This window comes from Micromonospora sp. NPDC005707, assembly GCF_040631005.1.
In the GTDB taxonomy this organism is placed as follows: Bacteria; Actinomycetota; Actinomycetes; order Mycobacteriales; family Micromonosporaceae; genus Micromonospora.
Genome location: NZ_JBEXYR010000007.1, coordinates 336781 through 394451, shown reverse-complemented (window position 1 = coordinate 394451; position 57671 = coordinate 336781). Strand labels below are relative to the sequence as shown.

The 57671-nt window shown below is 75.3% G+C and carries 52 protein-coding genes, 1 pseudogene and 1 riboswitch (2 of these 54 only partly in view); of the genes and pseudogenes, 34 read left to right on the top strand and 19 right to left on the bottom strand.

The annotated features are described in order from the left end of the window. From abc-f to ABZ452_RS16975, 3 genes are all read left to right on the top strand, one after another. A protein-coding gene (gene abc-f / locus ABZ452_RS16985; protein WP_357943539.1) for a ribosomal protection-like ABC-F family protein crosses the window boundary here: on the top strand, nt 1–644 show its end. 994 nt of this gene lie to the left of the window's left edge; 644 of the gene's 1638 nt are visible here — the last part of the coding sequence; the start codon falls outside the window, past its left edge; it ends in the stop codon at nt 642–644. Nucleotides 645–687: 43 nt separating this feature from the next. Then, on the top strand, nt 688–1836 hold the full coding sequence (locus tag ABZ452_RS16980) for an acyl-CoA dehydrogenase family protein (RefSeq protein WP_357943536.1): 1149 nt from the start codon (nt 688–690) through the stop codon (nt 1834–1836). A 107-nt stretch (nt 1837–1943) separates the two neighbouring features. Next, nucleotides 1944–3485: a long-chain fatty acid--CoA ligase gene (locus ABZ452_RS16975; protein ID WP_357943534.1), complete on the top strand. Its 1542-nt coding sequence runs from the start codon at nt 1944–1946 to the stop codon at nt 3483–3485. 21 nt (nt 3486–3506) lie between these two features. On the opposite strand, the gene ABZ452_RS16970 is transcribed toward ABZ452_RS16975, so the two are convergent. Further along, nucleotides 3507–7274, bottom strand: a complete 3768-nt coding sequence (locus ABZ452_RS16970) for a CHAT domain-containing protein (protein WP_357943532.1) — start codon at nt 7272–7274, stop codon at nt 3507–3509. Between the two features lie 161 nt (nt 7275–7435). Here ABZ452_RS16970 and ABZ452_RS16965 point away from each other — a divergent pair, with 161 nt between their 5' ends. After that, nucleotides 7436–7816 carry a hypothetical protein gene (locus ABZ452_RS16965; RefSeq protein WP_357943530.1) on the top strand — a complete coding sequence of 127 codons (381 nt, stop codon included), beginning with the start codon at nt 7436–7438 and terminating at the stop codon, nt 7814–7816. Next, a complete protein-coding gene (locus tag ABZ452_RS16960) occupies nt 7813–8760 on the top strand; it encodes a hypothetical protein (protein ID WP_357943528.1) in 948 nt (315 codons plus the stop codon). The genes ABZ452_RS16965 and ABZ452_RS16960 overlap by 4 nt, the downstream gene beginning before the upstream one ends. Before the next feature lie 4 nt (nt 8761–8764). Here the strand turns inward: ABZ452_RS16960 and ABZ452_RS16955 are convergent, their stop codons facing one another. From ABZ452_RS16955 to ABZ452_RS16940, 4 genes are all read right to left on the bottom strand, one after another. Further along, entirely contained in the window at nt 8765–9790 is a 1026-nt protein-coding gene (locus ABZ452_RS16955; RefSeq protein WP_357943526.1) for a tetratricopeptide repeat protein, read from the bottom strand. Between the two features lie 78 nt (nt 9791–9868). After that, a complete protein-coding gene (locus ABZ452_RS16950; RefSeq protein ID WP_357943524.1) occupies nt 9869–11455 on the bottom strand; it encodes an MDR family MFS transporter in 1587 nt (528 codons plus the stop codon). 8 nt (nt 11456–11463) lie between these two features. Further along, a complete protein-coding gene (locus ABZ452_RS16945) occupies nt 11464–12111 on the bottom strand; it encodes a TetR family transcriptional regulator (RefSeq protein ID WP_357943522.1) in 648 nt (215 codons plus the stop codon). 73 nt (nt 12112–12184) lie between these two features. Beyond that, nucleotides 12185–13345, bottom strand: coding sequence for an alcohol dehydrogenase catalytic domain-containing protein (locus ABZ452_RS16940; protein WP_357943519.1), 1161 nt, complete (start codon nt 13343–13345; stop codon nt 12185–12187). 370 nt (nt 13346–13715) lie between these two features. Here ABZ452_RS16940 and ABZ452_RS16935 point away from each other — a divergent pair, with 370 nt between their 5' ends. The 5 genes from ABZ452_RS16935 to ABZ452_RS16915 all read left to right on the top strand — a co-directional run bounded on the left by ABZ452_RS16935 (nt 13716) and on the right by ABZ452_RS16915 (nt 20673). Further along, the gene (locus ABZ452_RS16935; RefSeq protein ID WP_357943517.1) at nt 13716–15188 is read left to right on the top strand and encodes a glycosyltransferase family 39 protein; all 1473 of its coding nucleotides are present in this window, start codon (nt 13716–13718) and stop codon (nt 15186–15188) included. 54 nt (nt 15189–15242) lie between these two features. Beyond that, entirely contained in the window at nt 15243–17162 is a 1920-nt protein-coding gene (locus ABZ452_RS16930; RefSeq protein ID WP_357943515.1) for a glycosyltransferase family 2 protein, read from the top strand. Continuing rightward, on the top strand, nt 17159–18265 hold the full coding sequence (locus ABZ452_RS16925) for a glycosyl hydrolase (RefSeq protein WP_357943513.1): 1107 nt from the start codon (nt 17159–17161) through the stop codon (nt 18263–18265). Before ABZ452_RS16930 ends, ABZ452_RS16925 begins: the two co-directional genes overlap by 4 nt. 2 nt (nt 18266–18267) lie before the next feature. Beyond that, nucleotides 18268–19434: a glycosyl hydrolase gene (locus ABZ452_RS16920; RefSeq protein WP_357943511.1), complete on the top strand. Its 1167-nt coding sequence runs from the start codon at nt 18268–18270 to the stop codon at nt 19432–19434. A gap of 75 nt (nt 19435–19509) precedes the next feature. Next, nucleotides 19510–20673, top strand: coding sequence for a glycosyl hydrolase (locus tag ABZ452_RS16915; RefSeq protein ID WP_357943509.1), 1164 nt, complete (start codon nt 19510–19512; stop codon nt 20671–20673). A gap of 9 nt (nt 20674–20682) precedes the next feature. Here the strand turns inward: ABZ452_RS16915 and ABZ452_RS16910 are convergent, their stop codons facing one another. Next, entirely contained in the window at nt 20683–21195 is a 513-nt protein-coding gene (locus ABZ452_RS16910; RefSeq protein ID WP_357943507.1) for a hypothetical protein, read from the bottom strand. 200 nt (nt 21196–21395) lie between these two features. Continuing rightward, entirely contained in the window at nt 21396–22706 is a 1311-nt protein-coding gene (locus tag ABZ452_RS16905; RefSeq protein ID WP_357943505.1) for an aminotransferase class V-fold PLP-dependent enzyme, read from the bottom strand. 145 nt (nt 22707–22851) lie between these two features. On the opposite strand from ABZ452_RS16905, the gene ABZ452_RS16900 reads away from it, so the two are divergent. The 4 genes from ABZ452_RS16900 (at nt 22852) to ABZ452_RS16885 (ending at nt 27980) form a co-directional block, all read left to right on the top strand. Next, nucleotides 22852–23784, top strand: coding sequence for an alpha/beta hydrolase (locus tag ABZ452_RS16900; RefSeq protein ID WP_357943710.1), 933 nt, complete (start codon nt 22852–22854; stop codon nt 23782–23784). Between the two features lie 86 nt (nt 23785–23870). Continuing rightward, nucleotides 23871–24509: a TetR/AcrR family transcriptional regulator gene (locus ABZ452_RS16895; RefSeq protein ID WP_357943708.1), complete on the top strand. Its 639-nt coding sequence runs from the start codon at nt 23871–23873 to the stop codon at nt 24507–24509. A gap of 40 nt (nt 24510–24549) precedes the next feature. Beyond that, nucleotides 24550–27240 (top strand): LuxR C-terminal-related transcriptional regulator, encoded by a 2691-nt coding sequence (locus ABZ452_RS16890; RefSeq protein WP_357943503.1) that lies wholly within the window; start codon nt 24550–24552, stop codon nt 27238–27240. Nucleotides 27241–27317: 77 nt separating this feature from the next. Then, on the top strand, nt 27318–27980 hold the full coding sequence (locus tag ABZ452_RS16885; protein WP_357943500.1) for a methyltransferase domain-containing protein: 663 nt from the start codon (nt 27318–27320) through the stop codon (nt 27978–27980). Nucleotides 27981–27995: 15 nt separating this feature from the next. Here the strand turns inward: ABZ452_RS16885 and ABZ452_RS16880 are convergent, their stop codons facing one another. Both ABZ452_RS16880 and ABZ452_RS16875 read right to left on the bottom strand, forming a co-directional pair. Next, nucleotides 27996–28652 (bottom strand): response regulator transcription factor, encoded by a 657-nt coding sequence (locus ABZ452_RS16880; RefSeq protein ID WP_357943498.1) that lies wholly within the window; start codon nt 28650–28652, stop codon nt 27996–27998. Beyond that, nucleotides 28649–29791 (bottom strand): sensor histidine kinase, encoded by a 1143-nt coding sequence (locus tag ABZ452_RS16875; RefSeq protein WP_357943496.1) that lies wholly within the window; start codon nt 29789–29791, stop codon nt 28649–28651. Before ABZ452_RS16875 ends, ABZ452_RS16880 begins: the two co-directional genes overlap by 4 nt. Nucleotides 29792–30023: 232 nt before the next feature. Between ABZ452_RS16875 and ABZ452_RS16870 the strand changes: the two genes are divergently transcribed. From ABZ452_RS16870 to ABZ452_RS16850, 5 genes are all read left to right on the top strand, one after another. Continuing rightward, nucleotides 30024–32303, top strand: coding sequence for an FAD-dependent monooxygenase (locus tag ABZ452_RS16870; protein WP_357943494.1), 2280 nt, complete (start codon nt 30024–30026; stop codon nt 32301–32303). Further along, nucleotides 32300–32620, top strand: coding sequence for an antibiotic biosynthesis monooxygenase family protein (locus tag ABZ452_RS16865; protein ID WP_357943492.1), 321 nt, complete (start codon nt 32300–32302; stop codon nt 32618–32620). The genes ABZ452_RS16870 and ABZ452_RS16865 overlap by 4 nt, the downstream gene beginning before the upstream one ends. Then, nucleotides 32617–33843 carry a cytochrome P450 gene (locus tag ABZ452_RS16860; RefSeq protein ID WP_357943490.1) on the top strand — a complete coding sequence of 409 codons (1227 nt, stop codon included), beginning with the start codon at nt 32617–32619 and terminating at the stop codon, nt 33841–33843. The genes ABZ452_RS16865 and ABZ452_RS16860 overlap by 4 nt, the downstream gene beginning before the upstream one ends. Before the next feature lie 40 nt (nt 33844–33883). After that, nucleotides 33884–34549 carry a TcmI family type II polyketide cyclase gene (locus ABZ452_RS16855; RefSeq protein ID WP_357943488.1) on the top strand — a complete coding sequence of 222 codons (666 nt, stop codon included), beginning with the start codon at nt 33884–33886 and terminating at the stop codon, nt 34547–34549. 103 nt (nt 34550–34652) lie between these two features. Further along, complete coding sequence (locus ABZ452_RS16850; RefSeq protein WP_357943486.1) at nt 34653–35333, top strand: DUF2238 domain-containing protein; 681 nt, start codon at nt 34653–34655, stop codon at nt 35331–35333. Nucleotides 35334–35341: 8 nt separating this feature from the next. Here the strand turns inward: ABZ452_RS16850 and ABZ452_RS16845 are convergent, their stop codons facing one another. Beyond that, a complete protein-coding gene (locus tag ABZ452_RS16845; RefSeq protein ID WP_357943484.1) occupies nt 35342–35509 on the bottom strand; it encodes a hypothetical protein in 168 nt (55 codons plus the stop codon). A gap of 220 nt (nt 35510–35729) precedes the next feature. Between ABZ452_RS16845 and ABZ452_RS16840 the strand changes: the two genes are divergently transcribed. Next, nucleotides 35730–36113 carry a DUF1622 domain-containing protein gene (locus ABZ452_RS16840; protein WP_357943482.1) on the top strand — a complete coding sequence of 128 codons (384 nt, stop codon included), beginning with the start codon at nt 35730–35732 and terminating at the stop codon, nt 36111–36113. Nucleotides 36114–36129: 16 nt separating this feature from the next. On the opposite strand, the gene ygiD is transcribed toward ABZ452_RS16840, so the two are convergent. After that, a complete protein-coding gene (gene ygiD / locus ABZ452_RS16835) occupies nt 36130–36999 on the bottom strand; it encodes a 4,5-DOPA dioxygenase extradiol (RefSeq protein ID WP_357943480.1) in 870 nt (289 codons plus the stop codon). 134 nt (nt 37000–37133) lie between these two features. Between ygiD and ABZ452_RS16830 the strand changes: the two genes are divergently transcribed. The 6 genes from ABZ452_RS16830 (at nt 37134) to ABZ452_RS16805 (ending at nt 42727) form a co-directional block, all read left to right on the top strand. Further along, nucleotides 37134–39227, top strand: coding sequence for a heavy metal translocating P-type ATPase (locus ABZ452_RS16830; RefSeq protein ID WP_357943478.1), 2094 nt, complete (start codon nt 37134–37136; stop codon nt 39225–39227). A gap of 98 nt (nt 39228–39325) precedes the next feature. Further along, nucleotides 39326–39721, top strand: coding sequence for a MerR family DNA-binding transcriptional regulator (locus ABZ452_RS16825; protein WP_357943476.1), 396 nt, complete (start codon nt 39326–39328; stop codon nt 39719–39721). Beyond that, complete coding sequence (gene modA, locus ABZ452_RS16820) at nt 39718–40497, top strand: molybdate ABC transporter substrate-binding protein (RefSeq protein WP_357943474.1); 780 nt, start codon at nt 39718–39720, stop codon at nt 40495–40497. The genes ABZ452_RS16825 and modA overlap by 4 nt, the downstream gene beginning before the upstream one ends. Then, nucleotides 40494–41294, top strand: coding sequence for an ABC transporter permease (locus tag ABZ452_RS16815; protein ID WP_357943472.1), 801 nt, complete (start codon nt 40494–40496; stop codon nt 41292–41294). Before modA ends, ABZ452_RS16815 begins: the two co-directional genes overlap by 4 nt. Next, entirely contained in the window at nt 41276–42352 is a 1077-nt protein-coding gene (locus ABZ452_RS16810; RefSeq protein ID WP_357943706.1) for an ABC transporter ATP-binding protein, read from the top strand. The genes ABZ452_RS16815 and ABZ452_RS16810 overlap by 19 nt, the downstream gene beginning before the upstream one ends. 96 nt (nt 42353–42448) lie before the next feature. After that, nucleotides 42449–42727 (top strand): hypothetical protein, encoded by a 279-nt coding sequence (locus ABZ452_RS16805; protein WP_357943470.1) that lies wholly within the window; start codon nt 42449–42451, stop codon nt 42725–42727. A 19-nt stretch (nt 42728–42746) separates the two neighbouring features. On the opposite strand, the gene ABZ452_RS16800 is transcribed toward ABZ452_RS16805, so the two are convergent. Both ABZ452_RS16800 and ABZ452_RS16795 read right to left on the bottom strand, forming a co-directional pair. Continuing rightward, complete coding sequence (locus tag ABZ452_RS16800) at nt 42747–44507, bottom strand: sulfatase (RefSeq protein WP_357943468.1); 1761 nt, start codon at nt 44505–44507, stop codon at nt 42747–42749. 359 nt (nt 44508–44866) lie between these two features. Then, nucleotides 44867–45610 (bottom strand): annotated as a pseudogene (locus tag ABZ452_RS16795) (CDP-alcohol phosphatidyltransferase family protein); the annotation flags it as partial. Between the two features lie 53 nt (nt 45611–45663). Between ABZ452_RS16795 and ABZ452_RS16790 the strand changes: the two are divergent. The 7 genes from ABZ452_RS16790 to ABZ452_RS16760 all read left to right on the top strand — a co-directional run bounded on the left by ABZ452_RS16790 (nt 45664) and on the right by ABZ452_RS16760 (nt 51314). Beyond that, a complete protein-coding gene (locus tag ABZ452_RS16790; RefSeq protein WP_357943466.1) occupies nt 45664–46641 on the top strand; it encodes a dehydrogenase in 978 nt (325 codons plus the stop codon). A 4-nt stretch (nt 46642–46645) separates the two neighbouring features. Beyond that, the gene (locus ABZ452_RS16785) at nt 46646–47044 is read left to right on the top strand and encodes a 6-carboxytetrahydropterin synthase (protein ID WP_091259060.1); all 399 of its coding nucleotides are present in this window, start codon (nt 46646–46648) and stop codon (nt 47042–47044) included. A 4-nt stretch (nt 47045–47048) separates the two neighbouring features. Continuing rightward, nucleotides 47049–48086: a glycosyltransferase family 4 protein gene (locus ABZ452_RS16780; protein ID WP_357943464.1), complete on the top strand. Its 1038-nt coding sequence runs from the start codon at nt 47049–47051 to the stop codon at nt 48084–48086. Beyond that, nucleotides 48083–48895, top strand: a complete 813-nt coding sequence (locus tag ABZ452_RS16775) for an SAM-dependent methyltransferase (protein WP_357943462.1) — start codon at nt 48083–48085, stop codon at nt 48893–48895. Before ABZ452_RS16780 ends, ABZ452_RS16775 begins: the two co-directional genes overlap by 4 nt. Before the next feature lie 52 nt (nt 48896–48947). Continuing rightward, nucleotides 48948–49925, top strand: coding sequence for a lysylphosphatidylglycerol synthase domain-containing protein (locus ABZ452_RS16770; RefSeq protein ID WP_357943459.1), 978 nt, complete (start codon nt 48948–48950; stop codon nt 49923–49925). A 67-nt stretch (nt 49926–49992) separates the two neighbouring features. Continuing rightward, nucleotides 49993–50628 (top strand): GTP cyclohydrolase II, encoded by a 636-nt coding sequence (ribA, locus tag ABZ452_RS16765; protein WP_357943457.1) that lies wholly within the window; start codon nt 49993–49995, stop codon nt 50626–50628. Then, on the top strand, nt 50625–51314 hold the full coding sequence (locus ABZ452_RS16760; protein WP_357943455.1) for a dihydrofolate reductase family protein: 690 nt from the start codon (nt 50625–50627) through the stop codon (nt 51312–51314). Before ribA ends, ABZ452_RS16760 begins: the two co-directional genes overlap by 4 nt. Before the next feature lie 56 nt (nt 51315–51370). On the opposite strand, the gene ABZ452_RS16755 is transcribed toward ABZ452_RS16760, so the two are convergent. The 6 genes from ABZ452_RS16755 to ABZ452_RS16730 form a co-directional block, all read right to left on the bottom strand. Beyond that, nucleotides 51371–52483 carry an FUSC family protein gene (locus ABZ452_RS16755; protein ID WP_357943453.1) on the bottom strand — a complete coding sequence of 371 codons (1113 nt, stop codon included), beginning with the start codon at nt 52481–52483 and terminating at the stop codon, nt 51371–51373. Nucleotides 52484–52639: 156 nt separating this feature from the next. Next, entirely contained in the window at nt 52640–53395 is a 756-nt protein-coding gene (locus ABZ452_RS16750) for an amino acid ABC transporter ATP-binding protein (RefSeq protein ID WP_357943451.1), read from the bottom strand. Next, entirely contained in the window at nt 53392–54171 is a 780-nt protein-coding gene (locus ABZ452_RS16745) for an amino acid ABC transporter permease (protein ID WP_357943449.1), read from the bottom strand. The genes ABZ452_RS16750 and ABZ452_RS16745 overlap by 4 nt, the downstream gene beginning before the upstream one ends. Nucleotides 54172–54225: 54 nt before the next feature. Next, nucleotides 54226–55083, bottom strand: coding sequence for an ABC transporter substrate-binding protein (locus tag ABZ452_RS16740; RefSeq protein WP_357943447.1), 858 nt, complete (start codon nt 55081–55083; stop codon nt 54226–54228). Between the two features lie 101 nt (nt 55084–55184). Further along, complete coding sequence (locus ABZ452_RS16735; RefSeq protein WP_255474577.1) at nt 55185–55316, bottom strand: hypothetical protein; 132 nt, start codon at nt 55314–55316, stop codon at nt 55185–55187. A 32-nt stretch (nt 55317–55348) separates the two neighbouring features. After that, a riboswitch (SAM riboswitch) is annotated at nt 55349–55460 on the bottom strand. 68 nt (nt 55461–55528) lie between these two features. Next, nucleotides 55529–57004: an NAD(P)/FAD-dependent oxidoreductase gene (locus ABZ452_RS16730; protein WP_357943444.1), complete on the bottom strand. Its 1476-nt coding sequence runs from the start codon at nt 57002–57004 to the stop codon at nt 55529–55531. A gap of 197 nt (nt 57005–57201) precedes the next feature. Here ABZ452_RS16730 and ABZ452_RS16725 point away from each other — a divergent pair, with 197 nt between their 5' ends. Beyond that, nucleotides 57202–57671: the 5' portion of a hypothetical protein gene (locus ABZ452_RS16725; RefSeq protein WP_357943442.1), read on the top strand. The gene runs 802 nt beyond the window's last position; the window shows 470 of its 1272 coding nt (coding positions 1–470); the start codon lies at nt 57202–57204; its stop codon lies off the right edge, out of view.

Sequence of the window (57671 nt, the reverse complement as noted above, 5' to 3'; positions counted from 1 at the left end):
CCACCGTGCCCGCCGGCCGGACGGTCGTGGCGGGGGAGCGGATGCAGGTCCACCACGACGGGCGGGCCGTCTTCGCCGAGGACGGGGTGGACCTCACCATCCGGGGGCCCGAACGGATCGCCCTGACCGGGCCCAACGGCGCCGGCAAGTCCACCCTGCTCCGGCTGCTCCAGGGCGATCTCGACCCGGAGGGCGGCCAGGTACGCCGGGGCGAGGGCCGGGTCGCGTACCTGTCGCAGCGGTTGGACCTGCTCGATCCGGACCGGACGGTCGCGGAGAACTTCGCCGCGTACGCCCCCGACCGGCCGCCGGCGGAGCGGATGAACCTGCTCGCCCGGTTCCTCTTCCGCGGCGCGCGGGCCCACCTGCCGGTCGGCGTGCTCTCCGGCGGCGAACGCCTGCGGGCCACCCTCGCCTGTGTCCTGTACGCGCAGCCGGCGCCGCACCTGCTGCTGCTGGACGAGCCGACCAACAACCTCGACCTGGTCAGCGCGGGCCAGTTGGAGAACGCCCTGGGCGCGTACCGGGGAGCGTTCGTGGTGGTGAGCCACGACGAGCGGTTCCTCGCCGAGATCGGCGTGCGGCGGTGGCTCCGCCTCGACGCCGGCCGGCTCCGCGAGGTGCCCGCGCCCGATCCGGCCTGAGCGGGTCTGGACGGACTTAAACTTGCGCCGCTAGTTTAAGCCGATGGACCTTCAGCTCTCCGCCGAGCAGGTGGCGGCCCGCCGGCTCGCCGCCGAGTTCGTCGACCGTGAGGTCGTGCCGCACGCGGCGGCCTGGGACCGGCGGGAGGAGGTCGACCCCGACATCGTCGGGAAGCTGGGGCGGCTCGGCTTCCTCGGGCTCACCGTCCCCGAGGAAGCCGGCGGGTCCGGCGGCGACCACCTCACCTACTGCCTCGTGCTGGAGGAGCTCGGCCGGGGCGACTCGGCCGTCCGGGGCATCGTCTCGGTGTCGCTCGGGCTGGTCGCCAAGTCCGTCGCCGCGCACGGGTCGGCCGCCCAGCGGGAGGAGTGGCTGCCCAGGCTCTGCTCCGGCGCGGCGCTGGGCTGCTTCGCGCTCACCGAACCGGACAGCGGCTCGGACGCCGCCGCGCTGCGTACCCGGGCGGTCCGCGACGGCGGCGACTGGCTGATCACCGGCACGAAGACGTTCATCACCAACGGCAGCACCGCCGACGTGGCGCTGGTCTTCGCCCGCACCGGCGGCCCCGGGCACCGGGGCATCACCGCGTTCCTGGTGCCCACCGGGGCCGCCGGGCTCACCCGGAGGCAGATCCACGGCAAGCTCGGCCTGCGCGGGCAGGCCACCGGTGAACTCCGATTCGACGCCGTCCGGGTGCCCGACTCGGCGCGCCTCGGCCCGGAGGGCGGCGGTTTCCGGCTCGCCCTGGCCACCCTGGCCAAGGGCCGGATGTCGGTGGCCGCCGGCTGCGTCGGCATCGCGCAGGGCTGCCTGGACGCCGCGGTCGGCTACGCCGGGCAGCGCAGCCAGTTCGGCAAGCCCATCGCCGGCCACCAGCTCGTGCAGCAGCTCATCGCCGGCATCGCGGTCGACACCGCCGCCGCCCGCCTGCTCGTGTGGCGGGTGGCCGACCTCGTCGACCGCGGCGAGCCGTTCGCCACCGAGGCCTCGATGGCCAAGCTGTTCGCCAGCGAGGCCGCCGTCCGCGCCGCGAACAACGCCGTCCAGGTCTTCGGCGGGTACGGCTACATCGACGAGTTCCCCGCTGGCAAGTACCTGCGGGACGCCCGCGTCATGACGCTCTACGAGGGCACCAGCCAGATCCAGCAACTGCTCATCGGACGCGCGCTCACCGGCGTCAACGCCTTCTGACCACAGGACGAACCCACCGACCCGGGGAGGGGATCCGGCATGAGGAGCTACGCCCGCATCGAGAGGTCGGCCGCGTCGACCGGCCGCCCGTTCCGGAGGGCGGCCCGGTGACCGCGCTGTCCCTGGCCATGGTGCTGGCCGAGGCCGCCCGCCGGCACCCGGACACCGTGGCCGTGGTCGACGGCGACATCCGGGTCAGCTACGCCGAGCTGTGGCGGCAGGCCCGTGGCTACGCCGCCGGCCTGCGGGAGTTGGGCGTCGCACCGGGCGATCCGGTGGCCCTGCTGGCTCCGAACGTGGTCGACTTCCCCCGGGTCTACTACGGCGCCCTGGCCGCCGGCGCGGTGCTGGTGCCGGTGCACCTGCTGCTGACCGTCGACGAGGCGGTGCACGTGCTCCGCGACAGCGGCGCGAAGCTGCTGGTCTGCCACGGCTCGCAGCTCGCCCTGGGCGCGGCGGCCGCCGCGGCGGCGGGCGTCCCGCTGGTGACCGTCGGGCCGGGTGGCACCGGCGTGTCCCGGCTGGAGGAGGTGAGCGAGCCGGTGCCCGCGCTGCCGTCGTACGTCACCCGGCAGGCCGAGGACACCGCCGTGGTGCTCTACACCAGCGGCACCACCGGTGTGCCCAAGGGGGCGCTGCTCACCCACCTCAACCTGGTCATGAACGCCACCGTCAACGTCTTCGACGCCAACGACGCACGGCACACCGACGTGGTGCTCGGCTGCCTGCCGCTGTTCCACAGCTTCGGCCAGACCGTGGCGATGAACGGCACCTTCCGCGTCGGCGCCACCCTGGTGCTGCTGAGCCGGTTCAGCGGGCCGGCCGCCGTCGACCTCATGCTGGCCGAGGGGGTGAACGTCTTCCACGGCGTGCCGACCATGTACGTGGCGCTGCTCGACGCCGCCCGGGACCGGGCCACCCTGCCCCGGCTGCGGCTGTGCGTCTCCGGCGGGGCGTCGCTGCCGGTGGCCGTGCTGGAACGGTTCCACGCCGCCTTCCACACGACGATCTTCGAGGGCTACGGGCTCTCCGAGACCTCGCCCACGGCGACGACCAACCAGCCGCACTTCGGCACCCGGCCCGGCACCATCGGGCACCCGGTCTGGGGCGTCGAGGTGGAGATCGCCCGCGCCGACCTGGACGACCGGATCGAGCTGCTGCCGACCGGCGAGCTCGGCGAGATCGTCATCCGCGGGCACAACGTCTTCGCCGGCTACCTCGGCCGGCCCGAGGCGACCGCGGAGGCGGTGGTCGACGGCTGGTTCCGCAGCGGCGACCTGGGGCGCAAGGACGCCGACGGGTTCATCACCATCGTGGACCGCAAGAAGGACCTCATCATCCGGGGCGGCTTCAACGTCTACCCCCGCGAGGTCGAGGAGGTCCTGGCCCGGCACCCTGCCGTCGGCCAGGTGGCCGTGATCGGCGTGCCCGACCCCCGCCACGGCGAGGAGGTATGCGCCGTGGTGGTGGCCGATCCGGCGGGCCCCGGCCTGCCCGCCGAGCAGGAGCTGATCGACTGGTCCCGCGCACACCTGGGTCGCCACAAGTACCCGCGCCAGGTCCGCTACGTCGACGCGCTGCCCATCGGGCCGAGCCACAAGGTGCTCAAGCGGGAGCTGCGTCGCACGGTGGCGCCGCCGGTGGACTGAGCACCCCGGCGGTCGGCGCGCTCACAGCGGCCGGTTCAGTCCGACGTGGAGATGGCCGGCCCACCGGGTCGGCGTCGCCAGGAACTCCTCGCGGACGGCCCGTACCGTCTCGGCGAGCACCCGGGGGGCCGCCGCGGTGTCCGGCGGGCGGGTGCCGCCGTCGGTCAGCCCGGCGTAGAACGCGGCGGCCACCCGCGCGCTGTCCGGGGTCCGCCAGGTCGTGCCGATCACCCCCCGGAAGCCGGCGAGCTGGAACGCGGCGGCCAGGTGCAGCGGTTCGTCGGTCAGCCGGGGGTGCGTCGCGGCGGAGCCGCACGCGGACAGGAAGGCCAGTTCGGCCCGCTCCAGCTGGTAGGAGCCCACCATGTGCGGGCTGAGCGAGCGCCCGCCGCCGATGCGCAGCCCGCCGGTCAGCATCGAGGCGATGCGCGTGTCGGCCTCGGCGTGGCAGGCGAAGTGCGCGATCGGGTGCGCCCGGAGCGCGTCCTCGACCGCGTCGGGCGCCACCTCGGTCCCCGCCAGCACCGTGGAACCGGGCATCAGCCGGGCGACCTGCTCGACCTCGGCGCGTACCTGCGACAGCGCCGGCAGGTCCCGCGCGGTCGGCACGCCGACGACGGCGGCCGTGGCGGCCGCCTGCCGGGGCGGCCGGTCCGCACCGGCGTGGGCCAGAGCCGTGAGGGTCGGCGTCCAGGACGACACCGCGCGGTCGAGGACGGTACGCCGGCCGCCCGGCTCGCGGTGGTGCCCGGCCGCGTGCAGCGGGAGCCGGGCCAGCGGGCCGGCCGGGCACCACCAGATCCGTGGCGGCGGGCCGTCCACGGGGGCCAGCAGGTCGAGCACCGGCCCGGCGACGGCGTCCCACAGCCAGGCCAGAATGCCGTGCAGCTCCTCCTGGGCGGCGGCGCGCCGGTCGAACGGTACGGTCGGGTCGGTCGCGTCGGCCACCGCGGCGTACCAGGTCACGACGTGCCGCTGGACCGTGGCCGCGCGCAGGCCGGGCAGGGGCACCGGCCGCACGGGCCGCTCCGGGTCCGCCGGGACGAGCAGGGCGTGGCCCCGGTCGCCGTGGGTGGTGACGACGGCGACCGGCATCCCGGCCAGCCGGCGGCGCAGCAGCGGCATCGACGGCGGTCGGAGGAAGTCGCCGAATCCCGGCAGCCGCCGGATCCGCTCGACCACCCGGTCCCGTTCGGCGGCGAGCTGCCGGGTCTGGGCGAGCCAGACCGGTCGGGGGTCCCAGTCCCTGGTGGAGCTGGCCAGCACCTCGCCGGACTCCGTCCGGCGTTCCACCTGGACGGTGAACTTCCGGACCTGCGTGTAGGCGTCCGCCTCGGCCAGCTTCCGGTCGATCCGGTCCAGTTCCGCGGCGAGCCGGGCGTCGACCGCGCGCAGCTCCACCCGGCCGCCGCGGATCCCCAGCGCCTCGTGGAACAGCAGGCCCCGGCCGCGTTCCAGGAGTTCGACGGCCCCGTCGGCGTCGCCCGCCGCGATCGCCGCGGCGGCCGCCTCGGTCGCCACCCCGCCCAGCGCCGCGACCGTGCCCAGCCGGCGGTGCCCCGACGACGACCGGTCGACCGAGGCGGGCAGCTGCCGCACCGCCCGCTCCAGGGCGGCCAGCCGGGCCGCCGGGTCGCCGGCCTCCCGGGCCAGCTCGGCCTGCTGGCGTTCCGCGTCGATCGCGGTTTCCGGCTCCACCACGGGCGACGCGGCGATGGCGGCGTACGTCGAGATGGCCTCCGCCCGCGCCCGGTCGGCGTCCGGGCCGCCCGCCCGGGCAAGCGCGGCCGCGGCCCGGGCGAGCAGCCGGGCCCGCAGCGGCCACCAGTGGTGCCCGGTCGGGGTCTGCGCCACCGCCTCCCGGGCCAGCCGCACGGCGTCGGCCAGCACGTCGGGATCACCGCCCAGCAGGTACCGCTGGAACCGGGTGTCCGCGATCGAGCTGCCGATCCGGGGCTGGTCCGGGTGCTCCGGCGGCAGCAGGGCGAGCGCCTCGCGGAACGTGCGTTCGGCCGCCAGCAGGCCGGCCTCGTCGGCCCGGCGCACCGAGTGCAGGGCCAGGCTGCTCGCCTGGTTGTGCAGGAAGCCGACCCGGCGGGAGTCGCCGGCGGGCAGCGCCTCGGCGGCGCGCCGGCTGGTCTCCACCGCCTCGGCGAGCAGCGCGTCGTCGGGGGCCAGCACGGCCCGGCGGGACAGGATGCCACCGAGCCGCATGAGCCGCATCGGATACGCCTCGTGCTGCGCGGGCGTCTGCTTCAGGGCCTCCCGTTGGTGGCGCAGCGCCTCGTCCAGCAGTTCCGGGTCCTCGGCCAGCCAGCCGGCGTCGGACAGGGCGCCGGCGAGGACCGCGAGCTGCTGCGGGCGCGTGTCCGGCTGACCGTCGGCCAGGTCGAGCGCCGCGCGCGCCGCGGAGACGGCGACCTCGACCAGGTGCTCGACCTGCCCGTGCACCCCCGCGTCGGCGGCCGCGCCCGCCAGCAGGTTCAGCGCCTCCCGCCGCAGCGGGTGCCCCGGCCCGGCGGCGTCCAGGGTCAGCTGCGCCCAGGACGCCGCCCGCGCGGCGCCCGCCAGTTCGCCGCCGTGTTCCCAGCGGGCCAGCTCCGCCTCGCCGAGCAGGAGCAGGGCCCGCGCCCGCCGGGGATCGAAGCCCGGCACCGCGGCGACCAGCACGGCGGCCGACTCGTACGCTTCGGTCAGCGCCGACGGTGCCGTATCCACTGTGACGCGTCCGGCCGTTTCCTCGGCCCGCCCCAGCAGCCGGTCGAGCACCGCCGGCCGGTCGGAGGCGGTGACGATGGTGCCGGCCGGATCCGCACCGATCTCCTGGACCAGTTGGTTGACGACGGTGTTCAGCCGCTCGAGGGCCGGGGCCGCCCCCGGATGGTCGGGTGGCATGGTGAGGACCGCGTCGCGCCAGGCGGCGGTCGCCTCGAGCAGGAGCGCCACCGACGCCTGCTCCGGGATGTCGTGCAGCCGGCACAGCGCCGCGCCGAGCCGTGCCACCACCCGCGGATCGGTGGGCTGCCGCCCCCAGGCGAGCTGTGCGGCGCGGCGGTGGTCGCCGACGGCCAGTTCCAGGGCCCGCGGGCCGGCGCCCCGGTCGAAATAGAGCTCGAACAGCTCGCCGCGGCGGACCAGCCGGTGCACCCGGTGCGGATCCCGCGCCGAGGTGGCGGCCAGGGCCTGGGACACGGCGTCCAGGGCCTCGTCGTAGGTCCGGGCGTCCCCGCCCTCCTCGGCCAGGGCCGTCAACGCCTCGGCCAGGTCGGTCAGCAGCGCGGCACGGAGCAGGTCCGCCGCCTCGTCGCGGTCGCGGGCCAGGTACGGCAACCACTCCCGGTAGAGCGTGACGAGCATCCGCAGGGCCTTGTCGGAACCCGCCCGGTGCCGGTCCCGGAGCCCCGCGATCCGGCCGGCCTGCTGCGGGCTGAGCAGGACGTCGGACAGCCGCGGGCCGTCGGGCCGGCCGGCCTCCGGCTGCTCGTCCCGGATCAGCTCCGGCACCGCGTCCGGGTCGTCGCGGCACCCCTGCCGGAACAGCGCGACGGCGGCCCGGCGCTCCCGCAGGCCGTCCAGCCCGGGCAGGTCGAGGTAGCGGTACCAGTGCAGCCGGGCCAGCTCCCGCGCCGCGGACCGGCCGGCGCCGCGGTCACCGGCCGCCGCGGCGAGGAGGTGCGCGTCGGCCGACAGGTCCGGTCCCGTGAGGACGGACGGGTCGCCGGTCTGCTCGTATTCCGCGAGCAGCGCCGCGACCCGGCGTACGGCGGCACTGGTGGTCCGTCTCGACATCGCCACTCGATCCCCGCGTCGGCCTGCGATCTCCGGTGCCCATCCTGCCCGCCCCGGCCGGTGGGCGGAAGCGGGGCGACGACAAGCCTTTGGGGACGGTGGCGGCGTGCCCCGGTCGCTACTGTGGCAGCGGAAGCCCATCGGTGCCCGGGGAGCAGGCTTTGGAACTCGTCGCGGAGCGCGTCGCCCGGCTGTGCCGGCAGGCCGTCGGTGAGCAGTTGCGCCAGCATGCCGAGCGGTACGGCGCCGCCGACGTGCTCGACCGGATCGCCGAGGCCGTCGCCCAGGGCCGCCTGGACCACCATCTGGAGCAGGACCTCGACCGGCTGGACGACGCCTTCGCCCGGCACGGCATCGACGGGCTGACCACCGGCGTACGCGGGTTCGAGTCGTGGCTCGGCGGCGGCGGGCATCCCACGGTCGTGGCCTGGGGCTGCCCGAGCCCGCTGCCGTGTCCCCGCGCGGTCCCGGAGGGCGACGGCGACCGGCCGGTGTGCGGGTTGACCGGTGCGGCGTTCGGGCAGCGCCGGATCGTGTTGTGAACGCACTCCTCGCCGAGCTCGGCAAGCAGCTGGTGACCCGGTGGACGGCGGCGCTGCTGCTGCCGGGCGCGCTGTTCGCCGCCGCGGTGGTCCTGGCTCACGTCCTGGGCCAGCGGCACGCGCTGGACCAGCCCGCCCTGGCGACCTGGTGGGACGGGCTGGCCGCCGGGCCGGCCGGTGGATCGGGAGCGGGCCTGCTGATCGGCGCGGTCGCGTTCCTGCTCGGCGCGGCGGCGGCTGGGCTCGTCGCGCAGTCGGTGGGCGTCCTCGTCTCCTGGACGTGGAGCCGGCCCGGGTCGGGGCCGGTGCTGAGCCGGCTCGCCGCCCGCCGCCGCCGCCGGTGGGAGCGGGCGGACGCCGCCGTGCTGGCGGCGGAACGCGCGCTGCTCGCGGACCCCGGCGACGCGGCGCTGCGCGACCGGACGCGCCGGGCCCTCGCCCGCCGGTCGGCGATCTGCCTCGTGGAGCCGACGCGGCCCACCTGGATCGGCGACCGGCTGCACGCGACCGACGTCCGGGTGCACCGTGGCTACGGCATCGACCTGGCGAGCGGGTGGCCGCGCCTGTGGCTGCTGCTCCCCGACGAGGCGCGGGGCGAGCTGGCGGCCGCGCAGGACCGGTGCGGGGCGGCCGCCCGGCTGGTCGGCTGGGGCCTGCTGTACGCCGTCCTCGGGGCGTTCTGGTGGCCGGCCCTGGTGGTCGGCCTGGTGGCGCTGCCCGCCGCGCGCTACCGCGCCCGCCTCGCCGTGGCGGTCTACGCCGAGCTGGCCGAGGCCGCCGTCGACCTGTACGGGCGGGACCTGGCGGTGCGGCTCGGGCTGCCGTGCCCGGACCGGCTCACCCGTGAGGTCGGCGAGCAGGTCACCGCCATCGTCCGCAAGGACGACGTGGTGCCTCGCGCCCGCCGGGCCGGCTCGGCCGAGCGCTCGTCGGCCCTGCCCTGACCGGTCACGGTCGCCAGGACGGGTTGTGCAGGATGGCGAGGTTCTGCCGGGCGGTGACCGCCAGGGTGTCGTCGCGGGCGCCGTCCGGCAGCGCGTCGAGGACCTCCCAGTAGAGCGCGATCGCCCGCCGCCGGTAGCCGGCCAGCGCCAGGGTGGCGGCCAGGTTGTTGCGCCGGCCGACCGTCTGCCGGCTCAGCTGCCCGTGGGTGCGCTCGCTGTGCCGGATGTTCTGCTCGTGCAGCTCGATGGCCTGCGCGTACTGGCCGGCCTGCTGGTAGCCGACCGCCAGGTTGTTGCGGATGACGAGGGTGAGCTCGGCGTCGGCGCCCTGCCCGTGCTCGGCGGCGGTGACCACCTCCCGCAGCACGTCCAGCCCGTCGTCGACCTGCCCGGCGGCCAGGTAGGCCTGACCGAGCGCGTTGCGGACGGTCAGGGCGTCGGTGTCGAGCGGCCCGAACGCCGTCGCCGCCCCGGCGGCCAGGGGTTCGAGAAGCGCGACGGCCTCGGTGAACCGGCCGCAGAGGCGGTGGTCCTCGGCCAGGCTGAGCCGGTAGGCCAGGGTGCCCCGGTCGGGGACGGACTCCCGGCCTACGCCGGCGGCCCGCCAGATGTCGAGCGACACCCGGACCACGTCGACCGGACCGTGCATCTGCCGGGGCGGCGGTGGGGGCGTGGCGGGCAGCGGCTCGGGCGGCCCCGCCTCCTCGGCCGCCCACGCGGCGAGCCGTTCGCGCAGCTCCGAGGCCGGCGGGCCGTCGACGTGCAACCGGCACACCCCCTGGTCCAGGTGCAGGTCGAGGTGCGCCCCGCCGGCACGCAGGCCGTAACCGTCGAGCGCCATGGAGAGCAGGCTCGGGGTGCGGATGTCCAGCCCCCGCAGGGTGGGCCAGGGCAGGCGCAGGAACCGGCGGATCGGCCGGCGCAGGTCGATGCCGGAGCGGTCGAGGACGGCGGTCAGCCCGCTCGTCTCGCTGGGGCCACGCGGATGTCCACCGAGGAAGGTGACGTGCCGTAACGCGAGGGATGACACCCGGTCATCCTTCCATCCGGCGCGGGTCCGCGCAGCCCCGGAACCGGTGGCCGCGCGGGACCCGCGCCGGACGGCCCGTCAGTGGGTGACGCCGGCGGCCTGCGCCGCCTCCTCCTGCGCCCGCCGCTCGTCGCCGCTCAGCGTGTGCAGGGGCTTCTCCTTGATGAACAGCACCACGACCATGGCGAGCAGGGCCAGCGGCGCGCCGACCAGGAACAGCTCGGCGGTGGCGTTGCCGTAGACGTCCTGCACGATGCGCAGCACCGGCTCGGGGAGCGTGGACAGGTCCGGCACGGCGGCGGAGGAGCCGCCACCGGCCGCGGCGGGGCCGAGCCGCTCGGTCATCAGCTCGGTGACCCGGTTGGCCAGGACGGCGCCGAGGGCGCTGACCCCGATGGCGCCGCCCATGCTGCGGAAGAAGGTCAGCACCGAGGTGGCCGCGCCCAGTTCGTTGGCGGGCACGTCGTTCTGGGCGGCCAGCACCAGGTTCTGCATCAGCATGCCGACGCCGACGCCCAGCACCGCCATGTAGATCGAGACCACGACGACGCCGGTGCCGGCGCCGATGGTGCCGAGCAGCAGCATGCCGGCCGTCATGACGGCGGCGCCGGCGACCAGGAAGATCTTCCAACGCCCGTACCGCGTGATGAGCTGACCGGCGACGGTCGAGGAGATCAGCAGGCCGAAGATCATCGGCAGGCTCATGAGGCCGGCCACGGTCGGCGACTTGCCCAGGGAGATCTGGAAGTACTGCGACAGGAAGACGGTGCCACCGAACATCGCGACGCCGACCAGGACGCTGGCCACGGTGGACAGCGAGACGGTCCGGTTGCGGAAGATGTCCAGCGGGACGACCGGCTCGGCGGCACGCGACTCGACGAACACGGCCACCGCCAGCACCGCGACGCCGCCGCCGACCATGAGCGCCGTCCAGCCGGAGGCCCAGGCGAACTTGTGACCGGCCAGCGACGACCAGACCAGCAGCAGCGAGACGCCCGTCGTGATGAGGGCGGCGCCGAGCCAGTCGATCCGCACCTCGCGCCGGACGACCGGCAGGTGCAGCGTCCGCTGCAGCAGGAAGATCGACAGGAGGGTGAACGGGACGCCGATCAGGAAGCACCAGCGCCAGCCGAGCCAGGAGGTGTCGACCAGGACCCCGCCGATGAGCGGCCCGGCGATGGTGCCGACGCCGAACACGGCGCCGAAGATGCCCGCGTACCGGCCGAGTTCGCGCGGCGGGATCATGGCGGCCATCACGATGGTGGCCAGCGCCGTCATGCCGCCCGCGCCGACGCCCTGCACGATCCGGCTGAGCAGCAGCACCTCGACGTTCGGGGTGAAGCCGGCGATCAGCGAGCCGATCACGAACAGGGCCAGGGACGACTGGATGAGCAGCTTCTTGCTGTAGAGATCGGCCAGCTTGCCCCAGAGGGGCACGGTCGCCGTCATGGCCAGCAGTTCGGTGGTGACGATCCAGGTGTAGACGGTCTGGCTGCCGTTGAGGTCGGCGATGATGCGCGGCAGCGCGTTCGCCACGACCGTGGACGCCAGGATCGACACGAACATGCCCACCATGAGGCCGGAGAGGGCCTGCAGTACTTCGCGGCGGGACATGCGGGCCGGGCCGACCTCGGCGGCGTCGGCGGGCGCGGTGGGTGCGGACATGCGGTTCCTCAGCTCGGAGTGCGGGTGGGGTGGGGCTTCGGCGTGCCGGGGTTCGGCAGGCCGGCGGCGAGGGTGTCGAACGCCTCGTCGACCAGGTCGGCGAGGGAGCGGGCGCCGGCGGTGGCGGCCCAGCGGAGCGCGGCGGCGCGGAACGCGGCGCCGGTGACGCTGGTGAGCAGGGCCGGGAACACGTGGTCGGTCGGTACGCCCACCCGGGCGGCGACGACGTCGATCATCGAACGCTCCGCCTCGGCGCCCGCCGCGACCAGGCGGGGCAGCAGGGCCGGGTTCCGCATGACCACGTCCATCCGGAGCAACCACAGCTCGCGGTCCTCCTGCATCTCCTCGATCACCTCGCCGAGCGCCGCGCGGATGGCCGCGAGGGCGGGCACGTCCGGTGGCGCCTCGCCGAGCCGTGCCACGAACCGGGCGTTGAGCGCCGCCTGGTCGCCGATGAGGGCGTCGTCCTTGCTCGGGAAGTAGTTGAAGAAGGTGCGGGAGGAGACGTCGGCCGCCGCGCTGATCTCCTCGACGGTCACCTGGTCGAGCCCGTGCTCGGCGACCAGGCGCAGCGCCGCGGTGGCCAGCGCCGTGCGGGTCCGCCGCTTCTTGCGGTCGCGGAGGCCGCCGTCGGCGGGAGGGCGGTCCAGGGTCACCGCGCGACCCTACCGGCGATCTTGCAGGCTGTGCAAAGTTTCGCTGACTGAAGTGACGTGGCCGACAGGCCGGCTACCGGCCCGGCTCGAAGACGGCCCGCACACAGCCGTCGCGCCGGTTCGTGAACGTGTCGTAGCCGCGCGGCGCCTCGTCCAGCGGCATCGTGTGGGTGGCGAGGTGTTCGGTGACCAGCTCGCCGCGGGCCATCCGTTCCAGCAGCATGGGGATGTACCGGCGGCCGTGCTGCTGGGCGCCCCGCAGGGTGAGGCCCTTGTCCACCACGGCGCCGAGCGGGAACCCGTCGACAGCGCCGGCGTACGTCCCGAGCAGGAAGACGCTGCCGCCCTTGCGGCAGTGGCGGACGGCCTCGTGGGCGGCGACGGGCCGGTCCGGCTCCGGCCGGAGCAGGTGCCCGAGCCGGTCGCGCCGGCGCCGCGGGCCGCCGCCGGGCGGCGCCGCGCCGGCCGCCTCGATGCACACGTCCGGGCCGCGCCCGCCGCTGCGTTCCCGCAGCTCGCCGGCCACCTCCTGGGTTTCCGGGTCGAGGGTCTCGACCCCGAGGTGCCGCTCGGCCATCCGGAGCCGGTCGGCCAGGCGGTCGATCACGACGACCCGCTCCGCGCCCAGCAGCACGGCGGCACGCGCCGCCAGCTGACCGACGCCGCCGGCGCCCCACACCGCCACCACGTCCCCGGGGCGGACGCCACCGAGGTCGGCGCCCATCCAGCCGGTCGGGGCGGCGTCCGAGGCGAACAGCGCCCGCTCGTCGGTGACGCCGTCCGGCACGGTGAAGGCGCCCTGGTCGGCGTACGGGACGCGGACGTACTCGGCGTGGCTGCCGGCGAACCCGCCGGGGCCGTGCGCGTGGCCGTAGCGGCCGCCGGGGGTGAGATCTCCCGACTCACCGGCGCCGCCGTTGTCGCACAGCGAGAACTCCTGCCGCCCGCAGTGCCAGCACCGGCCGCAGGAGACGACGGAGCAGACCACCACCCGGTCGCCCACCCGGTGCCGGCGTACCCGGGGCCCGACCTCGACCACCTCGCCGAGGAACTCGTGCCCCAGCACGTCGCCGCGCGCCGGGAACGGCAGGTGGCCGCCGAGCAGGTGCAGGTCGGAGCCGCAGGTGGCGCTCTTGCGCACCCGCACGATCATGTCCTGCTCGTTGCGCAGCTCCGGGTCGGGGACCTGGGTCACGGCCAGCTGGTGCACGCCCCGCCAGACCAGTGCCCTCACGTCGCCCCCCGGCGTCCCTGGCGCGTGGCCAGCTGGAGCGGCCGGTCGGTCGCCGTCGTCCGGACCGATGCTTGCATGAAAACCGCTGCCCGGCGGTGGTTCGGAGCAGCTCCCACCTGGCGCGACGGGGCGCGGCGGACGCCACGCCGGTGACCTCCCCCGTCCGGGGTATCGCCCCGTCCGGTTCGTCGTATATGAGCGTTATGTCGGAGTGGGTCATTAAGCTCCACGGTGTCATCCAGTCCTCGACCCGGGGACTCCCGGTGCCGGCCGTAACACGCGGTCGCACCGTCGCGAGCACGCCGATCCGGCGTCGCCCCGGGGCGGCTGGAACCAGGTCGCCGGCACCCACAGGGATGCGTGAGTCACGATGATGGACGCGGACACCATGGTCCTGCCCCGGCTCGGGTCGGGAGAGATCCGGGTCGAGGACCCGTGGGGCGAGGACCGTGCTCTCGGTTCCCGGGCCGGCGGGCACCGGCCACCGGACGACACCTCCCGCTGGCGGCTCGCCGCCTGGCTGCTGCCGGCGCTGCTGGCCGGCGCGCTCGGCGTCGTGGGAGCCGGCACTCCCGGCCTGCGCCTGGCGGAGCTGGCGACCTGGCGGGCCGCCACCTCCCCCTGGCCGGACGGGCTCCCCGGCGGCGACGTCACGCTCGTGCCGTACCACCTGCTCATGCGCGCCTGGGCGGAGGCTTTCGGCACCACCGACCTCGCGCTGCGCGTACCGTCCCTGCTCGCCGTGGCGGCGACCGCCGCGCTCGTCGGCGCGCTGGCCGCCCGGATGTTCGCGCCGGGCACGGGGGTCCTCGCCGGGGTGATCTTCGCGCTGCTGCCGAGCGTCACCCGGTACGCCCAGGAGGCCCAGCCGTACGCCCTCGCCCTGTTCGCCGCGGTGCTCGCCACCTGGTTCCTGCTGCCCGCCCTGGACCGCCCCAGCCTGCGCCGCCTCGCCCCGTACGCCGCCGCGGTGGCCCTGCTGGGCCTGTGTCACGCGATGGCGCTCCTGCTGCTCGTCGGGCACGGCTGGGTCGTGCTCGCGTTCCGCCGCGGGATGACCGGCCGGTGGCTGGCCGCCGCCCTCCTCGGCGCGCTCCCGGCCGCCGGGCTGCTCTGGTCCGGGGTACGCGCCGGCGGGCAGGTCGCGCCGGCGGCCCGCCCCGACCTGGCGGCCCTCGCCGCGACCCCCCGGGAGCTGTTCGGCGTCGCCGCGCTGGGCGCCGTCCTGCTCGGACTGGCGCTGTTCAGCCTCCCGCTGCGGCGCGCCGCGGCGATCTGCACCGCGTGGGCGGTGCTGCCGCCGCTCGGCCTGCTGCTCCTCGCGCAGGCGACGCCGGTCTGGTCACCGTCGAGCCTGCTCTTCACGCTGCCGGCCTGGGCGACCCTGGCCGCGGCCGCCCTGTCCCGGGTGCGCCCCGCCTGGTGGGTGGTGGCGGTGGCCGCGCTGGCCCTGATCGTCGCGCCGGCCCAGGCGGCCGTCCGCGCGCCCGACGGGCACGGGCAGGCCACCCGCGAGGTCGCCGAGATCGTCGGCGCCCGGCGGCTGCCCGCCGACGGCGTGGTCTACGGCGACGCGGACGCGCGGGCCCTGGTGGCCCGCTACCTTCCCGCCGACCGGCGGCCGACGGACCTGTTCGCCGCGGCGCCGCCGCGCGGCTGCGCCGGTTGCCTGTGGGGCGTCCGGCGACTGTGGGTGATCCGCCCCGGCGAACGCACGGATCCCGTGCCGCCCGTCGGCGGCGCGACGGAGCGGCTGCTCCGCACGGGATACGAGGTGGCGCAGGTCTGGCACCCGACCGGGTTCACCCTCGCCCTCCTGGTGGACGAGCACGCCGCCCTCTGACCGAGCACGACCTTTCAACCCCACTGCCCGCTCAGGGTTCGTGGCGAGATCACCATGGGGGAAAACGTGGCCATCGCCGCTGATACACGCCCGTCCCGGGCCAGCACGCCGGGCGCCTCAGGCAACCGTCCGCCGGCGATCGTCCCGGCCGGACCGCCGGCCCGGAAGGGACCCGACCGCCGGCAGCTGAACATCCGGGCCCGCCTGGCGTACGCCCGGTGCGGCGCCACCGCCGGGCCGCTGGCCGCGCCACGGGGCCCGGGGGCGGCGGTGGAGTTCCGGCACGCCGCCTCGCCCGCGGCGCGGCTGGTGCTGACCCTGCTCGTGCTGGTCAACAGCGCGGCCGGGCTGCTGTTCGTCGGCTGGCTGCTGCTGCCCGAGCACGTGCCCGGCGCCGGCGTGTTCGGGGCCGGCGGCTGGCAGACGATCGCGGCCCGGCTGGGCTTCTGCGTGGTCGTCGGCGTCGAGTTGATCCGCCTGGCGCAGAACGTGGTGGTGTGGGTGTTCGCGTTCCACGCCCGGGACCCGGTGCCGGTCGACCCGCCGGTCGGCCTCCGGGTCGCCCTGCTCACCACGATCGTGCCCAGCAAGGAGCCGCTCGACGTCGCCGAGCGGACGCTGCGGCGCCTGCGGGAGATCGTCTACTGCGGACGGGTCGACGTCTGGATCCTCGACGAGGGGGACGACCCGGCGGTCAAGGAGATGGCCGCGCGGCTCGGCGTCCACCACTTCAGCCGCAAGGGCCGGCCGGAGTACAACCAGCCCGGCGGGGAGTTCCGGGCCCGGACCAAGTCCGGCAACCACAACGCCTGGCGCGCCGAGCACGAGAACCGGTACGACGTGGTGGCCAACGTCGACCCGGACCACGTGCCACTGCCCAACTTCCTCGAACGCACCCTCGGCTACTTCCGCGACCCGGACGTCGCCTTCGTGGTGACCCCCCAGGTGTACGGCAACATGCACCAGAACTTCGTCGCGCACGGCGCCTCCGTGCAGCAGTACCTCTACAACGGCCTCATCGCCCGCGGCGGCAACGGCCTGGACGCGCCGCTGCTCACCGGCACCGGCCACCTCTACCGGCCGGCGGCCTGGCGGACGATCGGCGGCTACCAGGACTCGATCATCGAGGACCACCTGACCAGCATCCGCATCCACGCCGCGACCAACCCGGAGACGGGCAACAAGTGGAAGGGCGTCTACACGCCCGACGTGGTGGCCATCGGCGAGGGCCCGACCTCGTGGGCGGACTACTTCAACCAGCAGAAGCGCTGGGCGGCCGGGATCTGCGAGATCCTCGTCCGGCCCGAACTGCGCGCACCGCGCGAGCTGCCGTCCCGGCGCCGCTGGCAGTACCGCCTGCTCCAGTTCTACTACCCGAGCGTCGCGGTCAGCCTGCTGCTGGGCAACCTCGCCACCGCCACGTACCTGCTCACCGGGGTCGGTTCGGCGCAGCTCGACGTCACCGTGTGGTCGGTGCTCTGGGGCTCGACCTTCGGCACCTGGTTCCTGCTGTGGCTCTGGCTCCGTCGCTTCAACATCGCCCCGCACGAACGGGAGGAGATCGGCATGGCCGGCATGGCGCTGGCGCTGTTCGCCGGGCCCGTCTACGTGGCCGCCGGGTTCACCGCGCTGCTGCGCCGCAAGCTCGGGTTCGTCGTGACGGCCAAGGGGAGCCTGCGCACCATCGAGTCGCTGCGCACGTTCCGGCTGCACCTCTGCTGGGCGGCTGTCTCCGCCGGCCTGCTCGGCGCGAGCTTCGTGCTGGACAACAGCTCACCCCTGCTGCGGGTGTGGCCCGTCCTGACCCTCCTGACCGGCCTCGGTCCGCCCCTTATCGCGCTCGCGTCGAACCTGCGGGCCAGCCGCCGGAAGGACGACGAGGTGGTCGTGCCCGCGCCCGCTCCCGCTCGCGGGGAGACCGAGGAGATCCACCCGCCGAGGTCACGGGTCGCGGCCGAGGGGGTTCTGCGATGATCCGATTCACCTTTCCGCGGGTCGTGATGGTGTTGACCGGCGCGCTGCTGCTGACGTACGCCTTCGCCATCGCGCCCACCACCGGCTCCGAGGGCCGGGGCGGGGCGGTGACGGCCGAGGCGAAGGCGCCCCGGCCGCGCGGACCCTTCCCGCCGGCGGGGAAGACGTTCATCGGTGTCATGACCGACAAGGGTCCCCACGACTTCACTCCGGTGGACCGGTTCGCGGCGGCCGCCAAGCACCAGCCGCAGGTCATGCTCTTCAGCGAGGGGTGGGCGTCGGCCACGTTCGACCGGACGCTGTTCGACCGGATCCGCGACCGCGGCATGATGCCGATGCTGGGCTGGGAACCCTGGGACTACCGGCTGGATGAGCGGGCCCGGCAGCAGAAGCTCACCGCCCAGCAGATCGACGCGGTCCGTTCGGATCAGCCCAGCTACCGGTTGTCCCGGATCGCGGGCGGCGAGTTCGACAGCTATGTGCGGTCCTGGGCGGAAGGGATCAAGTCGCTCGGCTACCCGGTGGCCCTCCGCTTCGCCCACGAGATGAACGGCTACTGGTACCCGTGGTGCGAGCTGGTCAACGGCAACCGGCCCGGTGACTACGTGAAGGCCTGGCGCCACGTGCACGACGTGTTCCGGGCGGTCGGGGCCACGAACGTCACCTGGGTGTGGAGCGCGAACGTCCGCTACACCGACCTGACCCCGCCGATCTCCACCTACTACCCGGGCGACGACTACGTGGACTGGGTGGGCGTCACGGGCTACTACGGCAAGTACGACTTCGCGCCGTACCTCTCCTTCGACGGGGTCTTCAAGAAGACCATCACCGAACTCCGCACCGTCAGCAGGAAGCCGATGGTCATCACCGAGACCGGTGGATCCGACCACATCGGGCGCAAGGCCGAATGGATCAGGGATGCCTTCCAGACCCTGCCCAGGTACCCGTTCATCATCGGGCTGATCTGGTTCGAGGTGAACAAGGAACTCGACTGGCGCATCGTCAGTTCCCCGGCCGTGTCCACGGCCTTCGCCGGCGCGGTCGCCGCCCCTCGCTACCAGGTCACCTGGTCGCCCGACATGGTCTCCCGGACGAAGGAGTAGCTGTGCGGAGCTTGACCGCCGGGCGGATCGTGCTCGTCCTGACCGGCGCGCTGCTGCTGACCTACGCGGCCGCCGTGGCGCCGACCGCCATGTTCGGGGACGGGGAGGACGGCCGGTCCGACCGGCCCGTGACGGCCGAGCCGGGATCCCCGCCCCGGCCCGCGAAGGCCGAGCCGGGAGATTCGCCCCGGCCGGCCGCGGCACCCTTCCCGCCGGACGGCAAGGCGTTCATCGGTGTGATGACCGACAAGGGCCCGCACGACTTCGCGGCGGTGGACTCGTTCACGGCGGCCGCGAAACACCAGCCGCAGGTGATGCTCTTCAGCGCGTCGTGGAACCTGGACACGTTCGACCGGACGCTCTTCGACCGGATCAAGGACCGCGGCATGCTGCCGATGCTGGGGTGGGAGCCGTGGGACCACCGGGTCGACCGCGCGGCCCGCGAGCGGAACCTGCCGACGCGGGAGATCGACGAGCTGCGCTCCCACCAGCCCGCCTACCGGTTGTCCCGGATCACGGCCGGGGACTTCGACCCCTACCTGCGGTCCTGGGCCGACGGGATCAGGTCCCTGGGCTACCCGGTGGCCATCCGGCTGGCACACGAGATGAACGGCGACTGGTACCCGTGGTCCGAGGCGACCAACGACAACCGGCCCGGCGAGTACGTCCAGGCGTGGCGGCACGTGCACGACCTCTTCCTCGCGGCGGGGGTGACCAACGTGACCTGGGTGTGGAGCCCGAACGCCAGCTGGGACGCGTCGCTCCCGAAGCTGTCCGGGTTGTATCCGGGCGACGACTACGTCGACTGGGTGGGGGTCACGGGCTACTACGGCATCGGGGCCTACACGGACTACCGGCCCTTCGATTCGATCTTCGGCGCCACCATCACCGAGATCCGCGCGTTCAGCCGGAAACCGTTGGTCATCACCGAGACCGGTGCCTCCGACGCCACCGGGCGCAAGGCCGAATGGATCGCGGAGGCCTTCCGGGCGCTGCCGCGTCACGAGGACATCCTCGGCCTCATCTGGTTCGAGGTGGACAAGGAGCTGGACTGGCGCATCGTCAGTTCGCCGGCCGTGTCGCAGGCCTTCGCCACGGCGGTCGCCGACCCGCGTTACCGGTTCAGCTGGTCACCCGGGATGGTCCCGCGCGCGAAGCTGGCGGACTAGTTTTCCGGACATAAGCCAGCAAACGGCATAAACTGGCTCGATGTTCGAGCGGGTGGCGGTGGAGAAGGTAGTGCCGTGGTCCGGCTGACCAGGCCGCGTGTCCTCGTGCTGGTGGTCGCCGCGGTGCTGCTGGCCTACGCCGTCGCCCTGGCGCCGGTCACCACGAGCGGGGGCGGGGAGGGCGCGGCGCCCCGGCCGCCCGCGGCAGCCGAATCGGGCGCGGTGGTGCCGGCCGGCGCCGACGGCCCGCCACTCCAACTGGCCCCGGAACTCTTCCCGCCGGCCGGCAAGGCCTTCGTCGGCGTGATGACCGACAAGGGCCCGTACGACTTCACGGCGGTGGACCGCTTCGCCGCGGCCGCGCGGCGCGAGCCGCAGGTGATGCTCTTCGGCGTGGGTTGGGAGTCCGGCACGTTCGACCGGGTGCTCTTCGACCGGATCAAGGACCGCGGCATGCTGCCCATGCTCGGCTGGGAACCCTGGGACTACCAGGCGGACCAGGCGGCCCGGAAGCAGAAGAAGCTGACCGCCCGCCAGATCGACCGGCTGCGCTCCACCCAGCCGCGCTACCGCCTGTCCCGGATCGCGGGCGGCGAGTTCGACGGCTACCTGCGCTCCTGGGCCGAGGGCGTGAAATCACTCGGCTACCCGGTCGCCATCCGGTTCGCCCACGAGATGAACGGCGACTGGTACCCGTGGTGCGAGAAGGCCAACGGCAACCGGCCCGGCGAGTACGTCGAGGCCTGGCGCCACGTGCACGACCTCTTCGAGCGGGTCGGGGCCACCAACGTCACCTGGGTGTGGAGCCCGAACGCCCGGTGGAGCAAGACCACCGCGAACCTCGCCCAGTTCTATCCCGGCGACGACTACGTCGACTGGGTGGGCACCACCGGCTACTACGGCACCGGGGCCTGGTCGCGGTACTCGTCCTTCGACGCCATCTTCGGCCCCACCATCGCGGAGATCCGCACCTTCAGCCGGCGGCCCCTGGTCGTGACCGAGACCGGCGCCTCCGACGCCGGGGGGCACAAGGCCCAGTGGATCCGGGAGACCTTCCGGACGCTGCCGAAGCACCGGGACGTCATCGGCCTCATCTGGTTCGAGGTGGACAAGGAGAAGGACTGGCGGATCGTCAGCTCCCGCGCCGCGTCGACCGCCTTCGCCCAGTCGGTCGCCGCGCCCCACTACGACGTCCGCTGGTCACCGGAACTGGTCCCGCGCACCGACCTGGACGAGTAGCCCGGCCGCTCAACCGTCGCGGCGTGGCTCCGGTCCCGCGCCGGGCAGCAGCCGCGCCGCGGCCCGCCGCAGCGGCCGGCCGTCCTTGGCGATCTTCTTCATCCGTCGCCACGCCGTACGCCCCGGGGAGGCGGCTGCCCCGCCCGCCGCGTCGGCCGGCCGCCGGGGCGTCCGGGGCGGCGGTTCCGGCGCGGGCGGCACGGGCGGTACCGCCCGCTCGGCCGCGGTGCCGGCGGTTCCGACCACCGCCTCGACGATCTGCGGGTTGCGGTCGACGGTGCTCAACGCGCGGTCGAGGATGCCGTTCAGCTCGTCGAGCCGGACCTCCAGCATCGCCTCGGTGGTCACGCCGCGGATGTCGATCCGGACCGTGCCGAGCCGGGCCTGCACCCCCACGTCGAGCTGGAGCAGGCCGCCCAGCCGGGCGCGCAGGGACACGTGGGCGTCCAGGTCGTCGACCTCGGCGCAGATGTCGTCCACCCGGAGGTGGGGGATCTGCAGGACCACGTCCGGGTCGGACATCGTCCTGGCGCTGTGGTGCGGGTCGGCGGGCCGCGGCCGATCGTGCTCCGCACCGGGGCGCGACTCGGCCCCTCCCGCGCGCGGCACACCCGGATCCCGCCCCCCGTTGCCCACCTGACCTCCGTCGCCACTCGCCGGCCGTCGGCGTGCCATTCCCGGAAAACGCGGGGGCACACCTGCGGGTCGCGGCGGCCGGGGGCTCACACCAGGCCGCGCACCGCCTCGACCGCGGCGTCCACGTCCGCCTCGCTGTTCGCGATCGTCGCGCCGAACCGCAGGTGGGACGGGTTGTACGGGGTGCTGCTGGCGATGACGCCGGCCGCGTACAGCCGGCCCACCGCCTCACCGACCGGAATGTCGGGCACGGCGCAGCAGACCACCCCGGCGGACAGGTCGGCCGAGCGCGGGGTGACCAGCCGGATCCCGCGGATGCCGGCCAGCCCCTCCTTGAGCCGGCCGGCCAGGTCCCGGTTCCGCTCGGCGACCCGCGCCGGCCCGATCCGGTGGTGGAACTCGAACGCGTCGGCGAGCGCCCAGCGGTGCTCGAAGCTGTGGTAGCCGCCCGGGGTGTGCGCGGGCCCGGGAGGCGTCGGCTGCCCGCCCGTGCCCGCGAACAGCCACCGGCCGATGCTGCGCCGGTCGAAGGTGGGGATGACCGGGGTCATCCGGCTCCACGCCCGGGTGCTGCCCCAGACCAGGCCGGTGCCCCGCGGGCCGAGCAGCCACTTGTGGCAGCCGGAGACCAGCACGTCGCAGCCGAGCTGTTCCGGTGTGGCCGCGTCGGCGGCGAAGCCGTGGACCGCGTCGACGCAGACCAGCGCCTCGGGGCTGCGCGCGCGGACCGCCTCGGCGAGCTGCCGGACCGGCAGCTTCACGCCGGTGCTGGAGTGCACCCACGTCAGTGCGACGACCCGGGTGCGGGCGGAGACCGCCGCCGCCAGGTTGCCGACCATCTCGTCGACGCTGGTCACCGCCGGATCCCGGTAGAGGCGCACCCGGCGTACGGTCACCCCGTCCCGCTCGGCCCGCAGCCGCAACGACTCGTGGGTGGCGTAGAAGTCGTGCTCGGTGGTGAGCACCTCGTCGCCCGGCCGCAGCCGCACAGCCGTGTAGACCAGCCCGAGGCCCATGGTGGTCGAGTCGGTCAGCGCGATCTGGTCGGGGCGGGTGTCGAGGTGGCGGGCCGCCGCCCCGAGCACCGCCCCGTCGAGGCGTTCCTCGTTGGCGCCCAGGTAGCCCATCGCGTCCCGGTCGAGCCCGTCCCGGTGCGTGGCGACGGCGGCGCGCACCGGCGCGGGGTGGGGCGCGAAGACGAAGGTGGCCAGGTGCGCCCGGCCGCGGTCGAGCGCGAACTGCGCCCGTACGCTCTCCCAACTCGCCGGGTCCAGGGTCGGAGCGGCGTCCGGCGCCGGCGCGGCTGGCTCCCGCCGTTCCGGTTCACAGCCGGTGGCCAGGCCGGTCACGCCGGCCGCCGCGGTCACGCCGAGCAGGTTCCGTCGGGTGAGCTGCATCGGCCCATCGTCCACTGTTGACGTCACGGACAGGTCACCGAGCCGGGCCGGGCCGCGCCGCGCGAAGGCCCGCCGCCCGGCAACGACGACCGGTGATTTCGCCGATGCGGTGGCCGGGTGCGCGCTCCAATACTGACGCATGTCGATGGATCTCCCTACCCGACAAGGAGCGACCGACGTGCGACCAGCCACCACCCCCCGTCCCCGTACCCGTCTCCGCGCCCTGGCCCGACTCGCCGTGGCGGCCGTCCTGGCCGTCGGCGGCGCCGTGGCCGTCCCCGCCGGCGCGCAGGCGGCCGCCAACCCCTACGAGCGCGGCCCCGCGCCGACCAGCGCCATCCTGGAGGCCAGCCGCGGCCCCTTCGCCACCTCGTCCTACAGCGTCTCCGCGCTGAGCGTCACGGGCTTCGGCGGCGGGGTCGTCTACTACCCGACCAGCACCAGCGAGGGCACCTTCGGCGCCATCGCGATCTCGCCCGGCTTCACCGCCACCTGGTCGAGTCTCAGCTGGCTCGGACCGCGGATCGCCTCGCACGGCTTCGTGGTCATCGGCATCGAGACCAACACCCTCCTCGACCAGCCCGACAGCCGGGGCCGCCAGCTCCTGGCCGCGCTGGACTACCTCGTCCAGCGCAGCACGGTCCGGAGCCGGATCGACGCCACCCGGCTCGCCGTGGCCGGGCACTCGATGGGCGGAGGCGGCACGCTGGAAGCCGCCGCCGCGCGGCCGTCCCTGCAGGCCGCCGTCCCGCTCGCGCCCTGGAACCTGGACAAGACCTGGTCCGGGTTGGCGGTGCCGACGCTCATCATCGGTGGGGAGAGCGACACCGTGGCCCCGGTCGCCAGCCACTCGGAGCCCTTCTACAACAGCATCCCGGCCTCGTCCGAGAAGGCGTACCTGGAGTTGAACGCGGCGAGCCACTTCTTCCCCCAGACGGTGAACACGCCGATGGCCAAGCAGATGGTGGCCTGGCTGAAGCGCTTCGTGGACAACGACACCCGCTACGAGCAGTTCCTCTGCCCGGGACCGAGCGGGCTGGCCATCGAGGAGTACCGGAACACCTGCCCCAGCTCCTGAGCCTCGCCTCCGGGGCGGCCGCCACGGCGGCCGCCCCGCCGCGCGGCGCGGCCCTAGACTCGGCGTGCGTGGAGGAGGCGGGCGGGATGGGCGGCAGCGGATTCCCGGGCCGGGTCGACGGACGGACCGCGCGGGCCACCCGCACCCGGGCCGCCATCGTCGAGGCCCACCTCGCCCTCGTCGGCGAAGGCGACCTGCGCCCGACGGGCGACCGGATCGCCGAGCGGGCCGGGGTCTCGCTGCGCACGCTGTGGACCAACTTCAAGGACATGGAGACGCTGTTCGAGGCCAGCGGCGAGGAACTGCTGCGCCGCCAGGACGCCGCCTGGCGGCCGATCTCCCCGGCGCTGCCACTGACCACGCGGGTCGAGGCCTACTGCCGACAGCGGGCCCGGTTGCTGCACCTCATCGCGCCGTCCGCCCGGGCGGCGCAGCTGCGCGAGCCACTCTCCCCGCAGTTGCACCGCAACCGCCGCAAGCACATCGACCGCGTCCGCGACGAGATCGAGCAGCTCTTCGCCGCCGAGCTGGACCGCGCCGGCCCGGGGCGGGAGCAGCTCGTGCACGCCCTGGTGGCGGCGAGCATGTGGTCGGCCTGGTCGATGCTGCGCGACGGGCTGGGGCTCGGCGTCGGTCCGGCCCGGGCGGTGATGGCGCGCACGATGGCGGCGCTGCTGGCGGATCCCGAGGGGCAAAGTCTTTTCCGACTGGTTACCGATAGGTGAAACTGGATGCATGGTTACTGCATTCAGAGTGCAAATAACCTTGCACGGCCGGGACGACGAGTGCCGGGCGGTCCGCGACCTGCTCGACGGGCCCGGCGGCGGCGCGCTGCTGTTCCACGGCGAGCCCGGTTCGGGTCGCAGCGCCCTGCTCGCGTACGCCCGGCAGCACGCCGGTGCGCGGGCGGTCCTCGCCGGCGCCGGGCTCGCCGACGAGGCGACCCTGCCGTACGCGGGCCTGCAACGCCTCCTCGACCCGGTCCTCGACCGGACCGGGTCGCTGCCCGAGCGGCAACGGCGGGTGCTGCGGCGCGTGCTCGCCGGGGGCGGCTGCCCGGACGCCCAGCGGCTGACCCTGGCCACCGCCGTGCTCGGCCTGCTCGCCGTCGCCGCCCCCGACCGCCCGCTGCTGTGCACGATGGACGACGTCGACGCCGGCGACCCCCAGACCGCCGGGACGCTCGCCGTCGTGGCCCGCCGGCTGAGCCGGCTGCCGGTCGCCCTCGTGCTCACCGCGGCCGGCGAGGCGGCGGCCGGTGACCTGCCCGCCCACCGGCTGCGCCCCCTCGACGAGGGGCAGTGCCGTGCCCTGCTCGCCGACCGGCGGTCCGCCCCACCACCGGCCACGGTGGCCGCCGAACTGGCGGCGGTGAGCGGCGGCAACCCGCGGGCGCTGGTCGACCTCGCCGGCGCGCTCACCCCCGGCCAGTGGCACGGGGACGAGCCGCTGCCCGCCACCCCGCCGGCCGACGGCACGCTGGGCGCCGCGTACCGCGCCCGCCTCGACCGGCTGCCGCCGGACACCCGGCAGGTGCTGCTGCTGGCCGCGCTCGACCGCCACGGGGACCCGGCCACGCTGGACCGTGCGGCGCGCGTCGCCGGCCTGGGCGTCGAGGCGCTCGCGCCGGCCGTGGCCGCCGGCCTGCTGCGCGCCGGCCCGGCGGGGGTGACCTTCCCGCACCCGCTGACCCGGACCATGATCGAGGCCGTCGCGCCGCTGGCCGACCGGCGTGCGGCACATCTGCTGCTGGCCCGGGCGCCGGGTGGCCGGTCGCTGCGCCGGGCCCTGCACCGCGCCGCCGCCACCGACGGCCCCGACCCGGCGCTGGCCGCAGAGCTGGAGGCGGCCGCCGCCGGCGCGGACGACCGGACCGAGGCGGCCGCCGCTCTGCGCCGCGCCGCCGAACTCAGCGACGACCCCGCCCGCGCCGCCGCCCGCACGGTCGCCGCCGCCCGCTGCGCCTGGACGGCCGGCCATCCCGACCAGGCCCGGCGGCTGCTCTCCGCGCCGCCCGCCGGCCCGGCCGCGACCGGCCCGGCCGACCTGCTGCGCGGCGAGATCCAGCTCCGCTGCGACGCGCCCTCCACGGCGGTCGCCACCCTGCTCGCCGCCGCCGAGGCGGTCGCGCCGGCCGACCGGGGGGCGGCTCTGCTCGGCCTGGTCCGGGCCGGCGAGGCCATCTGCCTCACCGGCGACCACTACCGGTACGCGGAGGTGGCGCGGCGGGCGTGGGCGCTGCGCCGGCCCGGGGACCCGCCGGACGTCGAGCTGCTGACCACGTTCGCGGCCGGGGTCGGGGCGACCCTGCGCGGCGACCACGAGCGGGGCGGGCCGGCGCTGCGCCGGGTCGTCGTCCTCGGCGGCCGGCTGACCGGGCCGGCGCTCACCCCGGCCGCCCTGGTCTGCGCCGCCGTGGCCGGGCTGCTGGTGGCCGTTGACGGAGCGGCGCACCGGCTCGCCGACCGCGCCGTCGAGCTGGCCCGGGCCCGCGGCGAGCGGTCCGTGCTGCCCCGGGCGCTGGAGCTGCGAGCGGTCGCCGAGTACTGGCTGGGCCGGCACGCCACGGCGACGGAGACCGCGAACGAGGGGCTGCGGGTCGCCCGTGCCACCGGCCAGCGGACCTGCGCCCGGGTCCACCTCGGCATCCTCGCCGTGCTGGCCGCGGTGCGGGCCGACCGGGCCACCAGCCTCGCCCGGATCGCCGAGATCGGCGACGGCGCCACCCCGGGCAGCCGCCCCTACGCGTACGCGCAGTGGGCGCTCGGCGTGCTCGACCTGGTCGACGGCCGGCACGCCGACGCGGCCACCCGGCTGGCCTCGCTCGCCCGGACCGGCACCGGCCGCGGCCAGGTCCTCGTGCAGGTGATGGCCACGCCGTACCTGGTCGAGGCGGCCGCCCACGACGGCCGGCGGCCCACCGCGGCGCTCGCCGTCTTCGACCGCTGGGCCAGCAGCACGGCGAGCCCGTCGCGCCGGGCCCTCTCCGCCCGCTGCCACGCGCTGCTCGCGCCCCGCGGCAGCGCCGAGGCCGAGCGGGAGTTCCGCGCGGCGCTGCGGCTGCACCCCACCGACACCGACCGGTTCGAGCGGGCCCGCACCGAGCTGCTGTTCGGCCGGGAACTGCGCCGGGCCCGCCGGCCGCGGGACGCCCGGGCCCACCTGCACCGGGCGCGGGAGACGTTCACCCTGCTCGGCGCGACCGTCTGGGCCGAGCGGGCCGGCGCGGAGCTGCGCGCGGCGGGGGAGTCGGTCGGGTCGGCGCAACAGCCGCCGGCGCAGCTGCTGACCGGCCAGCAACTGCACATCGCCCAATTGGTCGCCGAGGGGGCCACCAACCGGGAGATCGCCACCCGGATGTCGTTGTCCACCCGGACGATCGACCACCATCTGCGCAACATCTTCCACCGGCTCGGCGTGCGCTCCCGCACCGAACTGGCCCGCCTCTTCGCCTGAGGCGCGCGCCACCCTCCACGCGGTACGGTGCTGGGCGAGCCCGTTCCCGCCGGTGAACTCGTTGTCCAGGAGGTCTGGTGAGCGCACGCGACGACGAGGCGCACCGCGACGAGCCCGTCGAGGTCGACCACGGGCACGACTACGACGAGGTCTACCGCGACGCCGCCGACTCGGGCGGGCCGCCGTGGGACATCGGCGGCCCGCAACCGGCACTCGCCGAGGTGCTCGACCAGGGGGTCACGGGCCCGAAGGTGCTCGACATCGGCTGCGGCACGGGCGACCTCGCGATCGCCCTCGCCCGGCGCGGCCACCAGGTGACGGCGGTCGACATCTCGCGCGTGGCGATCGACCAGGCCCGCGCCAAGGCCGCCCGCGAGGGCCTGGCGGTGCACTTCGAGGTCCAGGACGCCACGGCCCTGTGCCTGCCGTCCGCGCCGTTCGACACGGTGTTCGACTCGGGCCTGCTGCACAGCCTCCACCGGTACGGCGCCGCCATGGACCGCTACCTCGCGTCGCTGCCGGGCCTGGCCGCGCCGGGCGCCACCGCCTTCGTGCTGGCGGTGTCACCGGCGGCGGGGCGCGGCTGGGGCATGACCGAGCGGGAGCTGCGGGCGAGCTTCGCCGGGCCGGAGTGGACCGGCACCGAGGTCAGGGAGATCGACGTGGTCGCGGAGACCGGCGGCCGCACGCTCCACCTGGCCGGTCACCTGCTCCGTACGGTCCGCGCGCTCGACACCTGACCACGACCGGGCCGGTCAGCCGCTCTCCACCACGCGGTTCTCCCACGCCCACGCGGCGACCTCGACCCGGTTGCGCAGACCCAGCTTGGTCTGGATGCCGGAGAGGTGGCTCTTGACCGTGCTCAGCGAGATGAACAGCTCGGCCGCGATCTCCCGGTTGGTACGGCCCCGCGCGATGGCCCGCACCACCTCGATCTCCCGCTCCGAGAGGTGGGACGCGGCGTTGCCGCCGGGCGGACCGCCGGCCGAGGTCACGTGCCTGAGCAGCCGCAGGGTCACCGACGGCGACACCAGCGCGTCGCCGTTGTGCGCGGCGCGGACCGCCTCCACGAGCAGCGCCGGCCCGGCGTCCTTCAGGATGAACCCGACCGCCCCGTTGCGGAGCGCGCCGTAGACGTACTCGTCCAGGTCGAAGGTGGTCACCACGACGACCCGCATCGGATGGGGGACCCCCGGACCGGCCAGCGCCCGGGTCACCTCGATGCCGTCCAGGCGGGGCATCCGGATGTCGACCAGGCAGACGTCCGGGCGCAGCCGGCGGGCCTGGGCGACGGCGTCGACGCCGTCGGACACCTCGGCCACCACGCTGATGTCCGGCTGGTCCTCGAGGATCAGCCGGAGGCCGCCGCGGACCATCGCCTGGTCGTCGGCGAGCAGCACCCGGATGGTCATCGTGCCGTCCTGGAGGGGAGGGGGAGGGTGGCCAGCACGGACCAGCCTCCGGCGGCGCGGGGACCGGCCCGCAGCGTGCCGCCGAGGGTCTGGACGCGCTCGCGCATCCCGATGAGACCGTACCCGCCGCGGTGGCCCTTCCGGGCCGGGGCCGGCGGCGCGTCGTCCACCACCTCCACCACGATCCCGTCCGCGTCCCGGTCGACGGTGACGGTGACCGACCGGGCGTGCGGGGCGTGCCGGGACACGTTGGTCAGCGCCTCCTGGACGATCCGGTAGACGGTGGTGGTCACCTCCGGGGGCCACTGCGCGGGCGGCTCGGCCAGGCGCAGCCGCACCGGCGGGCCGTGCCGGTCGAACCGCTCGACCAGGGCGCCGAGCTGCTCCGGACCGGGCGAGGCGGGCGCCGCGTCCGCGGTGTCGCGCAGCAGCCCGACCACCCGGCGCATCGCCGCGAGGGCCTCCGAGCCGGCCAGCTCGATCCCGGCCAGGGTGGCCGGCAGCTTCTCCGGGTGCCGGCCGGCGACCAGCTGGGCGGCCTGCGCCTGCACCACGATGCCGGTGACGTGGTGGGCGACCACGTCGTGCAGCTCGCGGGCCAGCTCCAGCCGCTCGTCCTGGCGTACCCGCTCGGCGGTCGCCTGGTTGCGGGCGTCGACCAGGCGCAGCGAGAGCCCGACCGCGACGGCGGCCAGCCAGGCCAGCCCGGTCAGTGCGGCCACCGAGGAGATGCCGGACGGGGACGGACGGGCGGCGAGCTGGCTGCCCACCACGAGGGCGAGGCCGGCGGCGCCCACCGCGCCCGCCGGCACCGGCGGAAGGGTACGCACCGCCGCCCCGACCAGCACCGCCAGGGCGAGCGCCAGGGCCGGGCCCGGTTCCGCCGGCAGGTGGGCCAGCCGGGCGACCAGCACGGTCACCGCCGCGGCGACCAGACCGGCCGCGGCCAAGCCGCCCCGGTGCCACCGGCGCAGCAGGGCGAACCCGCCCACCACGAGGGCGGCGAGCCCGCCGAACAGCCAGTAGCCGGCGCCCCAGGACTGCGCGACGGCGACGGCCTCGACGGCGAACGCGACCAGGAACGCGACGGCGAACCCCAGGTCCGCGGCCGCGCCGGCGAGCCGGTCCCAGATCCTCACCCGGCCCACGGTACGGAGGTCCGACCGGGACAGCGCGGACCCGGGCCCCGGGCGGCCCGGTCGTAGCGGCCTCCCGTCCCCGTGGCGTCACCGGGTGGGGACGTCGCGGGGGCCGTCCGTGACGGCCGGTTGACGCGGCCTCCGGCAGGGTCGCAGCGCGACGACGTGGTGGCCCGGGCAGCACCGGACACCGCAGCTCCACCGTCTCCCGCAGGCCGTCGAAGGGGACTTCATGATCAGGACGATGCTCCGGCTGCGCGCGCGTCCGGGCTGCGAGCCCGCCGTGCGGTCCGCCTGGGGGACGGTCGCGGGGCAGGTCGCCGGGCTGGCCGGCAACCTCCGGCAGGAGCTGCTGCTCGACGCGCTGGACCCGCGCGGGTTCGTCGTCGTCACCGAGTGGGCCGACGAGGCGGCGCTGCGGGCGTACCGGGACGGGCCCGTCGCCGCGCGGCTGGCCGAGCTGGTCCGGCCGCTGACCGAGCCGGCCGGCCCGGCCGACTACCCCGTGCTGCGGGAGCACGGCACGGGTGACTCGACGGTCTACGTGGACGTCGAGCTGACCGTGCCGGCGCCCCGGCTCGCCGAGTTCCACCGCGGCTACCCGGAGGTCCGGGCGCGGATGGCCGGGATACCCGGGTACCGGCGCGAGCAGCTGCTGCGCGAACCCGGGTCGGACGTGCACCACATCTTCGCCGAGTGGAACAGCGCGGGGGAGTTCCTCCGCTGGATCGCCGACCCGGCCCACGCCTCCGCGCAGGCCGGGCCCATCGCGCCGTTCCTTCTCGACATCCGGCGCCGCCTGTTCCACGTCGTGCCCGACGGGGGCGGCCGGCGACAACCCACCACCGGCAGGGAGGCCGACGTGCACAGGACAACGGACGTACTGGTCGTCGGGGCGGGGCCCGCCGGGCTGACCGCCGCCGTCGAGCTGGCCCGGCGGGGCGTCGACTGCCGGGTGATCGACAAGCTGGCCACCCCGGCCGGGCAGGCGGACAAGGCCATCGGCGTGCACTGCCGCACCATGGAGATCTGGGAGGAGCAGGGCGTCGTCCGGGAGGCCATGGACGCCGGCATCTGGCTCACCGGCAACATGGTCTTCGTCAACGGGGCGGAGACCCACCGGATGAGCTGGGAGCTGCCCGGCCTGCCGTACGCGCACCTCGGCCTGCCCCAGTACGAGACCGAGCGCATCCTCACCGCCCGGCTGGCCACCCTCGGGGTGCGCCCCCAGCGTGGCGCCGAGCTGGTCGACTTCACCCAGGACGACGACGGCGTGACGGCCACCGTCACCACGGCCGACGGCGGCACCGAGACGGTGCGCGCCAAGTACCTGGTCGGCTGCGACGGCGCGCACAGCCGGGTCCGGGAACTGCTCGGGCTCACCTTCACCGGCGGGCTGGGCCGGTTCCCCCAGCTGTTCATGCTCGGCGACGTCGACGTGGACTGGGACATGCCCGACGGGCACCTGCTGCGGTTCCTGCACGAGACCGACGGCCGGATGGACGGGATGCTGGTCTGCGTCCCGCTGCGCGGCGAACGCCGGTACCGGATCGCCACCCTGGCCCCGCCCCGGTTCTTCGCGCAGACCGGCGGGCAGGACGCCCCGCCCGGGTTCAGCGCGGAGCTGGGCGCACCGACCCTGGCCGACGTCCAGGCCGCCCTCGACCACCTCGCCCCGCCCGGCACCCGCGCCTCGAACCTGCGCTGGTCGTCGGTGTTCCGGATCAGCCACGGCATCGTGGACCGCTACCGCGACGGCCGGGTGTTCGTGGTCGGCGACGCGGCCCACCTGCACCCGCCGGCCGGCGGCCAGGGCATGAACACCGGCATCCAGGACGCCTGGAACCTGGCCTGGAAGCTGGCCCTCGCGGTCCGCGGGATCGCCGCGCCCGGCCTGCTGGACAGCTACGAGACCGAGCGGCGGCCGGAGGGCGAGGAGATCGTCGGCCGCGCCGTGCGGATGGCGTTCACCGACGAGCTGGACCGCGAGGACCTGAAGCGGCAGTTCCTCCAGGAGATGTCCATGCTGCTCAGCTATGCGGGCAGCCCGCTGGTCGGCGAAACCGTGTCCGATCCGGACGCGCTGGGCGAGGCCCCCCGCCCCGGCGACCGCGCCCCCGACGTGGACGGGCTGCTGCGGCGCGGCGTCGGCCATCCGCTGCGGCTGCGCGACCTGACCCGCGGCACCCGGCACACGCTGCTGCTCTACGCCGACGCGTCGGCCGACGAGGCGGCGCTGGGCGCGATCGCCGAGCTCTGCGCCGACGTGCGGCGGCAGACGGCCGGGGAGGTCGACGCGTACCTGCTGCTCAGCCCGGACGCCGCCGAGCCGCAGCTGCTCGACCCGCCCGCGGTGTGCGACGCCGACGGCCGGTTCCGCGCCGCGTACGGGCTGGCCGGCAGCGGGCTGTACCTGGTCCGCCCGGACGGGCACGTCGGCTTCCGCAGCCAGCCCGTCGACGCCGACGCGCTCCGCAAGCACCTGCACCTGGTGTTCGGGGGTGCCCGGTGACCCGGGTGCGCACGGTGCTCGCCATGCGGACCCGGGAGGGCTGCGAGGAGCGCTTCGAGTCGGAGTGGCGCACCGCGGCCGAGGAGATCCGCACGCTGGACGGCTGCCTGCACCAGGACCTGGTCCGCGACGCCGAGGACCCGCGTAGCTACCTGATCATCAGCGACTGGGTGGACCGCGAGCGGCTGGACGCCTTTGGCCGCAGCGAGCACCGGGACCGGCTGCTGCGCATCATCCGCGAGCTGCGTGAATCCGCGCAGCGGCACACCTACCAGGTGCTGCACAGCGTGGGCAGCGCACCGGAGGAGGACCGATGACCGAGGACGCCGTGCCGGCGGGCGAGCTCTACACCGATGAGTTCGCCGCCGACCCCTACCCGACCTTCGCCCGGCTGCGCAACGACCGGCCGGTGTGCCCGGTCAGCTCCCCGCGCTTCGACTCCTGGCTGATCACCCGCTTCGACGACGCCCGGACGGCGCTGACCGACCCGCGGCTGTCCAAGGACCTCTACGGTCCCGGCCAGCACTACCTGCGGATCTTCGGCCCGAACTCGGAGGGGTTGAACCGCAACATGCTCAACTCCGACCCGCCCGAGCACACCCGGCTGCGCCGGGTGGTGTCCCAGGCGTTCGCCCCGCGGCGGATCGAGGCGCTGCGGCCGCGGGTGGCGCAGGTCATCGACCACCTGATCGACAAGATGCTCCCGCAGGGCCAGGCCGAGCTGATGCACGACTTCGCCATCCCGCTGCCCATGACGGTCATCTGCGAGCTGCTCGGGGTGCCGCCGGCCGACCACGACCGGGTGCTCGACTGGACCCAGGTGATCCGCACCTCCGGCTCGACCCGGCGGCCGCCCCAGGAGGAGCGGGCGGCCGTGCAGGAGGCCCAGCTGCGCCTGCACCACTACTTCGCGGACCTGGTGCGGGCCAAGCGCGGCGACCCGGCGGACGACATCATCGGGGCGCTCATCGACGCGGTCGACCGCGACGGGACGCTCTCCGAGGCGGAGCTGGTGACCACCACGTTCCTGCTGGTGTTCGCCGGGCACCAGACCACCGCGGACTTCCTCGGCAACGCGGTGCTCGCCCTGCTCACCCACCCCGAGCAGCTCGAGATGCTGCGCGCCACGCCCCAACTGCTGCCGGCGGCGATCGAGGAGCTGCTCCGGTTCGACGGCCCGCTGCCCGTGGCCAGCCCGCGCATCGCCACCGAGGACATCGAGTACGAGGGGGTGTGCATTCCGCGCGGCTCCATCGTCGGCGTGGCGATCAACGCGGCGAACCACGACCCCGCCCACTTCGCCGACCCCGACCGGCTGGACCTGCGCCGGGTCCGCGGCCCGCACCTGGGCTTCGGGCACGGCGTGCACTACTGCCTCGGCGTCTCGCTGGCTCGGATGGAGGCGCAGATCGCGCTCGCCGCGCTGCTGCGCCGGCTGCCCGGACTGCGGCTCGGCGTGCCCCTCGACGAGGTACGCCGGCTGCCGGCCGCGTCGCCGTTCCGCGGCCTGCTGGAGCTGCCGGTCACCTTCGCCACCTGAGCCTCCCACCCGCCCACCCGAACCCAACCAAGGAGCAGCCATGGTCTTCCGGAACGTGATCGTCTGCCACATGGTCCCCGGCAGCGACAAGATCGTCGGGGATGTCTTCGGCCACTACGACCAGGCCACCCGGCCGCAGGACCTCGGGGTCATCGGGCGCATCCTGCTGTCCCACCACGACCTCTACATCCACGTCATCGAGCGCGAGCAGGACCCGAGGATCTCCGGCCAGACCCGGGGGCTGCCCGCGTTCCAGAAGATCGCCGAGGCGATCGGCCCGTACGTGACGCCGTACCCGCGGTACTGGAAGAACCCGTCCGACTCGGTGGCCAAGGAGTTCTACCACTGGGCCCCGGAGGGGGAGCCGCCCGCGGACACCACGCTGACCGTGATCGTCGGGCGGATCAAGCCAGGCGCCGAACCGGACGTGGCGCGGGTCTTCGCCGAGTCCGACGCCGGCTCGCTGCCGGCCGAGCTGGGCGTCACCGGGCGCTGGCTCTACTCGATCGACGACGTCTACGTCCACCTGCTCGAACAGGAGGCGTCGGCCGCCGAGGCGACCCGGAACAACCACGACACCAAGCCGGTCTTCGCAAAGGTGATGCAGGACCTCGCGCCCTACGTCAGCCCGTACCGCCCGGAGGAGTGGCACGGCCCGCAGGACTCGGTGGCCACCGTGTTCTACCGCTGGCAGGCACAGGACTGAGCGGCCCGGCGGGGGCGCCGGGAGGCGCCCCCGCCGTTGCTATCGTCGTCCTCTCCGGACGGCGCCGGGCCGCACCGGGTGGAACGTGGACAGGCGGTCGCCGGTGCCCCGAGCACGCACAGTCGTCCCACCGGCGCTGCTGGTCCTCGTCGTCGCCGCCCTCGTGGCCTCCGGCATCCGGCCGTACGACCGGCTCACCTGGCTGCTGGAGACGGTCTGGGTGCTCGTCGGCGTCCCGCTGGTGCTGGTCACCTGGCGGCGGTTCCCGCTGACCACCCTGCTCTGCTGCCTGCTCGCCGCGCACGCGCTGATCCTCGTGGTCGGCGGCCACTACAGCTACGCGCGCACGCCGGTCGGCGACTGGGCGCGGGAGACGTTCCACCTGTCCCGCAACCCGTACGACCGGCTCGGCCACTTCGCCCAGGGCTTCGTGCCGGCGATCCTGGTCCGCGAGATCCTGGTCCGCCGGTCGCCGCTGCGCGGCAGCCGCTGGCTCGCCCCGCTGGTGGTCTGCGCTTGCCTGGCGTTCAGCGCCCTCTTCGAGATGATCGAGTGGTGGGCGGCGCTGGCCGGCGGCTCGGCGGCCGACGACTTCCTCGCCACCCAGGGCGACGTCTGGGACACCCAGTGGGACATGTTCCTGGCGCTGGTCGGCGCGATCACCTCGCTGGCGCTGCTGAGCCGCCTGCACGACCGCCAGTTGCCGGTCCCGGCGCCGGTCGCCCCGCCGGGCGCCGCCGCCGATGCCCGGGCGGCCCGGACCGGCCTGTCGCCGGAACCCTGAGCGGGGGCTCACTCGTCGCCGACGGGCTCCGACTCGCCGTCGTGCTCGTACCGCGGGGTCAGGTGCTCGTCGGGCTGCGGCGCCTGGGCCAGGTTGTGGTGCGGGTCGCCGTCCGCGGAGTACAGGACGTCGTCGGTCTTCTTGCTCTTCTCCTGGTCCTCTTCCGGCTGCGTCACGTCCGCTCCTCGCCAGCTGCCGTCGGTGACCGCCCGCCGGAGCGGGACGGTCGGGTCCGAGTCCCACCCTAGGCGCGGCGGCGGGCGGCGGTAGGCGAATGCCGGCGAGCCCGCCGCCCGGGCGGGCTCGGACGAAAGCCGCCCGCCGGCAGCGGCGATGCGACAGGGTGGTGCTGCGGACGGCGCGTGCGGGGCGCCACCGGCGGCGCGGGGGTGACGGGTGCCGACGAAGGAGATCATCCAGCACATCGGCACGCTCCTGGACCTGGCCGGGGTGCTGGTCATCGCGGTCGGCGTCGCGATCGCCACGGTCGTCTTCGGGCTGCGCTGGTGGCGCACCCGGCAGGTCGTCGAGCACTACCGGTCCTACCGGCAGGGGGTGGGGCGGGCCATCCTGCTCGGCCTGGAGTTCCTCGTCGGCGGGGACATCATCCGGACCGTGGCGGTCTCGCCCACCTTCACCAGCGTCGGGGTGCTGGCGCTGATCGTGCTGGTCCGGACGTTCCTCAGCTTCTCGCTGGAGGTGGAGCTGGACGGCCGCTGGCCCTGGCAGGGCAGGAGCCCGCTGGGCGGCGCCGGCGTGACCGCCCGGCCGGAGCGCTGAGGACGCGGAACCGGGTTCAGATGTTGGCGGAGTCGGCCGGGACCCCGCCGGGCAGCGACGGTGCCCCGGCCGCCGGCTGCTCGCCCCGGCAGCGCAGCCCGAGGGTGTAGGCCGTCATCGACAGCGACCCGTACGCGTAGCCGTCGACCAGCACGTCGGGGCGGTCCCCGGCGGCGCCGGCCAGCCCCGCCAGGTAGAGCAGCGGGATGAAGTGGTCCGGCGTCGGCACCGCGAGGTCGAAGTCCCGGTGCCCGTCCAGCCGGGCCGCCTCGGTCGGCGCGTCCTGGACCGTCTCCCGGGCGGCGTCGTCGAAGCGGCGCGCCCAGTCGAAGCCCTCGTCGGCCAGCCGCGGGTCGACGCCGCCCAGGTTGTGCACGACGTTGCCGCTGGCCACCACCAGCACGCCGCGCTCGCGCAGCGGGGCGAGCCGGGCGCCGAGGTCGAGGTGGTAGTCGAACGGCTTGAACGCGTTGATGCTGAGCTGCACCACCGGGATGTCGGCGTCGGGGAACGCGTGCGTGAGCACCGACCAGGTGCCGTGGTCGATGCCCCAGGAGTCCACGTCGGCGCCGACCCAGGTGGGGTGCACCACGTCGCTGATCTCCTCGGCCAGCTCCGGCAGCCCGGGCGCCGGGTAGCGCACGTCGAAGAGTTGCTGCGGGAAGCCGTAGAAGTCGTGGATGGTGCGCGGCCGGGGCATCGCGGTGACCGCGGTGGCGCCGATGTACCAGTGCGCGGAGACCACCAGGATGGCGCGGGGCCGGGGCACCGACCGGCCGAACTCCCGCCAGGCGGCGCTGTAGCGGTTGACCTCGAGGGCGTTCATCGGGTTGCCGTGCCCGAAGAACGCCGCCGGCAGCACCGTCTGGGTGTTCTGCTCGCTCATGTCACTCCCGGGGCCGGCCCTGCCCCCGAGGCTAACCCGCGGGCCCCTCGGCTGTCCGGCCACCGGGCCGGGGCGGGACCGGGAGTTGGCGCATACCCCCTAGGGGTATATGGTGGCGGCGGAGGTGGAGTTCGATGGACCACGAACACGGGCACCACGGCGCGGGGCACGACACGCACGAAGGCCACGACACGCACGACGGCCACGACACGCACCGGGGGCACGACAAGCACGCGGGGCACGACCCCGAGCAGTTCCGCCGCAAGTTCTGGCTGAGCCTGGCGTTGACCGTGCCGATCGTGCTGACCAGCCACATGGTCATGGACTGGCTCGGCTACTCGCTCGACTTCCCGGGCGTCCGCTGGGTCGGCCCGGCCCTCGGCACGATCGTCTTCTTCTACGGCGGCTGGCCGTTCCTGGTCGGCGGCGTCCGCGAGGTGCGCGACCGGGCGCCGGGCATGATGCTGCTGATCTCGATGGCGATCACAGTCGCGTACCTGGCGTCGGCGGCCACCAGCCTCGGCCTGTTCGACCTGGACTTCTGGTGGGAGCTGGCCGCCCTGGTCACCATCATGCTGCTGGGGCACTGGCAGGAGATGAAGGCGATCGGGCAGGCCCAGGGCGCCCTGGCGGCGCTCGCCGCGCTGCTGCCCGACGACGCCGAACGTCTCGACGAGTCCGGCGCCGTGCACCGGGTGCCGGTGGCGGACCTGCGGGTCGGTGACCTGGTGCTGGTCCGCTCCGGCGGCCGGGTCCCGGCCGACGGCCGGATCGTCGACGGCGCCGCCGAACTGGACGAGTCGATGATCACGGGGGAGTCCCGACCGGTGCCGCGCGCCGTCGGGGACCGGGTGGTCGCCGGCACCGTGGCCACCGACTCGGCCCTTCGAGTACGCGTCGAGGCCGTCGGCGAGGACACCGCGCTCGCCGGCATCGGCCGCCTCGTCGCCCAGGCCCAGTCCTCCGGCGGCCGCGCGCAGGTGCTCGCCGACCGGTTCGCGGCGCTGCTGTTCTACGTGGCGGCCGTCGCCGGCCTGGCCACCTTCGCGGCCTGGCTGGTGCTCGGCGACACCGACCAGGCCGTGGTCCGGACCGTGACGGTGCTGGTGATCGCCTGCCCGCACGCCCTCGGCCTGGCCATCCCGCTGGTCGTGGCGCTCTCCACGGCGCTCTCCGCGCGCGCCGGCATCCTGGTGAAGGACCGGCTCGCCCTGGAACGGATGCGCACCGTCGACGCGGTGCTGTTCGACAAGACCGGCACCCTCACCAAGGGGCGGCACACCCTGACCGGGGTGACCGCCACCGGCGGGCTGGACGACGACGCCGCGCTGCGCCTCGCGGGCGCGGTCGAGGCGGACAGCGAGCACCCGCTCGCCCGGGCCCTGGTCACGGCCGCGCAGGACCGGGGCCTGCGGGCGTCCGCCCGGGACTTCCGCTCGCTGACCGGCCGGGGCGTACGTGCCACGGTGGACGGCACCGACTGGGCGGTGGGCGGCCCGGCCCTGCTGCGCGAGCTGGGCGCCGACGTCCCCGGCGAGCTGGCGCGTGCGGCGGAGGGCTGGTCGCGGCGGGGCGCCGCCGTGCTGCACCTGGTCCGGCTGCCCGACGCCGGCCGCCCGGAGGTGGTCGGCGCGTTCGCCCTGGAGGACGAGGTGCGTCCCGAGGCCCGCGCGGCCATCGCCGAACTGCGCGAGCAGGGGGTGAAGAAGATCGTCATGATCACCGGGGACGCCCGGCCGGTCGCCGAGGCGGTCGCCGCCGACCTGGGCTTCCGCCCCGGCGTGGACGAGGTCTTCGCCGAGGTGCTGCCCGCCGACAAGGACAAGGCGGTCACCGAGCTCCAGTCCCGCGGGCTGACCGTGGCCATGGTCGGCGACGGGGTCAACGACGCCCCGGCCCTCGCCCGTGCCGACGTGGGCGTGGCCATCGGCGCCGGCACCGACGTGGCGATCGAGTCCGCCGGGGTGGTGCTGGCCAGCTCCGACCCGCGCGGGGTCACCGGCGTGATCCGGCTGTCCCGGGCGTCGTACCGGAAGATGCGGCAGAACCTGGCCTGGGCGGCCGGCTACAACGTGGTGGCCATCCCGCTCGCCGCCGGGGTCCTGGCCTGGGCGGGCGTCGCGCTCAGCCCGGCCGTCGGCGCGGTGCTCATGTCCGCCTCCACCATCGTGGTGGCGCTCAACGCCCAGCTGCTCCGGCGGGTCCGGCTCACCCCGACGGGCGACTAGAACCACCGCAGTTACGGCTGCCGTGGCCCCTCGCTCCTGGCGGATGCGAGGGGCCGCGCGGCTTCACACCCGCACCTGCGAGCCGCTAGGGTGGCCGCGTGACGGTGTTCCGGATCGGCGAGGCCGCCGAACTGCTCGGGGTCAGCGCGGACACGGTCCGCCGCTGGATCGACGCCGGGCGGCTGCCCGCCACCCGCGACGAGCACGGCCACCGGGTGCTCGACGGCGCCGACCTGGCCGCGTTCGTCCGCGCACCGGGCCACCCCGAGCTCTCCTCGGCCCGCAACCGGCTGCGCGGCATCGTCACGGCCGTCGTCAAGGACACCGTGATGGCCCAGGTCGACATCCAGGCCGGGCCGTTCCGGATCGTGTCGCTGATGAGCCGCGAGGCGGTCGACGACCTCGACCTCCAGGTCGGCTCGGTGGCCGTCGCCGTGATCAAGTCGACCACCGTCGTGGTGGAGCGCGCGCCGAAGGGAAGGACCAGCCCGTGACCGCACGGTGGAAACGCGCCGCCCTGGCCGGGCTGGCCGCGCTGACCCTGGGCGCCACCGGCTGCGGCGCCGGCGACGACCCGGCCGCCGGCACGGGCGGCACGGTGACCGTCTTCGCCGCCGCCTCGCTCACCGGGTCCTTCACGAAGCTCGGTAAGGACTACGAGGCCGCCCACCCCGACACCCGGGTCGTCTTCAACTTCGCCGGCAGCTCGGCGCTCGCCACCCAGATCACCCAGGGCGCGCCGGCCGACGTGTTCGCGGCCGCCTCGCCGGCCACCATGAAGACCGTCACCGACGCGGGCGACGCCGCCGGGACACCGGCCGTCCTGGTCCGCAACCAGCTCGTCATCGCCGTACCGGAGGGCAACCCGGACCGGGTCGCCGGCCTGGCCGACCTGGCCCGGCCCGCGGTGAAGGTGGCGCTCTGCGCCGAGCAGGTGCCGTGCGGCGCGGCGGCGCGGACCGCCCTCGCCGCGGCCGGCGTGCGGCTCACCCCGGCCACCCTCGAACAGGACGTCAAGGGCGCCCTCGCGAAGGTGAAGTTGGGCGAGGTCGACGCGGCGCTGGTCTACCGCACCGACGTGCGGGGCGCCGCCGAACTGGACGCCGTCGAGTTCCCCGAGTCGGCCCGGGCGGTCAACGACTACCCCGTCGCGGTCCTCACGCACGCCGCCAACCCGGCCGGGGCCCGCGCCTTCGTCGACTACGTCCGCTCCGCCGCCGGCCTGGCCGTGCTCACCGCCGCCGGGTTCCAGGCCCCGCCGAGCCGGTGACGCGACCCCCGCGCCGCCGGCAGCGGGTGCCGCTGGCCCTGCTGCTCCCCGCCGGGCTCGGCCTGCTCTTCCTCGTCCTGCCGCTGGCCGGGCTGCTGGTCCGGGCACCCTGGACCACGCTGCCCCGGCGGCTCGCCCAGCCCGGCGTGCTCACCGCGCTGCGGCTGTCGCTGGAGACCGCCACCGCCGCCACGCTGCTCTGCGTCGCGCTCGGCGTACCCCTGGCCTGGCTCCTGGCCCGGGTCGAGTTCCGCGGCCGGCGGCTGGTCCGCGCGCTGGTCACCGTGCCGCTGGTGCTGCCGCCGGTGGTCGGCGGGGTGGCGCTGCTGCTGGTCTTCGGCCGGCGCGGGCTGCTCGGGTCCTGGCTGGACGCCACCTTCGGGGTGAGCCTCCCGTTCACCACCGCCGGAGTGGTGCTGGCCGAGGCGTTCGTGGCCATGCCCTTCCTCGTCATCGCCGTCGAGGGCGCGCTGCGCGGCGCCGACCCCCGCTACGAGGAGGCGGCGGCCACCCTCGGCGCCGGGCGCTGGACCACCTTCACCCGGGTCACCCTGCCGCTGGTCGCCCCCGGGGTGGCGGCCGGCGCGGTGCTCTGCTGGGCCCGCGCGCTCGGCGAGTTCGGCGCCACCATCACCTTCGCCGGCAACTATCCGGGCCGGACGCAGACCATGCCGCTCGCCGTCTACCTGGCGCTGGAGACCGACGTGCAGGCCGCCATCGTGCTCAGCCTCATCCTGCTCACCGTCTCCGTGGCCATCCTGGCCGGGCTGCGCGACCGCTGGGTCGGTGTGACGTGACGGCCCCGCCTCTGCTCGACGCACACCTGGTCGCCGACCGGGGCGCGTTCCACCTCGACGTCCGGCTGCGCATCGGCGCCGGGGAGGTGGTGGCGCTGCTCGGCCCGAACGGGGCCGGCAAGACCACCGCGCTGCGGGCCCTCGCCGGGCTGCACCCGCTCGGCGCCGGGCACCTCACCCTCGGCGGCGTCGACCTCGACCGCCCCGACCGGCGGGTGTGGACGCCGCCCGAGCGGCGCCCGGTGGGCGTGGTGTTCCAGGACTACCTGCTCTTCCCGCATCTCAGCGCACTCGACAACGTGGCGTTCGGGCCGCGCCGCCGGGGCGCCGACCGGCGGGCCGCCCGGGCCCGGGCGCAGGGCTGGCTGGACCGGGTCGGCCTGGCCGGGCAGGCCCGGCACAAGCCACGCCAGCTCTCCGGCGGGCAGGCCCAGCGGGTCGCCCTGGCCCGCGCGCTCGCCGTCGAGCCCACCCTCCTGCTGCTCGACGAGCCGCTCGCCGCGCTCGACGCCGGGGCCCGGCTCGACACCCGCGCCGAACTCCAGCGCCACCTCGGCGCGCACCCCGGCGCCACCCTGCTGGTCACCCACGACCCCCTGGACGCCCTGGTGCTCGCCGACCGGCTGGTCATCGTCGAGCGGGGGCAGGTGGTCCAGGAGGGCGACGCGGCGAGCGTCACGGCCCGCCCCCGCACCGACTACGTGGCCCGGCTGGTCGGGCTCAACCTGCACCGCGGGCAGGCCGACGGGCACGCCGTCACGGTCGGCGGACTCACCCTCACCACGGCGGACACCGTACGGGGAGAGGCGTTCGTCGCGTTCCCGCCGGCCGCCGTCGCGCTGCACCCGGCCCGCCCGGACGGCAGCCCCCGCAACGTCTGGCCGGCCACCGTCACCGGGGTGCAGCGGCACGGCGACAACCTGCGGGTGCAGCTCGCCGGGCCGGTCGACGTGGCCGCCGACGTCACCCCGGCCGCGGCCGCCCACCTCGGGCTGCGCCCCGGCCAGCCGGTGTGGGCGGCGGTCAAGGCGGCGGAGACCCGCGCGTACCCGGCGTGACGCACGCCGCTGGTCGCTCCGTCCCGGCCGGTGGGAGGTTTGACGCCGGCCCGGCCGGTCACTGAACAGGGAGAGCGATCACGAAGGGGGAACGGGGTGCCCGAGACGACACGGTTCCGGTCCAGTCAGGACGTCGACCTGCCGGACGACGTCACCGACCCGCTGCTCTGGCGGACGGCGTACGACGTGGCCGCCGCGCACCAGCCCGACGCGGCGGGGCGCTGCACCAGCCTGCTGTGCGCCGGGCGGAGCGCGCCCTGCGAGCCGATGGACAACGCCCGCCGGGCGATGCGGCTGGCCCGCGGCGGCACGCGGCGCGCCGAGTTCCGCGAGACCCGCGGCCGGACCGCCCGCGACCGGCGCCGGGCGGCCTGAGCCGGTCCGGGGCGCGGCCTCAGTGCGCGGGGGAGAAGGCGGCGAGGAAGCGGTCCCGGAAGGCGTCCATCCGCCACACCGGGGCCTGCGGACCGGGGCGCAGCCCGTCCTGCCAGCCCCAGTCGGCGACCCGGTCCAGCACGGCCGGGTCCTTCGCCACGATGGTGATCGGCACGTCGTGACCGGCGCCCTCGCCGGTCACCGAGGCCGCCGGCTGGTGGTCGCCGAGGATGACCAGCACCAGGTTGTCCCCGCCGGAGGTCAGCACGTACGACACCAGGGTGCCGAGGCTGTACTCGATGGAGTGCGCGTAGTCGGCGCGGACCTGGGCGGCGTCCCGTTGCCCGATGTCCCGGTTGCCCGCGGTGCTCGTGGACGCCGTGTGGAAGATGGTGCCGTCACCGACCGCGGCCCAGGGCACCGGCTTCGGGATGGCCGACCAGGGGGAGTGGCTGGACACCAGCGGGATCTCCGCCATCAGCGGGGCGTGCGGGCGGTCCCGCTCCAGCCGCTGGAAGGTGGCCAGGGTGTACTGGTCGGGCATCGGCGCGTAGCTGAACTTCGGGCCCTGGTAGGCCAGCTTCTCGGCGTCGTAGTACCGGTCGTAGCCGAAGAACTTCCCCTCCGGCCAGGGCTGGGTGGCGGCGGGGAACACGCCGACGGTCTGCCACCCGGCCCGGTGGAACGCGCCGCCGAGGGTGAGCCGGTCGCCGGCCAGCAGGTCCCGGTGCCGCTGGTCGTTGTCGATCCACAGCCCGGAGAGCAGGGTGGCGTGCGCCAGCCAGCTGCCGCCGCCGAAGGTGGGCGAGGTGAGGAAGCCGCTGCGGGCGTCGTAGCCGGCCGCCCGCAGCCGGCGGTAGCCGTCGTCGAGCACCGCGTTCACGCCCGGCGCGAGCGCCGGATCCTCCACGGCGTCCCGGCCGTAGCTCTCCACGAAGGTGACCAGCACGTCCTTGCCGCGCAGCCCGGTCAGCAGCCGGTCGCCGGACACGTCCCGGTAGGCGTCGGCCGTCAGCTCCCCGGCGAACGCGGCCCGGTCGCGCAGGCCGGCCCGCACCTGGCCGACGTGCGACGCCACCAGGGTGCTCGCCGTCCGGTCGGCGACCGGCACGCCGGCGGCGAGGCGTACCCCGAACAGGGCGCAGCCCAGCCACACCACGGCCAGCGCGGCGACCACCCGCGCCGCGCCGGTGCGGTGTCGCGCCACGAGCCGGGTCAGCCGCCGCGCCGCGAGCGCCACGAGCACCGGCAGGCCGGCCACCAGCAGCACCACTCCGACCGCCGCGGCGACGGCGGTGGCCGGCCCGGCCGAGTCGGCCAGGTAGCCGTAGCCGTCGTCGAACAGCCTCCAGTCGAGCAGCACGTCGAACGGACGGTCCCGGGCCACGAAGAACCCCGTGTCCAGCAGCTTGACCACGTTCAGCAGGCCCAGCACCAGGCCGAGCGCCACGGCGGCCGGCCGGCGGGCCCGGTCCGGAAGGACGAGCAGCAGCGCCACCGCGACCAGGGCCTCCACCGGGATCCGCAGCACCGCTCCCGGCCCGGCCTGGGCCAGCCGGTCCGGTGCGACCAGCGCCGCCACCACCAGCAGCGCGGCCAGCACGGTGAGGACCCCGGCGGCGGCCCGACGGGTGGGCGAGGCGTGCCGCGCCGGACCGGCGGGCAGCGCCGCGTCGCCGGGTGGCGCGGCTTCCTCGCCCGGCGTCGGCGGGGACGCCTCGGTGTCCAGGGCGGGGGTGGCCGGGCCGGCCGGCCGGCGGAGACGGATGCGCAGTGCCACGGCGGGGGTCCTTCGGCGAGGGGAGGGAGGGGTCAGGCCGGCTGGTGGGCGACGATCCGGACGGCCACCGGCACTGGACGCGGGGGCGCGTCCGCCGGTGGTGCCCCGGGACCGCCCGCGCCGGCGGGCGCCCACCGCACCGGGCCGGCCACCGCGGGACCGGGCACCCGGGCCGGCAGGTCGGCCGGACCGGTGCCGGCGGTCCAGGACGGGACGGCGCCAACGCCGGGCCCGAGGCCCAGCGCGGATCCGCCGCCCAGGACGCCCGGCGCGGCCACCACGGGTCGGACGCCCGGCGCGGGCAGCGTGGTCGAGGTGGGGGTGGCGGCGGCCGCCGCCGGGACGAGCTCGACGGCCGGGACGGGCCGGGCCGCCGGGGCGACCGGGCGGCGCCGCCACAGCCAGGTGACGTCGCGGGCGAACGACTCGACCAGCAGGACCAGCGCGCCGGCGACCAGCGCCCCGGTGGCCGCCGGCGGCAGCAGGCCGCTCGCCGCCACCGCGAGGACCACGCCCTGCGTCGCCGCGACCACCTTCCGCCAGAACCGGGGCGGCAGCATGCCGCTCATCCAGGGCAGCGGCCAGCTCGCCGCCACGAAGGCGTACCGCATCCCGCCGATGACCAGCACCCAGGCACCGACCGACGGGGCGAGGTGCACGCTGAGCACCAGGAGCAGGAAGGAGTCGACCTCCATGTCGAAGCGGGCGCCCAGCGCGCTCACCGTGCCGGTGCGCCGGGCCACCTGGCCGTCCACCGCGTCCAGCGCCAGCGCCACCGCGGTGAGCGGGACCAGCACGGCCACCGGCGCCGGCCCGCCGTCGACGACCAGGGCGAGCACCCCGCCGACCAGCAGCGCCCGGGCCAGCGTCACCCGGTCGGCCGGGCCGAGCCGGTCCGCGCCGGCCGCCCGCAGGCCGCGCCGGAGCAGCCCGCAGACCACCCCGGCGTACGCGAGGCCGGCCAGCCAGCCCGCCGCGCCGAGGCCCACCGTGCCGGCGAGCCCGGCCAGCAGGACGAACTGCACGATCAACCCGACCAACGGGCCATTTCGAACCGTGGACACCCTGCCTCCGTGTCTATGATCGACAACCCTGTCAGTCATCACGGGAAATTCGGCCGTCCGGTTCGGTCCGGATGCGGAAAAGAGGAGAATTCGTGACCGGTGAGGCTCGCGCCTTCTGGCTCCGCGCCCCCGGCGAGGGTGAGCTCCGCCCGGTCGCGCTCGCTCCGCCCGGCCCCGGCGAGGTGCTGGTCCGCGCCCGCTACTCCGGCGTCAGCCGGGGCACCGAGACCCTGGTCTTCACCGGCCGGGTCCCCGCCGACCAGCACGCCGCCATGCGCGCCCCGTTCCAGGAGGGCGACTTCCCGGCCCCGGTGAAGTACGGCTACCTGAGCGTCGGCACCGTCGAGGCCGGGCCGGCGGAGCTGCGTGGGCGTACCGTCTTCTGCCTGCACCCGCACCAGACCGCGTACGTGGTGCCGGCCGACGCCGTGGTGGTCGTACCCGATCAGGTGCCGGCGGCCCGCGCGGTGCTGGCCGGCACCGTGGAGACCGCGGTGAACGCGCTCTGGGACGCCGCGCCGCTGGTCGGCGACCGGGTCACCGTGGTCGGCGGCGGCATGGTCGGCTGCTGCGTGGCCGCTGTGCTGGCCCGCTTCCCCGGGGTCCGCATCGAGCTGGTCGACGCCGACCCGGCCCGGGCGGGGGTTGCCGCGGCGCTCGGCGTCGACTTCGCGCTGCCCGCCGACGCGGCCGGCGACCGGGACCTCGTGGTGCACGCCAGCGCCACCGCCGAGGGGCTGCAACGTGCCCTGGAGCTGCTCCGCCCGGAGCGCACCGTGCTGGAGCTGAGCTGGTACGGCGACCGCCCGGTCACCCTCGCCCTGGGCGGGGCGTTCCACTCGAAGCGGCTGGGCATCCGCAGCAGCCAGGTCGGCACCGTGTCGCCCCGGCGCGCCGACCGCAGCTACGCCGACCGGCTCGCGGTGGCCCTGGACCTGCTCGCCGACCCGGCGTTCGACGCCCTGCTCACCGGCCGGTCCCCCTTTGCCGACCTGCCCGACGTGCTGGACCGGCTCGCCTCGGGCCGGCTCCCCGCGCTCTGCCACCTCATCACCTACGACGAGGAGTGATCTCGTGTTCAGCGTCACCGTCCGGGACCACATGATGGTTGCCCACAGCTTCCGCGGCGAGGTGTTCGGCCCGGCCCAGCGGCTGCACGGCGCGACCTTCGTGGTCGACGCCACCTTCCGCCGGCCGGAGCTGGACGCCGACGGGATCGTGGTCGACATCGGCCTGGCCACCGAGCAGCTCAAGGCCGTGCTCGGCGCCCTCACCTACCGCAACCTGGACGACGAGCCGGACTTCGCCGGGGTGAACACCACCACCGAGGTGCTGGCCCGGACGGTGGCGGACCGGCTGGCCGAGGCGGTGCACGACGGGCGGCTCGGCGAGGGGGCGCGCGGCCTGGCCGGGATCACCGTGACCCTGCACGAGTCGCACGTCGCCTGGGCCAGCTACGAGCGGTCGCTGTGACCGGATGACGGTCGTGCACGTGGTGCTCCCGGGCGACATCGACGACCCGGCGAGCCCCAGCGGCGGCAACGGATACGACCGCCGTGCCTGTCACGAGCTGGCCGCGCTCGGCTGGACCGTGCGGGAACACCCGGTGCCGGGCGGCTGGCCGCACCCCGGGCCGCCGGACCGGGCCGCGCTGGCCGCCGTGCTCAGCGCGCTGCCCGACGGCGCGGCCGTGTTGCTCGACGGGCTGGTGGCCTCGACCGTGCCCGAGGTGCTGGCCGCGCACGCCCGGCGGCTGCGCCTCGTGGTGCTCGTGCACCTGCCGCTGGAGGACGAGGTCGAGGGCCGGGCCCTCGCCGCGGCGACGGCCGTCGTCACCACCAGCGACTGGACCCGCCGCCGGCTGCTCGATCGCTACCGGCTCGCCCCCGGCCGGGTGTCGGTCGCCCCGCCCGGGGTCGACCCGGCGCCGGTCGCCCCCGGCTCGCCGGACGGGGCCCGGCTGCTCTGCGTCGCGGCGGTCACCCCGCTCAAGGGGCACGACGTGCTCGCGGCCGCCCTGGCCCGGGTCACCGACCTGCCCTGGACGTGCGACCTGGTCGGCCCGCTCACCCGCGACCCGGACTTCGTCGCGCGGCTGCGCCGGCGGCTCGCCGGCGCCGGCCTCGCCGACCGGGTCCGACTGGCCGGCCCGTGCACCGGCCCCGACTTGGCCGCCGCGTACGCCGCCGCCGACCTGCTGGTGCTGCCGTCGCGCCGGGAGACCTACGGGATGGTGGTGACCGAGGCGCTGGCGCGGGGCGTACCGGTGCTGGCCAGCGACACCGGCGGCCTGCCCGGGACGCTCGGGCGCGCCGCGGACGGCGACCGGCCCGGCCTGCTGGTGCCCCCGGCGGACCCGGCCGCGCTGGCCGGCGCGCTGCGCCGCTGGCTCACCGAGCCGGACCTGCGGGACCGGCTGCGCCGCGCCGCCCGGCAGCGGCGGGACACCCTCACCGGCTGGCCGGTCACCGGGGACCGGCTGGCCGCAGCCCTCAAGGAGGCCACAGCGGCATGACCACCTCGCTCCTTCCCCCCGACTTCGCGGACTGGCTGCGGCTGCGTGAACCCGCCGACGCGGCCGCCCGCTCGACCGAGCTGCTCGACGCGGTCCGCGACGGGCTGCCCGCCGACCGGCCGTTGATCGTGCACGACCTGGGCAGCGGCACCGGGTCGATGGCCCGCTGGCTCGCCCCGCGCCTGCCCGGCCCGCAGCGCTGGGTGCTGCACGAACGCGACGCCGACCTGCTGGCGCTGGCCGCCGCAGGGCAGGTCGTCGCCGCCGACGGCAGCCCGGTCACCGTGCTGACCCGCGACTCCGACATCACCCGGCTGGACGCCGCCGACCTGGCCGACGCCCACCTGGTCACCGCCTCGGCGCTGCTGGACATGCTCACCGCCGAGGAGGTCGAACGGATCGCGGCGGCCTGCGCCGGCCACCCCACGCTGTTCGCGATCACCGTGCTGGGCCGGGCCCGGTTCACCCCCGCCGACCCGCTCGACGCCGAGTTCGAGGCCGCGTTCAACGCCCACCAGCGGCGCACGGCCGACGGTCGCGCCCTGCTCGGCCCGGACGCCGTGGACGCCACCGTGGCGGCCTTCCGCCGCCGGGGCGTGGCGGTGCGGGTCCGGCCCAGCCCGTGGCGCCTCGGACCGGAGCAGGCCGCGCTGACCGCGGAGTGGCTGGTCGGCTGGCTCGACGCGGCCGTGGAGGAGCGGCCGGACCTGGCCGGTGTGGCCGGGGCGTACCGGGATCGGCGGCTCGCCGAGGCGGCGGACGGCCGGCTGCGGGTGGTGCTGCACCACGCCGACCTGCTCGCCGGGTGAACCGGACCGGCCGTCGGCACGTGACAACAGATGGACCGAGGGAGGACCACTCTTGTCACACGCCGCCGTCGCCGGGCCCGTCCCGGCCGCCGCGTCCGCGCCCGCCCGGTCGTTCTGGGCCTGGGCCCGCCCGCTCGCCGGGCTCGCCGTGCTCGCCGCCCTGGTCTGGTCGGTGGGCACCGGCCCGTTCCTGGCCGGTCTGCGGCTGATCGACGCGCCGGCGCTCGCCGCCGCGCTCGCGATCGGCGCGATCACCACGATCTGCTGCGCCTGGCGCTGGTCGCTGGTCGCCGGCGGCCTGGGCGTACGGCTGCCGCTGCGGGCCGCGGTCGCGCACTGCTACCGGGCGGTCTTCCTCAACTCCACCCTGCCCGGCGGGGTGCTCGGCGACGTGCACCGGGCGGTCCGGCACGGCCGGGACGCCGGGGACGTGGCCCGGGGCGTCCGCGCCGTGGTCTGGGAACGCACCGCCGGCCAGGTGGTCCAGCTCGTCATCGCGGTGGCCGTGCTGGCGGCGCTGCCGTCCCCGGTCCGGCCGTACCTGCCGGCGGTGGCCGCCGGGCTGGCGGCCGTCGCGCTGGCGCTGGCACTGGCCGCCCGGGCGGTGCCCCGCTCCGGGGCGTCCCGCTGGGCCCGCGCGGCACGCACCGCGGTCGCCGACGTCCGGGCCGGGCTGCTGGCCCGGCGCACCTGGCTGGGCGTGGTGGCGGCCTCCGCCGTGGTGGTCGCCGGCCACCTGGCCACCTTCGTGGTGGCGGCGCGCACGGCCGGCGCCGACGCGCCGCTGTCCCGGCTGGTGCCGCTCACCCTGCTGGCCCTGCTCGCCATGGGGCTGCCCACCAACGTGGGCGGGTTCGGGCCGCGCGAGGGGGTCGCGGCCTGGGCGTTCGCCGCGGCCGGCCTCACCGCCGCGCAGGGGGTCGCCACCGGCACGGTCTACGGGGCGCTGGTCCTGGTCGCCAGCCTGCCGGGCGCCGTGGTGCTGCTGATCCACCGGCGTCCGGCCCCGGAGCCCGGCGACTGTCGGTGATCCCGCCTACGGTGAGGGTGCGAGGTGTGCGTTGCCGGTGTTCCGGCAGCCCGGACTGAGGAGAAGCATGGACGAAACTCTGCCCGCCGCGACGGTCCGGACCCAGGTGACGGTCCCCCTGCGGTTCCCGGACGGCTACGTGACCACCGCCCGGGTGCACTCCTTCCACGGCCTCGTCGACGGCCGCGAGCACCTCGCCATCGGGCTCGGTGAGCGGCGGGACCCGGACACCTCCCCGCCGCTGGTCCGCCCGCACAGCGAGTGCCTGACCGGGGACGTGTTCGGCAGCCAGCGCTGCGACTGCGGCCCGCAGCTGCGCGAGGCGGTCGAGCGGATCGCCGAGGCCGGCGGCTACCTGCTCTACCTGCGCCAGGAGGGCCGGGGCATCGGCCTCTACGCCAAGCTCGACGCGTACGCCCTGCAGGACGACGGCCTGGACACCTACGAGGCCAACGTGGCGCTCGGCCGGGGCCCCGACGAGCGCGACTACACGGTGGCCGCGCAGATGCTCGCCGCGCTGGGCGTGACCCGGGTGGCCCTGCTCAGCAACAACCCGGACAAGGCCGACCAGCTGGAACGGCTGGGCGTCGCGGTGGTGGACCGGGTGCTCACCGGCGTGCACCTGTCCCCGGCCAACGCGGGCTACCTGGCCGCCAAGGTGACCCGCGCCGACCATGCCCTCGACCTGCCGTTCGTGCCGTGACCGCCCGGCCGTACGTGCTGCTCAGCTGCGCCATGTCGATCGACGGCTACATCGACGACGCGACCACCGAGCGGCTGCTGCTCTCCAACGACGCCGACCTGGACCGGATCGACGCGGTGCGGGCCGGCTGTGACGCGATCATGGTGGGCGCCGCCACGGTCCGCCGCGACGACCCCCGGCTGCTGGTGCGCAGCGAGCGGCGGCGGGCCGAGCGGGTGGCGCTCGGCCTGCCGCCGTGCCCGGTGAAGGTCACGGTCACGGCCAGCGGCGACCTCGACCCGACCGCCCGGTTCTTCACCATGGGCGACGGGGCGAAGGTGGTCTACTGCCCCAGCGGCGTGGCCGAGAAGACCCGGGAGCAGGTGGGCGCGGTGGCCACCGTGGTCGACGCGGGTGACCCGGTCACCCCCGAGGCGGTCCTCGCCGACCTGGCCGGGCGGGGCGTCGGCCGGCTCATGGTGGAGGGCGGGGGCACCGTGCACTGCCAGTTCCTCACGGCCGGCGTCGCCGACGAGCTGCACCTGGTGGTCGCGCCGTTCTTCGTGGGCGACGGCCGGGCGCCCCGGTTCGTCGGGGACGGCCACTTCCCGTGGCATTCCGGCCGCCGGGCCCGGGTCGTCGAGGTACGCCAGATCGGCGACGTGGTGCTCACCCGCTACGCCCTCTCCGACCGCTGCGAGGCGTAACGGCGCGCCCGGACCGGTGTGCCGCGACCCCCGTCGGCCCGGTGACGCGCGGCCGGTCAGGACGCCGGCGTCGGCAGGCCGAGCGCCTCGTCGACGCGGTTGAGCACCGCCACGTCGTCGGTGCCGAGACCGCGCAGCAGGTCGATGGCGGTGGACCGCACCTGCCCGACGATCATGACGACGGGCAGCGGCGGGTCGGACTCCAGCAGCTTCGCGCCGAGCCGCACCGCGGCCAGCGCGGCCTCCTCCGCGCGCCCCGCGTGCCGGTCGGCGGCCTGGCCGGTCAGGTCGGTGGCCAGGGCCGCGCCGGCGGCGCGTACCGCCTCGGCGAGCGAGCGGATCGCCGCGCCCAGTTCGCGTGGGGCGCCCGTGTGCAGCCGGGCCAGCGTGACCCCGTTGCGGGCCAGCACCCGGATGTTGCGTACCGCGTAGTCGAGCTGCCGGGCGGTGGCCTCGACCTGTTCGAGCTGGCCGAGGTGACGGCGGCGGCGGACCCGTAGCCGTAGCGTCTCGGCGCAGGCCCGCACCGCGGACCGAAGGCGTTCCACGCAGCCGTCCACCTCCCGGGCCCGGTCCAGCGCCGCCTGGGCGGCCTCGGCGTCACAGCGGTCCAGCGCGGCGTTCACCCGGTCGAGCAGGTCGGCGAGGTCGGCGTACGTCCGGCGGGCCTCGGCGACCAGCGGGGCCAGTGGGTCCCGGGCCACCACGAGCTGACTGGCGGCGAGGGCGACCGCCCCGCCGATCAGCGCGTCGACGAACCGGAACGGGGTGAACTCGCCCTTCGGCGCGGCGACCACCACCAGGTAGAGCGCGGAGACCGTGGTCTGGATGACCAGGGTGCTGCTCGCCCCGGCCGCCACCGTGACGCCCAGGGTGAGCAGCAGGACGAGGAGCATGGTCGCCGTGCCGGGGCCGAGGGCGTGCACCACCAGGTCGGCGACGAGCACCCCACCGGCCACCCCGAGCACCAGCTCGATGGTCTGCCGTACCCGCTGGCCCCGCGATTCGCCGAGCACGATCAGCGCCGCGCTCGGCGCGAAGAACGGGTCCGGGTGGCCGATCAGCCGCGCGGCGATCAGCCAGGCCACGGTCGCGGCGAGCGCGGCCTCCACCACCGGCACCCACGCCTGTCGCAGCCGCCCCACGGCGGCCTTCCACCATTCGCGCACCGGCGCCGTCCTCCTCTGACGGACCGGCGCACCCACGGAATCTCCGCTCCGGCCGTAGCTGCTCCTACCCCGGAAGTTGATCGTCGTAACCGGACCGTCCACTCCGGCGACGACCGCTGCCCGAGCGGGACGGGGAACGGGGCCGGGCCGCCGGAGTCAGAGCACCTGGGACAGGAAGCGGCGCAGCCGCGGGTGTTCCGGAGCCTCGAAGACGGCGGCCGGCGGGCCGGCCTCCAGCACGACGCCGGCGTCCATGAACGCCACCGTGTCGGCCACCTCGCGGGCGAAGCCCATCTCGTGGGTGACCACCACCATGGTCATGCCGGCGGCCGAGAGGTCGGCCATCACCCCGAGCACCCCCTTGACCAGTTCGGGGTCGAGCGCCGAGGTGGCCTCGTCGAAGAGCATCACCTGCGGCCGCAGCGCGAGCGCGCGGGCGATGGCCACCCGCTGCTGCTGCCCGCCGGAGAGCTGCGCCGGCCGGGAGTCGGCCTTGTGGGCCAGCCCGACCAGGTCGAGCTGGGCGCGGGCGACCTGCGCCGCCTCGTCCTCGGAGAGCTTCTTGAGCCTGCGCAGCGCGAGCGTGAGGTTGCGCAGCACGGTCATGTGCGGGAAGAGGTTGAACTGCTGGAACACCATGCCGATCCGCTGGCGCAGCGCGTCCGGGTCGTCGCCGAGCACGCTGCGCCCGTCCAGCAGCACGTCACCCCGGTCCGGCTCGATGAGCCGGTTGATCGTGCGCAGCAGCGTCGACTTGCCGGAGCCGGACGGTCCGATCACGCAGGCCGTCCCGCCCCGGGCCACCTCCAGGTCGGCGCCGCGCAGCACCTGGTGCTGCCCGAAGGCCAGGTGCACGTCGCGGACGGCCAGGCTGACCGAGGTGTCGGTGGCGCTGGCGGTGGCGGTGCTCATCGCGGGTCCTTTCCGGTCGGCGCCGGCGAGCCGGCGGGGTCGAGCTCGACGTCGAGGTCCGGGGCGGCCACCGCCCGGCCCTGCCGCAGCCGCCGGTCGATCCAGTTGACCGCGTGGGTCAGCGGCACGGTCAGCACCAGGTAGAACAGGCCGGCCAGCAGCAGCGCGGACTCGTTGCCGGTGGTGGCCGCGTAGTCCTGCCCGATCCGGAACAGCTCGCGCTGGCTGGCCACCAGGCCGAGGAAGTAGACCAGGCTGGAGTCCTTGATCAGCGCGATGAGCTGGTTGACCCAGGCGGGCAGCACCCGGCGTACGCCCTGCGGGACGATCACCAGGCGCATGGCCTCACCCCAGGAGAAGCCGAGCGCCCGGGCCCCCTCCAGCTGGGCGGCCTCCACGCTCTGGATGCCGGCCCGGAAGATCTCGCCGATGTAGGCGGCGGCGATCAGCGACAGCGCCAGCACGCCCAGCGGGTACGGGTTCGGACCCCACACCTGCATGCCCAGCGGCGCCAGGCCGACGCCGATGAGCAGGATGGTCGCCGCCGCCGGCAGGCCGCGGAACACGTCGGTGTAGACCCGCGCCGGCCACCGCAACCAGCGGGTACGCGAGATGCCCGCGACGGCCAGCAGCATGCCCAGCACCGAGCCGAGCAGGGCGGCGGAGACCGCCAGGATCAGCGTGTTGGGCAGCCCGACGGTCAGCATCTCGGGCAGCGCCTCGCGCATGGCGTCCCAGTCGAAGAAGGTCTCCCACAGGGTGCTCAGTGGATCCATGTCTCCGTCCGCCCCACTCGTCTCCGTTGTTCCGGTGTCTCCGTCGTGCTCCGGTCAGGAGGCCGCCGACGGCGACGGCACGGCGACCGTGCCGCTGCCCGGCTTGAAGTCGGCCGGGATGGGCCGGCCCGGGTAGTACTGCGCCTGGAGCCTGCTCCAGGTGCCGTCGGCGATCACCTCGTCGAGGGCCTTGTCCAGCGCCTCGCGCAGCTTGTCGTTGCCCTTGGCCACCGCGTACGCGGTCGGGGCGGGGCTGAGCTGCTTCGCGGCGACCGTGATCTTGCCCTTGCTGTCCGCGGCGGAGGTGTCGCCGATCTCGGCCGGGGCGATCCAGGCGTCGGCGGTGCCGGCCTTGAGCTGGTTGATCGCGCCGTTGTAGTCCGGCACCCGGACCGGGTTCAGGTTCTCCCGGGTGGCGTAGTCGTCCTGCACGGTGCCCTGCACGACCACCACCCGCTTGCCGGTGAGCTGGTCGAAGCCGGTGATCGGAGAGCCGGCGGGCACGTCCAGCCCGAAGTAGCCGAAGTCGTAGCCGTTGCCGAAGTCGACGGTCTTCTTCCGGGCCTCAGTGATGGTGATGGAGGAGCTGCCCACGTCGAACTTGTGGTTGTTGACCTGGGCGAGCAGGGCGGAGAAGTCGGTGCCCACGAACTCCACCTTCAGGCCGGCCTTCGCGGCGACCGCGGTGAGCAGGTCGTTGTCGAAGCCGGTGAACTTGCCGTCCTTCAGGTAGACGTTCGGCGGGGCGTCGGTGAGCGTGCCGGCCCGCAGCACGCCGGCCTGGAGCAGGCCGTACGGGTTGGCGGCCTCGCTGGTGGCGCCGTCGTCGCCGCAGGCGGTGAGGGCGGTGGCGGCGAGCACGGCGGCGGCGCCGAGCGCGGCGGCGCGGGTCAGGGCGGTACGGAATCGCACAGGTGTCTCCAGGGTCTCAGGCGGCATGGGCGCACGCCGCCGACGGCGCGCCCCGAATCGGGCGGGCCGGAAGGGATGGTGCGGAAGTGGGGGAGTGGCGCTCAGCGCGCGTCGGGGCGGCGACAGGCGTCGCTGCACACCCGCATGAGGTCGACGTGCCGCCGCTTGACCAGCGCGAAACGCGCCGGATAGGCGATGCCGTCGGCGGGCGGGGTGCGGAGCTGAGCAGACATGGTTCCCTCGGGTCGGTGATGACCTGGGTACCAGGCCACGCTTGCACCGGGCGGCTGCCGGTGCCTGGTCCTCACCCGGGGCACCCCACCGCGGAGGAGGGTTGCCGGCCAGCGAGCCGGGGCTTGACGCTGGCGCTCATGACCTGCCGAGAAGGCTAGCAGGAGGCCAGCCCCGGCCGTCCAGCCGTTATGACCACGCTCACGCCCGGACCTTACCGGCGGGCCGGCATGACCGGCGCGTCCCGCCCGGTGCCGTGCCGCGACGGCGTCCGGTGCTCGTGGTAGTCCTGCTCGACGTTGACCGTCCAGACGTCGTGGCCGGCGTCGTGGGCGATGTTCTCGGCGGCCAGCATCGCGGTGAGCATCGAGTGGTCGGCGTTGTTGTAGCGGTGCATCCCGTTGCGCCCCACCGGGTGCACGTTCGGCACCTCGCGGGCCAGCCAGCCGCGGATCACGTCCACGTTGTGCTGGTAGCGCTCGTCGTAGACCGGGTACGCCTTCGGCATCCGGACCACGTAGCCGGCCTCCACGCAGCCGGGCCGGACCAGGCCCAGCCGCTCCAGCTCGGCGGTGGCGAAGGCGACCAGGTCCGCGTCCGGGGTCCGCCACATCTCGTCGTCCTCGAACACGAAGTACTCCAGCCCCAGGCAGGTCCGCCCGTCCTTGACCAGGTGGGGCGACCAGGAGCCGAAGTTCTGGATCCGGCCCACCTTGGCGGCCGGGTCGTGCACGTAGATCCAGTTGTCCGGGAAGGAGAACTCCTCGGGCACCACCAGCGCGACGGTCAGGAAGTCCCGGTACCGCAGGTCGTCGGCGGCGGCCCGCACCTCGGCGGGGGCCTCGGGGCGCATGGCGCGCACCAGCGCGGAGATCGGCATCGAGGAGATCACGTGGTCGGCCGGCTCGGTGCGCTCGCCGTCGGCGTCGGCCACCGTGACGGCGGTGGCCCGCCGCCGCGCCGGGTCCCGGTGCACCTCGGTCACCCAGGTGTTGGTGCGCACCGTGGCGCCCCGCTTCTCCACCTCCTCGGTGCAGCGTTCCCACATCATCCCGGGGCCGTGCTTCGGGTACTGGAACTCCTCGATGAGGCTGGTCACGTCCTTGCGGTTGCGCTTGGGCAGCAGCGCGTTGAGCACCGCGGTGGAGAGCGACAGGTTCTTGATCCGCTGGGCGGCCCAGTCGGCCTGCAACTGGTCGGCCGGCATCCCCCAGACCTTCTCCGTGTAGGTCTTGAAGAAGATCGAGTAGAGCCGCCAGCCGAACCGGGCCGACACCCACCCCTCGAAGTGCGACTGGTCCTTCGGCGGGCGCAGCCGGGCCCGCCCGTACGACCCGACGCAGCGCAGCGCCTCCAGCAGGCCGAGGTTGCGCAGGGCGTTGCTCGCGTTGAGCGGGTAGTCGTAGAGCGCGCCCCGGTAGTAGATCCGGCTCATCCGGGGCCGGAGCAGGAAGTCCTCGTCGGGCAGGATCTCGTGCCAGAAGTCCTCCACCCGGGAGACCTTTGTGAAGAACCGGTGCCCGCCGATGTCGAAGCGCCAGCCGTCCCGCTCCACGGTGCGGCTGATCCCGCCGACCACGCCGTCGGCCTCGTAGACCCGGACCGGCTCACCGTGCCGCAGCAGCTCGTACGCGGCGGTCAGCCCCGCGGGCCCCGCCCCGATGACCACGGTCCCGTTGCCGTCACCCATGCCGTCCGCGCCCCCCGCTGCCAGCCTGCCGATGAGGCAGCGCCCTTACCCGTCCTGGCCGCCGACTCACCTGCGGCGGCGATCCCCGCCCCCGGGTCACCCGTTAGGGTCGGGCGGGTGTGAACCGGGGCGCAGCGGGGATGCGCGGACGGTTTCCCGGTCCGGGGGTCGGTCGCGGGGCGACCGGTGGGAGCGGGATGGCGGACGAGCGGCGGGCCGGGACGGCGGACGTACCCGGCCCGGACCTGCGGCCGGACGCACGCGCCCGGCTGGCCTCGGCGGGCCGGCGGCTGGCCGCGCGGATCCCCGCGCCCTGGGGCTTCGTGGTCGCCGTCTTCGTCGGCACGAAGGTCGTGCTCAGCCTTGTCGGCGTGCTGGTGCTGACCGCCTGGGACGGGGTGCCGGGCGCTCCGCCCGCCGACGAGGCGATGATGCGGACCCAGCAGGACCACATCTCGTCCCACCGCTGGTTCTCACTCTGGTTCGCCTGGGACTCGTTCCTCTACGACCACCTGGCCCGGCTGCCGCTGGACCGGCCGTGGAAAGACTTCGGCTTCCCGCTGCTCTACCCGTTCCTGGCCCGGCCCCTCGCGCCGCTGCTCGGTGGGCACACCGCCTGGGCGCTGCTGGTGGTCGCCAACGTGGCGCTGCTGTTCCAGCTCTGGTT

Coding starts and splice junctions, on each gene's coding strand:
- ABZ452_RS16980 (WP_357943536.1), top strand. CDS start 688: ATGGACCTTCAGCTCTCCGCCGAGCAGGTGGCGGCCCGCCGGCTCGCC.
- ABZ452_RS16970 (WP_357943532.1), bottom strand. CDS start 7,274: ATGTCGAGACGGACCACCAGTGCCGCCGTACGCCGGGTCGCGGCGCTG.
- ABZ452_RS16950 (WP_357943524.1), bottom strand. CDS start 11,455: ATGTCCGCACCCACCGCGCCCGCCGACGCCGCCGAGGTCGGCCCGGCC.
- ABZ452_RS16935 (WP_357943517.1), top strand. CDS start 13,716: ATGATGGACGCGGACACCATGGTCCTGCCCCGGCTCGGGTCGGGAGAG.
- ABZ452_RS16930 (WP_357943515.1), top strand. CDS start 15,243: ATGGGGGAAAACGTGGCCATCGCCGCTGATACACGCCCGTCCCGGGCC.
- ABZ452_RS16925 (WP_357943513.1), top strand. CDS start 17,159: ATGATCCGATTCACCTTTCCGCGGGTCGTGATGGTGTTGACCGGCGCG.
- ABZ452_RS16910 (WP_357943507.1), bottom strand. CDS start 21,195: ATGTCCGACCCGGACGTGGTCCTGCAGATCCCCCACCTCCGGGTGGAC.
- ABZ452_RS16905 (WP_357943505.1), bottom strand. CDS start 22,706: ATGCAGCTCACCCGACGGAACCTGCTCGGCGTGACCGCGGCGGCCGGC.
- ABZ452_RS16900 (WP_357943710.1), top strand. CDS start 22,852: ATGGATCTCCCTACCCGACAAGGAGCGACCGACGTGCGACCAGCCACC.
- ABZ452_RS16895 (WP_357943708.1), top strand. CDS start 23,871: ATGGGCGGCAGCGGATTCCCGGGCCGGGTCGACGGACGGACCGCGCGG.
- ABZ452_RS16880 (WP_357943498.1), bottom strand. CDS start 28,652: ATGACCATCCGGGTGCTGCTCGCCGACGACCAGGCGATGGTCCGCGGC.
- ABZ452_RS16870 (WP_357943494.1), top strand. CDS start 30,024: ATGATCAGGACGATGCTCCGGCTGCGCGCGCGTCCGGGCTGCGAGCCC.
- ABZ452_RS16860 (WP_357943490.1), top strand. CDS start 32,617: ATGACCGAGGACGCCGTGCCGGCGGGCGAGCTCTACACCGATGAGTTC.
- ABZ452_RS16855 (WP_357943488.1), top strand. CDS start 33,884: ATGGTCTTCCGGAACGTGATCGTCTGCCACATGGTCCCCGGCAGCGAC.
- ygiD (WP_357943480.1), bottom strand. CDS start 36,999: ATGAGCGAGCAGAACACCCAGACGGTGCTGCCGGCGGCGTTCTTCGGG.
- ABZ452_RS16830 (WP_357943478.1), top strand. CDS start 37,134: ATGGACCACGAACACGGGCACCACGGCGCGGGGCACGACACGCACGAA.
- ABZ452_RS16780 (WP_357943464.1), top strand. CDS start 47,049: ATGACGGTCGTGCACGTGGTGCTCCCGGGCGACATCGACGACCCGGCG.
- ABZ452_RS16775 (WP_357943462.1), top strand. CDS start 48,083: ATGACCACCTCGCTCCTTCCCCCCGACTTCGCGGACTGGCTGCGGCTG.
- ribA (WP_357943457.1), top strand. CDS start 49,993: ATGGACGAAACTCTGCCCGCCGCGACGGTCCGGACCCAGGTGACGGTC.
- ABZ452_RS16750 (WP_357943451.1), bottom strand. CDS start 53,395: ATGAGCACCGCCACCGCCAGCGCCACCGACACCTCGGTCAGCCTGGCC.
- ABZ452_RS16745 (WP_357943449.1), bottom strand. CDS start 54,171: ATGGATCCACTGAGCACCCTGTGGGAGACCTTCTTCGACTGGGACGCC.
- ABZ452_RS16735 (WP_255474577.1), bottom strand. CDS start 55,316: ATGTCTGCTCAGCTCCGCACCCCGCCCGCCGACGGCATCGCCTATCCG.
- ABZ452_RS16730 (WP_357943444.1), bottom strand. CDS start 57,004: ATGGGTGACGGCAACGGGACCGTGGTCATCGGGGCGGGGCCCGCGGGG.